At 48.1% G+C, this 56900-nt stretch carries 60 protein-coding genes and 1 pseudogene (1 of these 61 cut by a window edge); 30 read left to right on the top strand and 31 right to left on the bottom strand.

All coding sequences use genetic code 11. The annotated features are described in order from the left end of the window. Positions 1-401 precede the first annotated feature (401 nt). From NLZ44_RS14680 to NLZ44_RS14665, 4 genes are all read left to right on the top strand, one after another. Positions 402-680, top strand: coding sequence for a hypothetical protein (locus NLZ44_RS14680; protein ID WP_493750258.1), 279 nt, complete (start codon positions 402-404; stop codon positions 678-680). 602 nt (positions 681-1282) lie between these two features. After that, positions 1283-1456 carry a hypothetical protein gene (locus NLZ44_RS14675; RefSeq protein ID WP_493750257.1) on the top strand — a complete coding sequence of 58 codons (174 nt, stop codon included), beginning with the start codon at positions 1283-1285 and terminating at the stop codon, positions 1454-1456. Positions 1457-1568: 112 nt separating this feature from the next. Beyond that, positions 1569-1961: an RNA polymerase sigma factor gene (locus NLZ44_RS14670; RefSeq protein ID WP_493750256.1), complete on the top strand. Its 393-nt coding sequence runs from the start codon at positions 1569-1571 to the stop codon at positions 1959-1961. A 36-nt stretch (positions 1962-1997) separates the two neighbouring features. After that, positions 1998-2240 (top strand): hypothetical protein, encoded by a 243-nt coding sequence (locus NLZ44_RS14665; RefSeq protein ID WP_493750255.1) that lies wholly within the window; start codon positions 1998-2000, stop codon positions 2238-2240. Between the two features lie 458 nt (positions 2241-2698). Here NLZ44_RS14665 and NLZ44_RS14660 read toward each other — a convergent pair whose 3' ends face one another. After that, positions 2699-2830, bottom strand: a complete 132-nt coding sequence (locus NLZ44_RS14660) for a hypothetical protein (RefSeq protein WP_493750254.1) — start codon at positions 2828-2830, stop codon at positions 2699-2701. A 58-nt stretch (positions 2831-2888) separates the two neighbouring features. Between NLZ44_RS14660 and NLZ44_RS14655 the strand changes: the two genes are divergently transcribed. From NLZ44_RS14655 to NLZ44_RS14640, 4 genes are all read left to right on the top strand, one after another. After that, on the top strand, positions 2889-3293 hold the full coding sequence (locus NLZ44_RS14655; RefSeq protein ID WP_493750253.1) for a hypothetical protein: 405 nt from the start codon (positions 2889-2891) through the stop codon (positions 3291-3293). Positions 3294-3425: 132 nt separating this feature from the next. Next, the gene (locus tag NLZ44_RS14650) at positions 3426-5453 is read left to right on the top strand and encodes a TIGR03032 family protein (RefSeq protein WP_493750252.1); all 2028 of its coding nucleotides are present in this window, start codon (positions 3426-3428) and stop codon (positions 5451-5453) included. 257 nt (positions 5454-5710) lie between these two features. Then, positions 5711-7753: an FG-GAP-like repeat-containing protein gene (locus NLZ44_RS14645; RefSeq protein WP_493750251.1), complete on the top strand. Its 2043-nt coding sequence runs from the start codon at positions 5711-5713 to the stop codon at positions 7751-7753. Between the two features lie 304 nt (positions 7754-8057). After that, positions 8058-10190: a hypothetical protein gene (locus tag NLZ44_RS14640; protein WP_493750250.1), complete on the top strand. Its 2133-nt coding sequence runs from the start codon at positions 8058-8060 to the stop codon at positions 10188-10190. Positions 10191-10217: 27 nt separating this feature from the next. Here NLZ44_RS14640 and NLZ44_RS14635 read toward each other — a convergent pair whose 3' ends face one another. The 4 genes from NLZ44_RS14635 to sufB form a co-directional block, all read right to left on the bottom strand. After that, entirely contained in the window at positions 10218-11477 is a 1260-nt protein-coding gene (locus NLZ44_RS14635; RefSeq protein ID WP_493750249.1) for a SufS family cysteine desulfurase, read from the bottom strand. A 140-nt stretch (positions 11478-11617) separates the two neighbouring features. Next, a complete protein-coding gene (sufD, locus tag NLZ44_RS14630) occupies positions 11618-12994 on the bottom strand; it encodes a Fe-S cluster assembly protein SufD (RefSeq protein WP_493750248.1) in 1377 nt (458 codons plus the stop codon). A gap of 3 nt (positions 12995-12997) precedes the next feature. After that, positions 12998-13780 (bottom strand): Fe-S cluster assembly ATPase SufC, encoded by a 783-nt coding sequence (sufC, locus tag NLZ44_RS14625; protein WP_008049453.1) that lies wholly within the window; start codon positions 13778-13780, stop codon positions 12998-13000. A gap of 100 nt (positions 13781-13880) precedes the next feature. Next, entirely contained in the window at positions 13881-15317 is a 1437-nt protein-coding gene (gene sufB / locus NLZ44_RS14620) for a Fe-S cluster assembly protein SufB (RefSeq protein WP_493750247.1), read from the bottom strand. 198 nt (positions 15318-15515) lie between these two features. On the opposite strand from sufB, the gene sufR reads away from it, so the two are divergent. Then, positions 15516-16175, top strand: coding sequence for an iron-sulfur cluster biosynthesis transcriptional regulator SufR (gene sufR / locus NLZ44_RS14615; protein ID WP_493750246.1), 660 nt, complete (start codon positions 15516-15518; stop codon positions 16173-16175). A 45-nt stretch (positions 16176-16220) separates the two neighbouring features. Further along, entirely contained in the window at positions 16221-16607 is a 387-nt protein-coding gene (locus tag NLZ44_RS14610; RefSeq protein ID WP_493750245.1) for an NDH complex assembly factor CRR9, read from the top strand. A 20-nt stretch (positions 16608-16627) separates the two neighbouring features. Here the strand turns inward: NLZ44_RS14610 and ruvB are convergent, their stop codons facing one another. Continuing rightward, positions 16628-17737 carry a Holliday junction branch migration DNA helicase RuvB gene (gene ruvB / locus NLZ44_RS14605; protein ID WP_493750244.1) on the bottom strand — a complete coding sequence of 370 codons (1110 nt, stop codon included), beginning with the start codon at positions 17735-17737 and terminating at the stop codon, positions 16628-16630. A gap of 39 nt (positions 17738-17776) precedes the next feature. Between ruvB and NLZ44_RS14600 the strand changes: the two genes are divergently transcribed. Both NLZ44_RS14600 and NLZ44_RS14595 read left to right on the top strand, forming a co-directional pair. After that, a complete protein-coding gene (locus tag NLZ44_RS14600) occupies positions 17777-18310 on the top strand; it encodes a sll1618 family protein (protein ID WP_493750243.1) in 534 nt (177 codons plus the stop codon). A 36-nt stretch (positions 18311-18346) separates the two neighbouring features. Further along, entirely contained in the window at positions 18347-18688 is a 342-nt protein-coding gene (locus tag NLZ44_RS14595) for a hypothetical protein (RefSeq protein WP_493750242.1), read from the top strand. Positions 18689-18861: 173 nt separating this feature from the next. On the opposite strand, the gene NLZ44_RS14590 is transcribed toward NLZ44_RS14595, so the two are convergent. The 3 genes from NLZ44_RS14590 to NLZ44_RS14580 all read right to left on the bottom strand — a co-directional run bounded on the left by NLZ44_RS14590 (position 18862) and on the right by NLZ44_RS14580 (position 20895). Then, entirely contained in the window at positions 18862-19866 is a 1005-nt protein-coding gene (locus NLZ44_RS14590) for an ROK family protein (RefSeq protein WP_493750241.1), read from the bottom strand. Continuing rightward, the gene (locus NLZ44_RS14585) at positions 19863-20468 is read right to left on the bottom strand and encodes a hypothetical protein (RefSeq protein WP_493750240.1); all 606 of its coding nucleotides are present in this window, start codon (positions 20466-20468) and stop codon (positions 19863-19865) included. The genes NLZ44_RS14590 and NLZ44_RS14585 overlap by 4 nt, the downstream gene beginning before the upstream one ends. Before the next feature lie 151 nt (positions 20469-20619). After that, entirely contained in the window at positions 20620-20895 is a 276-nt protein-coding gene (locus tag NLZ44_RS14580) for a hypothetical protein (protein ID WP_493750239.1), read from the bottom strand. 188 nt (positions 20896-21083) lie between these two features. Here NLZ44_RS14580 and NLZ44_RS14575 point away from each other — a divergent pair, with 188 nt between their 5' ends. The 3 genes from NLZ44_RS14575 to NLZ44_RS14565 all read left to right on the top strand — a co-directional run bounded on the left by NLZ44_RS14575 (position 21084) and on the right by NLZ44_RS14565 (position 21952). Beyond that, on the top strand, positions 21084-21263 hold the full coding sequence (locus NLZ44_RS14575; RefSeq protein ID WP_493750238.1) for a hypothetical protein: 180 nt from the start codon (positions 21084-21086) through the stop codon (positions 21261-21263). Positions 21264-21285: 22 nt separating this feature from the next. Beyond that, positions 21286-21489, top strand: coding sequence for a hypothetical protein (locus tag NLZ44_RS14570; RefSeq protein ID WP_493750237.1), 204 nt, complete (start codon positions 21286-21288; stop codon positions 21487-21489). 190 nt (positions 21490-21679) lie between these two features. Then, entirely contained in the window at positions 21680-21952 is a 273-nt protein-coding gene (locus NLZ44_RS14565) for a hypothetical protein (protein ID WP_493750236.1), read from the top strand. Here NLZ44_RS14565 and NLZ44_RS14560 read toward each other — a convergent pair. From NLZ44_RS14560 to NLZ44_RS14545, 4 genes are all read right to left on the bottom strand, one after another. After that, positions 21900-22163: a type II toxin-antitoxin system RelE family toxin gene (locus NLZ44_RS14560; RefSeq protein WP_493750235.1), complete on the bottom strand. Its 264-nt coding sequence runs from the start codon at positions 22161-22163 to the stop codon at positions 21900-21902. The genes NLZ44_RS14565 and NLZ44_RS14560 overlap by 53 nt on opposite strands. After that, the gene (locus tag NLZ44_RS14555) at positions 22160-22390 is read right to left on the bottom strand and encodes a hypothetical protein (protein ID WP_493750234.1); all 231 of its coding nucleotides are present in this window, start codon (positions 22388-22390) and stop codon (positions 22160-22162) included. Before NLZ44_RS14555 ends, NLZ44_RS14560 begins: the two co-directional genes overlap by 4 nt. 99 nt (positions 22391-22489) lie before the next feature. After that, the gene (locus NLZ44_RS14550) at positions 22490-23839 is read right to left on the bottom strand and encodes a hypothetical protein (protein ID WP_493750233.1); all 1350 of its coding nucleotides are present in this window, start codon (positions 23837-23839) and stop codon (positions 22490-22492) included. Further along, a complete protein-coding gene (locus NLZ44_RS14545) occupies positions 23820-28328 on the bottom strand; it encodes a CHAT domain-containing protein (protein ID WP_493750232.1) in 4509 nt (1502 codons plus the stop codon). Before NLZ44_RS14545 ends, NLZ44_RS14550 begins: the two co-directional genes overlap by 20 nt. A 183-nt stretch (positions 28329-28511) precedes the next feature. Between NLZ44_RS14545 and NLZ44_RS14540 the strand changes: the two genes are divergently transcribed. Continuing rightward, a complete protein-coding gene (locus tag NLZ44_RS14540; protein WP_006620668.1) occupies positions 28512-28613 on the top strand; it encodes a hypothetical protein in 102 nt (33 codons plus the stop codon). Between the two features lie 73 nt (positions 28614-28686). On the opposite strand, the gene NLZ44_RS14535 is transcribed toward NLZ44_RS14540, so the two are convergent. Then, complete coding sequence (locus NLZ44_RS14535) at positions 28687-29781, bottom strand: hypothetical protein (protein ID WP_493750231.1); 1095 nt, start codon at positions 29779-29781, stop codon at positions 28687-28689. Between the two features lie 97 nt (positions 29782-29878). Here NLZ44_RS14535 and NLZ44_RS14530 point away from each other — a divergent pair, with 97 nt between their 5' ends. Then, positions 29879-30148, top strand: a complete 270-nt coding sequence (locus NLZ44_RS14530) for a hypothetical protein (protein ID WP_369299436.1) — start codon at positions 29879-29881, stop codon at positions 30146-30148. Next, entirely contained in the window at positions 30141-30404 is a 264-nt protein-coding gene (locus NLZ44_RS14525; RefSeq protein WP_111894117.1) for a type II toxin-antitoxin system RelE family toxin, read from the top strand. The genes NLZ44_RS14530 and NLZ44_RS14525 overlap by 8 nt, the downstream gene beginning before the upstream one ends. 458 nt (positions 30405-30862) lie before the next feature. Here NLZ44_RS14525 and NLZ44_RS14520 read toward each other — a convergent pair whose 3' ends face one another. From NLZ44_RS14520 to NLZ44_RS14505, 4 genes are all read right to left on the bottom strand, one after another. Beyond that, the gene (locus NLZ44_RS14520; RefSeq protein WP_111894119.1) at positions 30863-31249 is read right to left on the bottom strand and encodes a type II toxin-antitoxin system VapC family toxin; all 387 of its coding nucleotides are present in this window, start codon (positions 31247-31249) and stop codon (positions 30863-30865) included. Then, complete coding sequence (locus NLZ44_RS14515; protein ID WP_111894121.1) at positions 31246-31458, bottom strand: hypothetical protein; 213 nt, start codon at positions 31456-31458, stop codon at positions 31246-31248. The genes NLZ44_RS14520 and NLZ44_RS14515 overlap by 4 nt, the downstream gene beginning before the upstream one ends. Positions 31459-31498: 40 nt before the next feature. Continuing rightward, complete coding sequence (locus tag NLZ44_RS14510) at positions 31499-31669, bottom strand: hypothetical protein (RefSeq protein WP_493750230.1); 171 nt, start codon at positions 31667-31669, stop codon at positions 31499-31501. Between the two features lie 213 nt (positions 31670-31882). Beyond that, positions 31883-32107: a hypothetical protein gene (locus NLZ44_RS14505; protein ID WP_108614985.1), complete on the bottom strand. Its 225-nt coding sequence runs from the start codon at positions 32105-32107 to the stop codon at positions 31883-31885. Between the two features lie 126 nt (positions 32108-32233). Here NLZ44_RS14505 and NLZ44_RS14500 point away from each other — a divergent pair, with 126 nt between their 5' ends. After that, positions 32234-32407 carry a hypothetical protein gene (locus NLZ44_RS14500; RefSeq protein ID WP_493750229.1) on the top strand — a complete coding sequence of 58 codons (174 nt, stop codon included), beginning with the start codon at positions 32234-32236 and terminating at the stop codon, positions 32405-32407. Between the two features lie 380 nt (positions 32408-32787). Then, a complete protein-coding gene (locus tag NLZ44_RS14495; protein ID WP_493750228.1) occupies positions 32788-34098 on the top strand; it encodes a homoserine dehydrogenase in 1311 nt (436 codons plus the stop codon). 25 nt (positions 34099-34123) lie between these two features. Here NLZ44_RS14495 and NLZ44_RS14490 read toward each other — a convergent pair whose 3' ends face one another. The 4 genes from NLZ44_RS14490 to NLZ44_RS14475 form a co-directional block, all read right to left on the bottom strand. After that, a complete protein-coding gene (locus tag NLZ44_RS14490; RefSeq protein WP_493750227.1) occupies positions 34124-35866 on the bottom strand; it encodes a trypsin-like peptidase domain-containing protein in 1743 nt (580 codons plus the stop codon). Between the two features lie 61 nt (positions 35867-35927). Beyond that, a complete protein-coding gene (locus NLZ44_RS14485; protein ID WP_493750226.1) occupies positions 35928-36239 on the bottom strand; it encodes a DUF3181 family protein in 312 nt (103 codons plus the stop codon). A gap of 177 nt (positions 36240-36416) precedes the next feature. Beyond that, entirely contained in the window at positions 36417-36671 is a 255-nt protein-coding gene (locus NLZ44_RS14480; RefSeq protein ID WP_493753002.1) for a 2TM domain-containing protein, read from the bottom strand. Positions 36672-36833: 162 nt separating this feature from the next. Beyond that, positions 36834-37712: a YihY/virulence factor BrkB family protein gene (locus tag NLZ44_RS14475; RefSeq protein WP_493750225.1), complete on the bottom strand. Its 879-nt coding sequence runs from the start codon at positions 37710-37712 to the stop codon at positions 36834-36836. A 98-nt stretch (positions 37713-37810) separates the two neighbouring features. Here NLZ44_RS14475 and NLZ44_RS14470 point away from each other — a divergent pair, with 98 nt between their 5' ends. After that, positions 37811-38959, top strand: a complete 1149-nt coding sequence (locus NLZ44_RS14470) for a HetZ-related protein 2 (RefSeq protein WP_006620678.1) — start codon at positions 37811-37813, stop codon at positions 38957-38959. Between the two features lie 2 nt (positions 38960-38961). Here the strand turns inward: NLZ44_RS14470 and NLZ44_RS14465 are convergent, their stop codons facing one another. Next, complete coding sequence (locus tag NLZ44_RS14465; protein WP_493750224.1) at positions 38962-39987, bottom strand: DUF2891 domain-containing protein; 1026 nt, start codon at positions 39985-39987, stop codon at positions 38962-38964. 39 nt (positions 39988-40026) lie between these two features. Beyond that, a complete protein-coding gene (locus NLZ44_RS14460) occupies positions 40027-40620 on the bottom strand; it encodes a T9SS type A sorting domain-containing protein (RefSeq protein WP_493750223.1) in 594 nt (197 codons plus the stop codon). 291 nt (positions 40621-40911) lie between these two features. On the opposite strand from NLZ44_RS14460, the gene NLZ44_RS14455 reads away from it, so the two are divergent. The 3 genes from NLZ44_RS14455 (at position 40912) to NLZ44_RS14445 (ending at position 43769) form a co-directional block, all read left to right on the top strand. Continuing rightward, positions 40912-42009, top strand: a complete 1098-nt coding sequence (locus tag NLZ44_RS14455; protein ID WP_493750222.1) for a metal ABC transporter solute-binding protein, Zn/Mn family — start codon at positions 40912-40914, stop codon at positions 42007-42009. Positions 42010-42105: 96 nt separating this feature from the next. After that, complete coding sequence (locus tag NLZ44_RS14450; RefSeq protein WP_493753001.1) at positions 42106-42879, top strand: metal ABC transporter ATP-binding protein; 774 nt, start codon at positions 42106-42108, stop codon at positions 42877-42879. A 50-nt stretch (positions 42880-42929) separates the two neighbouring features. Beyond that, the gene (locus NLZ44_RS14445; protein WP_111890808.1) at positions 42930-43769 is read left to right on the top strand and encodes a metal ABC transporter permease; all 840 of its coding nucleotides are present in this window, start codon (positions 42930-42932) and stop codon (positions 43767-43769) included. A 29-nt stretch (positions 43770-43798) separates the two neighbouring features. On the opposite strand, the gene NLZ44_RS14440 is transcribed toward NLZ44_RS14445, so the two are convergent. The 4 genes and pseudogenes from NLZ44_RS14440 to NLZ44_RS14425 form a co-directional block, all read right to left on the bottom strand. Beyond that, entirely contained in the window at positions 43799-45223 is a 1425-nt protein-coding gene (locus NLZ44_RS14440) for a dihydrolipoyl dehydrogenase family protein (RefSeq protein ID WP_493750221.1), read from the bottom strand. A gap of 118 nt (positions 45224-45341) precedes the next feature. Beyond that, the gene (locus NLZ44_RS14435; RefSeq protein WP_111890810.1) at positions 45342-45812 is read right to left on the bottom strand and encodes an ABA4-like family protein; all 471 of its coding nucleotides are present in this window, start codon (positions 45810-45812) and stop codon (positions 45342-45344) included. Between the two features lie 102 nt (positions 45813-45914). Then, positions 45915-47207 (bottom strand): precorrin-6y C5,15-methyltransferase (decarboxylating) subunit CbiE, encoded by a 1293-nt coding sequence (gene cbiE / locus NLZ44_RS14430; RefSeq protein ID WP_493750220.1) that lies wholly within the window; start codon positions 47205-47207, stop codon positions 45915-45917. A 203-nt stretch (positions 47208-47410) separates the two neighbouring features. Further along, positions 47411-48194, bottom strand: a pseudogene (locus NLZ44_RS14425) (DUF1868 domain-containing protein). Positions 48195-48228: 34 nt separating this feature from the next. On the opposite strand from NLZ44_RS14425, the gene holA reads away from it, so the two are divergent. The 4 genes from holA (at position 48229) to NLZ44_RS14405 (ending at position 51273) form a co-directional block, all read left to right on the top strand. Continuing rightward, a complete protein-coding gene (gene holA, locus NLZ44_RS14420) occupies positions 48229-49212 on the top strand; it encodes a DNA polymerase III subunit delta (RefSeq protein WP_493750219.1) in 984 nt (327 codons plus the stop codon). Between the two features lie 186 nt (positions 49213-49398). Then, positions 49399-50448: a hypothetical protein gene (locus NLZ44_RS14415; RefSeq protein WP_493750218.1), complete on the top strand. Its 1050-nt coding sequence runs from the start codon at positions 49399-49401 to the stop codon at positions 50446-50448. A gap of 25 nt (positions 50449-50473) precedes the next feature. Beyond that, positions 50474-50971: a J domain-containing protein gene (locus NLZ44_RS14410; protein WP_199456216.1), complete on the top strand. Its 498-nt coding sequence runs from the start codon at positions 50474-50476 to the stop codon at positions 50969-50971. A gap of 29 nt (positions 50972-51000) precedes the next feature. Next, positions 51001-51273, top strand: coding sequence for a DUF3143 domain-containing protein (locus NLZ44_RS14405; RefSeq protein WP_006670136.1), 273 nt, complete (start codon positions 51001-51003; stop codon positions 51271-51273). Position 51274: 1 nt separating this feature from the next. Here the strand turns inward: NLZ44_RS14405 and uppS are convergent, their stop codons facing one another. The 3 genes from uppS to lysA all read right to left on the bottom strand — a co-directional run bounded on the left by uppS (position 51275) and on the right by lysA (position 54508). Continuing rightward, positions 51275-52036 (bottom strand): undecaprenyl pyrophosphate synthase, encoded by a 762-nt coding sequence (gene uppS / locus NLZ44_RS14400; RefSeq protein WP_493750217.1) that lies wholly within the window; start codon positions 52034-52036, stop codon positions 51275-51277. Continuing rightward, positions 52033-52950, bottom strand: a complete 918-nt coding sequence (cdaA, locus tag NLZ44_RS14395; RefSeq protein WP_493750216.1) for a diadenylate cyclase CdaA — start codon at positions 52948-52950, stop codon at positions 52033-52035. The genes uppS and cdaA overlap by 4 nt, the downstream gene beginning before the upstream one ends. Positions 52951-53116: 166 nt before the next feature. Continuing rightward, positions 53117-54508 carry a diaminopimelate decarboxylase gene (lysA, locus tag NLZ44_RS14390; RefSeq protein ID WP_006620696.1) on the bottom strand — a complete coding sequence of 464 codons (1392 nt, stop codon included), beginning with the start codon at positions 54506-54508 and terminating at the stop codon, positions 53117-53119. Between the two features lie 112 nt (positions 54509-54620). Between lysA and rimI the strand changes: the two genes are divergently transcribed. Together rimI and NLZ44_RS14380 are read left to right on the top strand one after the other, a co-directional pair. After that, complete coding sequence (gene rimI, locus NLZ44_RS14385) at positions 54621-55142, top strand: ribosomal protein S18-alanine N-acetyltransferase (protein ID WP_493750215.1); 522 nt, start codon at positions 54621-54623, stop codon at positions 55140-55142. 289 nt (positions 55143-55431) lie between these two features. Continuing rightward, positions 55432-56900, top strand: partial view of an ATP-dependent Clp protease ATP-binding subunit gene (locus NLZ44_RS14380; protein ID WP_493750214.1) — the 5' portion only. 1003 nt of this gene lie beyond the right edge of the window; the window shows 1469 of its 2472 coding nt (coding positions 1-1469); it begins with the start codon at positions 55432-55434; its stop codon lies beyond the right edge, outside the window.

Below are 56900 nucleotides of genomic sequence, written 5' to 3'. Positions count from 1 at the left end.
GGAACCCAACACCCTGTGGGAAACATATACCCGTTGTTGGGTTCCGTTGCACTCCACCCAACCTACCCAGAGCGATCGCACCTACCTGGGGGAATCCCAAATTCACTGTAACACTTGCGCTAATAACCGACTCATAAGTTGCGTCCTAAGCGATCGCTAAAACCCGGTTTCTTTGAATGCCAAAAAAGCGATCGCTCCCCAAGGATGGTCACCATTTGGCCGGGAATTTCCGTATTGTTACGGAGTCAATACCCTCCCAGGGTATTTTGCTGGAATTTTGGCCGGCTAGTAGGTTGGTGTAGGTTGGGTGAAGCATAGCGAAACCCAACACCCCCTGGGTCTGGTGAACCATCGCGAAACCCAACACCCTGTGGGAAACATATACCCGTTGTTGGGTTCCGTTGCACTCCACCCAACCTACCCAGAGCGATCGCACCTACCTGGGAGAATCCCAAATTCACTGTGGGAAACATATACCCGTTGTTGGGTTCCGTTGCACTCCACCCAACCTACCCAGAGCGATCGCACCTACCTGGGGGAATCCCAAATTCACACATCACCCGTGGGTTGGTGTAGGTGTAGGTTGGGTGAAGCATAGCGAAACCCAACACCCCCTGGGTCAACATATACCCCTTTCCCCAGCCAAGAAACCCGGTTTTTCCCAAAAACCGGGTTTCTGAGAACCTCCTTGGGGGAACCCAACACCCTGTGGGAAACATATACCCGCTGTTGGGTTCCGTTGCACTCCACCCAACCTACCCAGAGCTACCCAGAGCGATCGCACCTACCTGGGGGAATCCCAAATTCACTGTAACACTTGCGCTAATAACCGACTCATAAGTTGCGTCCTAAGCGATCGCTAAAACCCGTTTCTTTGAATGCCAAAAAAGCGATCGCTCCCCAAGGATGGTCACCATTTGGCCGGGAATTTCCGTATTGTTACGGAGTCAATACCCTCCCAGGGTATTTTGCTGGAATTTGAAGTAGTAAGTTCAAAAAGTTGCACAAATCGGATATAAATTTTCGGAAGAGTGGGTTATAATAATTCCAGAGCCAGAACAATAAGGGTAGAATTATCGTCCCAGCCAGTTCAAGATATATGCTCTAAGATTGCAATTTTTGCCAATCATTATCATCATTAACCACATTACCAAGTAGTTAATCTGCGGCTAATGTGAGGCGGTGTTCTGTTGGCAAAATATATTCAAGAGGGTGCGGGTTTTGAGCGATCGTGACACATCACGGATTGCGAGAAAAATTACATATATCTAAGGTATATCCAATGATTTATCAACCCTTGAGTTGCCTTTTCCCCATCAGGCAGATGCGATGCACTGAGTGCGATCCTGAGCCTGTAGAAGTCCAAGCAGAAGTGCTTTTGGAACAGATTTTAGAACTGTTGGTGGAAGTGCTTGTAGAAGAACCTGTGGAAGTTATTCCTGAAGTAGATGAGTGAATTCGGCGTAAGCGAACCGAACCCTTATGGCTGATTCATTTATTAATTTAGGAGGTATATATCAGGGTGTATATATGCTTGGTTTCTTTTAGTAAAACCCTCATGAAAAACCGTGAACAACTTTGAAACAAACAATGGTAGTGCTGAAGTACCTGTAGAGTTTTGGCAACAATGGCTAGAGCATAGAGACTATCTCTGGCGTTGTTGTCTGAGAAAAATTGGCAACCCCATTGAGGCTGAAGATGCCCTCAGTGAAGCCCTTTTGAAAGCTCAAAAAGAACTGCTAAAACGCACCAAACCGATTAGGAACTGGAAGCATTGGTTAGCTAGAGTAACCTGGAATCATTGTACAGATATCCTCAGAAGGCGCGATCGCCAACGATTGAAAGTTGAGAATGTCGATCCGATCGCTTTAGCTGATGAATGGGGAAGTCCCGAACCCACGCCGGAACAGATTTGTATGGGCTGGGAACTGGAAGAATTTTTAGATTGCGTCATGGAGTAATTACCGCCGAAACAGCGGAAAACCTTGATTCTCTATGTGAAACAACAGCAATCTTATCCAGAAATCGGCAGCAAACTTCACCTGTCGATGATCAACGTCCGTAAGCGCATTTCCCAAGCCAGGTCGATAGTGTACGATCGCTTGGAAAGCTACGACAGCGACACCTACAGTCTGGCGGGGGAGTTCCGGAAGAGGGTACAACAGAGGAAAACGGAAAGGACGATTGAAAACGACGGGCCAACTGACCCCCCTCCCGACCCAGAAAGCCCAGACAAGTAGGTTGGGTGAAGCATAGGAAACCCAACACCTGTAGGTTGGTGTAGGTTGGGTGAAGCACAGCGAAACCCAACACCCCGTGGGTCCGGTGAAGCATCGCGAAACCCAGCACCCCGTGGGTAAACATATACCCTTTCCCAGGCCAAGAAACCCGGTTTTTCCCAAAAACGGGGTTTCTGAGAACCCCCTTGGGGGAACCCAAAATTCACAGTTCACCCCCCAAAAACGTCTAATAAGTGAACGCCAAAAAACTCTTGTGGAACCAGGGCTTGGCTCGATCGCCTAAATAGCATATCTGGAAAATCGCATCTACCTGGGGGAACCAAAATTCACAGTTCACCCCCCAAAAACGTCTAATAAGTGAACGCCAAAAAACTCTTGTGGAATCAGGGCTTGGCTCGATCGCCTCAATCGCATATCTGGAAAATCGCATCTACCTGGGGGAACCCAAAATTCACAGTTCACCCCCCAAAAACGTCTAATAAGTGAACGCCAAAAAACTCTTGTGGAATCAGGGCTTGGCTCGATCGCCTAAATAGCATATCTGGAAGGCGATCGCATCTACCTGGGGGAACCCAAAATTCACAGTTCACCCCCCAAAAAACGTCTAATAGATAGATCCGAAAAACCTCTTGTGGAGTACAAAAAAATATGATTCGTCGTTTAGTCGCCCTTACCAGTCTCGTCGTCCTGAGCACCTTCGGAATCTCCACCGCCGCCCGGGCTGGCGAGGGGGGCGTAGCCGGTTCCGCCGCCTTCACAGTTGACGGAACCGCCGTCACGGGAGTGGCCGTCTCCGCCGCCGTCGGTAAGGAATTTGCTGCAGCCCACTCTTTTAACTACGACGGCAGCAACGACAATGGTTTGCAGAACTCTGCTTTTGCGATCGGTGCTGCGGGTGTAGTCAGTATAGCTGGTCTTGGCGACCCGGCGGGCTTCACCTTGGATATGTTTGAAGATGGCGATCGCGACACGGCCCAGGCCAACCAATTCACCGCCGGATACACCATTCAAATCGGAACCCAGTCCGGAAACACTTTGGTTGAGGCTCCGTAGAACTGCGGCAGTGGGTTGGCTCGGACTATTTCTAGCCAACCGCTCCATTGGATTGACAAAAAACCGGGTGCAGATGCCATCTCGCCCTCGAAGCTGGAAACAGCGTTGAGCTTCCTTTACTCACTTCCTCCCATGTCAGTTTCTCCCTCCGTCAATATGGTCGGCTCCCCCCATCTGGGGACTTGGTTGCGAGAGCAACAGTTGAGCCTGGGATTTACCACCTATCAAACCAACCGGCTCTTTTTGATGGGCGCGACTCCAGAAGCCCAACTCGCCGTTCACGAACGGCTGTTCGACAAACCGATGGGATTTTATGCCACCGACAGCCAGCTCTATATGAGTACCCGCTATCAAATTTGGCGGTTCGACAATTGTTTGGGTGCCGGAGAAACTTACAAAGGGAGCGATCGCCTTTACGTCCCCAGCATCAGCTACACCACCGGCAACTTAAACGTCCACGATGTCGTAATAGACAATTCACAAAAACTGCTATTTGTCAATACCGACTTCAGTTGTTTGGCAACAGTCCAACCCGGTTGTAGCTTCGTCCCCCTCTGGAAACCGCCCTTTATCAGCAAGCTAGTGGCCGAAGACCGCTGTCACCTGAACGGATTGGCAATGGTGGACGGCCAGCCTACCTATATGACCGCTTGCAGCGCCACCGACGGCGCCGCCGGGTGGCGCAACTGCCGACAGGATGGGGGAATCGTCCTGCACGTTCCCAGCAACGAAATCCTTGCCGCCAACCTGTCCATGCCCCACTCTCCCCGCTGGTATCGGAACAAGCTGTGGCTGCTCAACTCCGGCACCGGAGAACTGGGCTACATCGACGGCGAGAAATTCCAACCCATCATCTTTTGTCCCGGTTTTGTCAGGGGTCTGGCCTTTTGGCACAACTATGCCATCGTCGGACTCTCCAAATTGCGGTCTGCTAACTTCACCGGACTGGCTCTAGAAACCAAGCTGGCTGCCCTGGGCAAAGAACCCCAGTGCGGGTTGATGGTGGTTGACCTCGACAGCGGTCAAATCGCCCACTGGCTGCACGTTGATGGCGCGGTGGAGGAACTGTTCGATATCGTTATTATCCCCGGAACCGGCAATCCCCAGGCTTTGGGCTTCCAGGGAGAAGACATCGAGCGGCTGATTACCTTTCCCGGTTCGGGAGGTATCGTCACCAGCAAGCCCACGGTCGTCCGTCCGGGCATCGGGGAAGCGCCCCCCGTCCCCGGACTGCCAACCCAGGAGCGGTTGCAGTTGGAAACCCAGGCCGCTTCCATTCCCAGCGGGCCGGTCAACTTTCAGCAGGTTTACCACCTCAACCCGGAAAACCTGGCCCCCTACGACGGCATGACCTTTCCCAGCCTCCAGAAACGCTGGCAGAGCAAGCCCAGGCGGGGCGAGTTGGTGGGAGTGTCGGCCTCCGTCGGCGGGGACATGGTGGGTTTGGCCGTGGCGGAGTTGTTGCCCGACTCCGGGGCGGAACTGCTGTCCCTGTTTGTCCTGCCGGCCTGCCGCCGTCGGGGCATTGGCACCCAACTCTTGATTCAGTTGGGCAAGGCCCTCAAACAACAGGACTGCCCCGAAGCGGCGGTGATGTATCGAGTCAGTCCCCTCACCGAGGCGGCTTTGGAGCCGATGCTGTCTAAATTGGGCTGGCAGCCGCCCCGGCAGACTTTTCTGCTCATGCAAACCACCACCGAGCGCATTGCCCGAGCGCCTTGGCTGGGCAAGTATCCCTTGGGGGAAGGGTTCGACCTGTTTCCCTGGGCGGAATTGACCCCGGACGACCACCGGCAGTTGGAGCACCTGGATTTTCCCCCCTCCCTGTCTCCTCTGGGCGACATGAAACGCTTGGAACCCTCGAACAGTCTGGGGTTGCGCCACCGGGGGCAACTGGTGGGGTGGATGGTGACGCATCGGGTGGCGTCCGATACCATCCGCTATTCGAGTCTGTTTGTCGCCGAGAAGTTTCGGGCGCGGGCGCGGGGCATTGCTTTGCTCTCGGCGGCCATTCAACGCCAAATTGCCAGCCCGGTTGCCAAGGGGACTTTTGCCGTGGCTCCCGAAAGCGTGGCGATGTTGCGGTTCGTGCGGCGACATTTGCAGCCCTACCTGACGGGGATGAGCGAGTCGCGGCGGACGACAATTTCGCTGAATTAGAACAGTCTGTAGTGGACCGACACGGCGAAAAATGTGCTTGAGCGTAGTGGACCGACTGAACTGCGGAACCCAACATTAGTCCCCCTGTAGGTTGGGTGAAAAAAAGCGAAACCCAACACCATAGTGGAACCCGGTTTTTTCAAAGGTCAAGAAACCCAATTTTTTGGAAAAACCGGGTTGCTGAGAACCCGCGAACCCCCGCGCAACCCAACACGCAAGCCAAATTACAACCAAACAAAAAAAAAGGAGAAACACCAATGTCAACACCAAACTTTATCGCCCCCCAAATCAACCCCTTCGGCTTGACCACTGTGGAATCTGTCAGCAATCTCACCTTCGCCGATATCGATGACGACGGCGACCTGGATGCTTTTCTGGGAGAAAAATACGGCGATATCTATTACTACGAAAACACCGGTACTGCCAGCAGCCCATCCTTTGCCGCCCCCCAAACCAACCCCTTCGGTCTGACCGATGTGGGGTCTTACACTACCCCCACCTTTGCCGATATCGATGGCGACGGCGACCTGGATGCTTTTGTGGGAGAATACTACGGCAATATCTATTACTACGAAAACACCGGCACTGCCAGCAGCCCATCCTTTGCCGCCCCCCAAACCAACCCCTTCGGCCTGACCGATGTGGGGTCTGACACCACCCCCACCTTTGCCGATATTGATAGCGACGGCGACCTGGATGCATTTGTGGGAGCTAGTGACGGCAACATTTATTATTACGAAAACACCGGCACTGTAGACAGCCCGGCTTTTGCCGCCCCCCAAACCAACCCCTTCGGCCTGACCAATGTGGGGTCTTACAGCAGCCCCACCTTCGCCGATATCGATGGCGACGGCAAGCTAGATGCTGTTGTCGGAGCAGATGACGGCAATACCTATTATTACCAAAACACCGGCACTGCCAGCAGCCCATCCTTTGCCGCCCCCGTTACCAACCCCTTCGGCCTGACCAATGTGGGGACTGGCAGCACCCGCACCTTCGCCGATATCGATGGCGACGGCGACCTGGATGCTTTTGTCGTAAATGGCGATAGCGAGATCTATTATTACGAAAACCGCAACGTCCCCCCCACCGACCTGACCCTCGATGTCAACACCATCGATGAAAATGTGGCCGCAGGTACGGTAGTCGGCACTTTCTCCACCACCGACCCCAACGACGCGGCGGATACCTTCACTTACGAGTTGGTGGCCGGTGCCGGAGATACGGATAACACCGCTTTCAGCATCGATGCAGCCACGGGGGAACTGAGCGTCAACGCTTCCCCCGACTACGAAACCCAGTCTTGGTACAACGTCCGCGTCCGCACCACGGACCCGGGCGGACTCAGCTACGAAGAGGGCTTCATCGTCAACGTCAACGATGTTAACGAGGCCCCCACGGCTGTCACCCTCAGCAACAATACCGTTGACGAGAAGGTAGCCGCCGGCACGACGGTGGGACGGTTGGGCACCACCGACCCCGACGCGGGGGATAGCTTCACTTACAGCTTGGCCGGGGGAACCGACGACGCCAACTTCACCATCGAGGGCGATCGACTCAAAATCAATACTTCCCCCGACCACGACACCCAGGCGACTTACAGCATTAGCGTCCAAACCACCGATTCGGGCGGTTTGAACTCTACCGAAACCCTCACTATCAACGTCAACGACATCGGCCAAACTTTGACGGGTTCGGGAATCCTGCGGGGTGGGGTTGCCGATGACAACCTGACCGGGGGCGCGGGTCGCGATCGCCTCTACGGTTACGGGGGTGACGACATCCTCAACGGCGGGGATGGGGACGACCTCCTCTATGGCGGAAACGGAGACGACGAGTTGAATGGGGGCGCGGGTCGCGATCGGCTTCGCGGCGATGCAGGTAACGACATCCTCAACGGCGGGGATGGGGACGACCTCCTCTATGGCGGTCCTGGAAACGATACCTTGATTGGCGGTCCCGGTCGCGATCGGCTCTACGGGGATGCCGGGAGCGATCTATTTATCCTGCAAGAGGGCATGGGTCCGGATATTGTCTACGACTTTGAAAATGGCGTCGATCAGATCCAAGTCTTGGATGGTACGGGAGCCACCGTGGACTTCGGCGCCCTGACCGTCACCGCCCGCAGCAGCTCGACTTTGATTGAGTACAACGGCGAAACCCTGGCCACTTTGTACCGGGTCGATGCCTCCCTGATTGATGCCGGCGATTTTGTCGGAGCAACCGAGTCCATCCCCGAAGCACCCCCCTCCATCGAACCCCCCCCCGATTGGTGGATAAATCCGGAGATGTTCGTTTAACTTCTAAATTTCCCGCCGAAAGGCATCTCATCTCAGTTACTCAGTTTTCCAATTTTCCGGTGCGTCAATTCCCATGATTGGCGCACCGTTTCTGGCGATTGATTGCACCCCATTTTCCCGATATTAAAAATATTTAATTCGTCCGGTAAAAACCGAATAAATAACGAAAAAATACATAAATATTACCCATTTTTTTGGCACCCATTTCCCCGTCTATGCTTGCCGCAATACAACAATGATTGTCCTCCCGAAATCCATCCCCAACTCAACTCGGAAATGTGTCAACACATACAACCGCACGCTTGTGGTTGCCTTAACTGTCCTCAACATGGTTGGCATCTCCCCAGCCCCGGCACAAACTCCGCCTATATCGGCCATACCCGACCCGTCTACTTCCGCCACTGACCTACAACCCTTATCCCCAAATTTGGCATCGGAACCTACCGACCCCAAATTCAACAAAACCCCCAAACCCTCTCCCCAACCGTCAGACCCCCACTATCTCATCCCCCCCCGCGTCGCTCCAGACGACCAAATTAGCACGCTGACGACCTCTTTACTGCTCAACGATATCCCCATCAGCCACCTGACCGAATGGCAGGTGAGCGGCGTGCAAGCCTTCGCTAATACCACAAATAGCGACATCGTTTTGGATGGTACTTTCAAACTTCATAGCGAGGTCATCGAAAGCCTCAGCCGAACTAATATTTACAGGGTAGACCAGCGGGGGAGTTACTTGCAACTGCGGACGGTTCCCCTGGAAAGGCGGGTGAAAACCACCACCACCGAACCCCAAACCATGAACGGTTTGGAAATTCAAATGAGTTTGACGGGGGCTTGTTTTTTCCCCGATGCTCCCAGTGAGGGACAGTGTACTTATATGCCGGGGTTGGTGACGGACCGCAACAGCATCGACCCCGACTTTTTTGTGCCAACCCGGGTTCTGCAAACTTCACAGGTGCGGGATGTCTTGGCACCGGAAACGTTAGCTTTTATACAGCTTACCGGTTTTCAAGGGGGAAGCGCCAGCCAAGCGATTGGGCTAGATTTTTACTTTCCTAATTCTGGCACTTTTCCGGGAAATAGTCAATCCCAAAGAAGCACAATTAAACGCCAAGAAGAAATCGACCTGACCATCGCCGGCACATTTTCCCGCGTGCGACAGGTGGTGAAAGCCAACGATACCGAAGCGGTTTTGGGGCGCACCATTCACGGATTTACCCTATTTTGGGATGATGAAAATCGCTGGCTAAATACGGTTATCCAAGCGGGGGCGCAATTTTTACCAGACCTCATTCCTGACCTGGAAGGGAGCGAAAATCCCCCGAATACCAGAATTAACCGTAACTTATTTTTTGCTGCTAATAATACCCGTTTACCTAGCAGTAGTTTTACGATTTATTCCGCTGGTCTGGGGCGGGCGGAAAGTTTGACTCCCGATATCAGAAGTTTGAGGGAAATTCCTGGGGCGAGTTATCACAGCGTCTGGTTGGGGCTGTCTCCGGTTATCGATCGCAGCTTCGGACGCGATCGCCTTTTTTACCGGGCGACCGGTCCCCAAATTGCTATTAGGGCGGGGGCGGAAGGGGGAGAAGATGTCGATAATCTACAGTTAATGTCTGTGGTCAATCAAGACATCTTTTCCAACGAGAATATACAGAACTTTTACGCCCAAGTTTATCTGAGTTTTTTGCGGCAAGATGTCAACTTGAACCGCCAAAGTGTTTACCTAGAACAACGGCGATATTATCCTCACCTTAGTTTAACCGGAAACTGGACGCGAAGTCAAGACATTTTCCGCTACTATACGGGGGTTATTGCTTCGGAAATGGTGAAACTTTACCTAGGGGCAGACTATACATTTAACACGACGGACGGCTGGAGTTTTCGAGGGGGTGCGATCGGCTATGTCAACCCCGATCGCGACTATTACAGCCAGGTGTTTGGGAATGCTTCCAAAAGGTTTCGCCTGGGGAATAATAGGAATTTAATCCTGTCGAGTTTTTTAAATTATGCGATCGACCGAGAAACCCGCATTGGGGATGTTGTCAGCATTTCTCCCGCCAGCGAATTAGCCTTATCGGGCCGTTTAAACTGGGGTATTTTGTCCCTCGGCGTGACCAACTATTTCGGGGATATCCTCCCCAATTCCTACGACGATCGCCTACTGATAGAATTCGCAGTCCGCCCAGTTAATAACGTCACCTTATCAGGTTATATCGCACCCATCGATAAAACCTCCAGCCGGTCGGTTTACGGTAGCACCATAAGTTGGAGACTGAAAAATCAGCCCAACAGTCCCACCCTATCAGCATCGTGGCAACATCAAGAGTATGATTATGGTAACGATGCCTTTGGGAATCGTATGTTGGTGACAGACAACATTTTTACCATCATTTTCCGGGTAGGAAATCCCCCCAATCCCTTCCCGCGTTAAAACCCAGATAAACCGGGTTTCTGGACTTTAAGACATCTGCTTAAAAAAAGCGATCGCCTCTTTCAACGCCACCACAAAGGCATCAATATCCTCATGGGTATTGTAAAAATAACAACTCGCCCGCGCCGTAGAATTAACCTTTAGATACTTATGTAAAGGTTGGGTGCAGTGGTGTCCTGAACGCACCGCCACCCCCGAATCATTCAACAGCATTGATAAGTCATTAGGGTGAATTTCTCCCGCTGAAAATGATGCTAATGCCGCCCGTCCTTTACCCTCAGCCGTTGGGGGGGGTCCATAAACAGTAATTTCGGGAACATCACTTAATTTCTTGAATAAATAAGCCGTTAATTCCTGTTCGTAGGCGTGGATTTTATCCAAGCCAATCTTCATTAAATAATCCAGGGCTGCACCTAAAGCGATCGCCTCTCCAATCGCCGGAGTTCCCGCCTCAAACTTATGGGGTAATTCCCCACAGGTAAAACCCTCTAACGACACCTCCCCAATCATCTCGCCACCCCCCAAAAATGGCGACATCGACTCCAGTATTTCCCGCTTACCATACAGAAAACCAATCCCCGTCGGACCACACATTTTATGACCCGAACCCACTAACCAATCACAATCAATTTCCTTGACATTTATCGGTAAATGTGGTAAACTTTGGCAGGCATCAATCAACACCTTTGCCCCACATTGATGGGCAATTTCCGTAATTTCCTTCACCGGATTAATGCAACCCAAAACATTAGACATTTGCAGGACAGCCACCAACTTAGCCTGAGGGGAAATGAGGGTTTTAAACTCCTCAAAATCAAACTCCTGGTTAGCCGTTAATCCCACATACTTAATCACCGCCCCAGTTTTCTTAGCCAGCATTTGCCAAGGGACTAAGTTACTGTGATGTTCCATTACCGACAAAATAATCTCATCCCCAGCCCGTAGATTTTCCCACCCCCAAGAATAGGCAACCAAATTCACAGCTTCGCTGGCGTTACGAGTATAAATAATCTCCTGGTAGGAATCAGCATTAATAAACTCAACCACCTTTTGGCGGGCTTTTTCATATTCATCAGTCGCCTTAGCGCTAAGGGTATGAATACCCCGATGAACATTAGAATTATATGTTTGATAATAGTTTTGGATAGCATCTAAAACCACCTGGGGTTTTTGAGAAGTAGCCGCATTATCCAAATAAACCAGAGGATGTCCGTTCACCTCCTGATGTAGAATGGGGAAATCTCCCCGCACCTTTTCTCCTAGTGTTTTCTCTTTAATAAGTGTCATTTTGTCTAATCCCTAAATCTAGCAATTTGCAACCAGTAACCATTAAAGCATCTCTGGTAACTCCCCCATCATCAAGATAGCAGAGGTGAGGGGAGATAGTTGATTAGTCATCAAAAATTAATCCCCCCCCTTAACCCCCTTTACATTTCCCCTTCGTCAGTGCGACAAGCCACACAGCGAGCTAAAATTTGCTTGAGAGAAACCAAAGGCAATTTCTCTAAAATTTCCGCCGCAAAAGCATCAATTAACAGGTTACGGCTGGTTTTTTCATCCAGTCCCCGACTCCGCAGATAGAAAATCTCATCCGCTTCTAATTGGCTAACAGTTGCGCCGTGGGCACATTTGACATTATCAGCCACAATTTCTAATTGAGGTTTGGTATTAACCCGCCCTTTAGCCGATAACAACAGATTACGATTCAGTTGAGTCGCATCAGTCATTTGTGCCGCTTGGGGAACCACAATCCGACCATTAAATATAGCATGAGCGCGGTCATCCACAATAGCTTTATGTAATTGATTGATGACACCATGGGGATGGTTCAAAAATACCGCGCTATGGGTATCAGCGACCTGTTGACCGTTGACCAGAGTTAAACCATTAAGCTGAGTTTCGGTTCCCGCAGCCGTTTGGTGAATATCGAAGTTATGGCGAGACAATTTCGCCCCCAAACTAATCGCGTTACCAGTATAACGGCTATCGCGCCCTTGGGAAACTACAGTGCGACCAATATGGAAAGATGAAGCCAATTCTCGTTGAAGGCGAGTATGTTGTAATTCGGCATTGTCACCAACCCATAACTCTGTCACTGTGTTAGTGAAATAAGGAGTTTTTTGGGTGCGGTCTGAACAACCCAAAATATTCGCGGTGGCGTAGTGTTCAATTACTGTGGCTTTGCTTCCGGGTTCAGCGACAATTAAAGTCCGAGGTTGACTGGTTACAGGTTGGCTGCTACTGAGGGAAATAAATAGCAGATGAATGGGCGTATCAATGACTTGATTTTGGTGAACCCAGACCACCGCAGCATCAGCCAAAGAGGAAGTATTGAGGGCGGTAAAAACTTCCTGGCTGTCGGGTTGTTGAGTTAGGTAGTTCCCCAACTTATCGGATAATGGTTTATCGAGTTGTCCTAAATTTCCGACAAATACTCCATCAGGAAGATTATCTAAACAGGACAGTTGGGGGGAGTAAAAACCATTCACAAAAACCAACCTAGTCCCTTTAACTTCCGGTAAGATTAAAGGTGAAATCTCGTCTCGGGAAAGTTCTACCGCTGTGGCTGGTTGAAAAGGCAATTCCAACAAAGCGGAAAGGTCGGTAAATCGCCAATCTTCATGGCGACGGGTAGGAATAGCTAATTCCTTAACCCAACTGGCGGCATTATCACGAATATTTTGTAACTGTTCGGCAATGTTTCTTTCCAAAGGGAAACTCACCGGAACTGGAAGAGAACCCGTTACCCGATTAAGTAACTGATTCAAATAGGAAAGTTCTGGTTTTTCTTGAATCTGAATCATTAACTACACCCCCACTGTGGCTGCTTCAATTATATCATCATAGCCCTGTTTTTCCAACTCTAGCGCCAATTCCTTAGCACCAGTTTTAATAATTCTGCCATCAGCCATGACATGAACATAATCAGGGACAATGTAATCCAATAACCGCTGATAGTGAGTAATCACCAGCATGGCATTTTCAGCATTAGCCAATTGATTCACACCATTAGCGACAATTTTCAGCGCATCAATATCCAAGCCGGAATCAGTTTCGTCCAAAATGGCTAATTTCGGTTCTAATAAAGCCATCTGCAAGATTTCATTACGCTTCTTTTCACCCCCAGAAAAGCCTTGATTAACGCTACGTTCCAGAAACTCTGAACGCATTTTCACCACCTCTAATTTTTCGTGGATTAAATCCTCAAAATCAAACACATCTAACTCATCTAAGCCCCGATGTTTCCGTTGGGAATTGTAAGCCACCCGCAGGAAATCCAGATTACTAACCCCAGGGATTTCGATGGGATATTGGAAAGCCAAAAATATACCGATTAAGGCGCGTTCATCAGCTTCTAATTCCAGGAGATTTTGTCCTAAAAATGTGACTTCGCCCCCGGTCACTTCATAAGCAGGATGTCCGGCTAAGATTTTAGAAAAGGTACTTTTTCCCGACCCATTCTGACCCATGATGGCGTGAATTTCCCCGGCTTTAATTTCCAGGTTTAAGCCTTTTAAAATAGAATTACCATCAACGGTAGCGGTTAAATTTTTAACGGACAAAATCACGGGACTGTTTTCTTGAATCATTCTCAACCTCTAAATGTGCGTGATTGGTGTTAGTGATTAACTGACCTAATTAGGGGGTTTTCAACAGGAAACCCCACCATCTCCAAGGGAAATAGATAGTTTAACCGACAGCGCCTTCTAGTTTCAGACTCAGCAGTTTATCGGCTTCGGCTGCAAACTCCATGGGTAATTTATTAAACACATCTTTACAGAAGCCGCTGATAATCATAGACACAGCATCTTCCTCCGAAATTCCCCGTTGAGTAAAGTAAAACAATTGGTCTTCCCCAATTTTAGAAGTCGAGGCTTCATGTTCTACCTTGGCGGTACTATTTTCGACTTGAATATAAGGGAAAGTATTAGCCTGTCCACAGTCGCCAATTAACATAGAGTCGCACTGGGAATAATTCCGCGCCCCCACAGCTTTCGGACCCATTTTCACCAAGCCACGATAGCTATTCGCAGACCGACCCGCCGAAATACCTTTAGAAATAATAGTGCTGCGGGTATTTTGGCCAATATGAACCATTTTGGTTCCGGTATCAGCCTGTTGACAGTTATTGGTGAGGGCGACGGAGTAAAATTCTCCGACGGAATTATCACCGACCAACACACAACTAGGATATTTCCAAGTAATGGCTGACCCGGTTTCTACCTGAGTCCAGGAAATCTTAGAATTTACGCCTTTACAGAGTCCCCGCTTGGTGACAAAGTTATAAATTCCGCCTTTCCCGTTTTCGTCCCCAGCAAACCAATTTTGCACGGTAGAATATTCGATGGTGGCATTATCCAAAGCGACCAATTCGACTACAGCGGCGTGTAATTGGTTGGTATCGAACATGGGGGCGGTACAGCCTTCTAAATAGGTGACAGAACTGCCAGATTCTGCTACAATTAAGGTGCGCTCGAACTGCCCAGATTCACCGTTATTAATGCGGAAATAAGTAGACAGATCCATGGGACATTTAACCCCTTTAGGAATGTACACGAAGGAACCATCACTAAACACGGCTGAGTTGAGGGCGGCGAAGTAGTTATCACCGACGGGAACTACACTGCCCAAATATTTCTCAATCAGCTCTGGGTGGCTTTCTACGGCTTCGGAAATCGAGCAGAAAATTACCCCTTCTTCGGCGAGTTTTTCTTTAAAAGTGGTGGCAATGGACACACTATCAAAGACGGCATCCACTGCTACATTAGCCAGCCGTTTCTGTTCGGATAGGGGAATCCCTAATTTCTCAAAGGTTTCTATTAGGGTCGGGTCTACTTCTTCTAAACTGCCTTTTTTCTTCTCAACTTTGGGGGCGGAATAGTAGATAATATTTTGATAGTCAATGGGGGGATAGTGAACATGGGGCCAGGTGGGTTCAGCCATTTTCTGCCACTGCTGATAAGCCCGGAGACGGAAATTTAACATAAATTCCGGCTCATTTTTTTTCGCTGATATCAGCCGCACCACATCTTCACTCAACCCCTTGGGGATGGTGTCGGACTCAATATCAGTAACAAAGCCGTATTTATAGGGCTGGTTAACTAGGGTTTTGACTGAAGCACTCATATATCTTGTGTTCTCTTGTGTTGGTTTGATTTACGGTCTGGTGTCCTGGTCAATCACCTGGACAAACTCCCACGGGATGGCAGATCCCAAGTCCCACTTCCGGGGACTTAAACAACCTATTTGTTATTTAAGTCTATTTTAGGTTACATTAGCAACAACTGTATTGTCAAAGCCAAAATTTTTTGAATTTTTGTGAACATGATGACCACGACCCAACAGCATTCGACTAAGCAGGACATCCTCCAATATCTTCTGAAACGTCATCAGGCTACGGCTCAGGAACTCGCGGAGGCTCTCGATATCAGTCCCCAAGCCACCCGTCGGCATCTCAAGGATCTCCAGGGGTCGGGGTTGATCAATTATGAGTCTGTACAGATAGGGATGGGACGGCCCCAACATATCTATCGACTGACGAGTCAGGGACGCGATCGCTTTCCGAATAGTTATGATCAATTTGCAATTTCTTTCCTGGATACTTTGGCTGAAACCGTGGGACCCGAACAGGTTAGCCAGATTTTACACAAACAGTGGCAAAGAAAAGCCATGGAGTATCGCCAACGGGTGGGGACTGGTCCAGTAGGCGATCGCGTAGCTAAATTGGCGGAAATTCGCCAAGGGGAAGGTTATATGGCTGAGTGGTATGCCGTAGAGACTCAAGAGGAAGTCGCCACGGGTGAGCAACGCTATATTTTAACAGAACATAACTGCGCGATTTCTAGCGTGGCTGAGTCTTTTCCGAGTGTCTGCGGCCATGAGTTAGAGATGTTTGCGGCTGTACTATATGATTGTACCGTAGAACGGACTCATTGGCTAGTTAATGGTGAGCATCGTTGCGGTTATCTGATTATTAGTCATTAACTGGGGACCTCCCCAATCTTGTGGAAATAGTGTAATTATCTAATTATGATGCAGACAGATAGAGAATTTTTAACGCCAGAAGAAGCGGTTAAGGTAGATGCAGCTTTGTTGTCATCTAAGGAGAAGTTTGCCACCCGTCTGGCTATTTATGCGCTGCGCTGTTTACGGGAAATTTCCCAGCAACAAGAATGTGCGATCGCCTCAGTAACTCCAGACCAAATTACCCAGTGGATTGAGCAGGATACCCGCCTCCATGATAAACTAGAAATAGATAGCAGTTTTACCAGCTTTTTTAGTCGGCTGGTTATGTCCTCAATGAAACCACTCGATCGCATTTCGCAGGAGTTGCAAATACCGATGGCTAACTTAACAGTTGATCAGGTGGTTGCGGGGTTCGAGAAGGAGAGTCAGGTTAAGCGAGAGCAACGGTAATATAAAGGCTTTGGGGTTATTTAACTAAATAAAGAAAGCTGTTTTTCTGGGGGTTCATAACCCAAATGTTTCCAAGCATTAGGTGTGGCAATTCTACCGCGATGGGTTCGCTGTAAAAAGCCAATTTGCATAAGATAGGGTTCCTGGACTTCCTCCAAGGTTTGGGCATCTTCGCCGCTGGCTGCTGCTAGGGTTTCCAAGCCGACGGGTCCCCCATTGAAATTTTCGATAATGATGCGGAGTAAATGCTGATCCGTCCAATCCAAACCGAGGGGATCTACATTAAATAATTCTAAGGCGATCGCGGCAATTTCTCCGGTAATATCCCCGGATGCTTTGACTTCCAAATAATCCCGTACCCGTCTTAATAAACGATTAGCAATTCGGGGAGTTCCTCGGGAACGTCGGGCAATTTCTAAGGCACCTTCGGGAGTAATGGGAGTTTGTAAGAGTTTAGCGGTACGGTTGACAATTTGGGCGAGTTCATCAACTTCATAAAAACGCAAACGTTGAATTAACCCAAAGCGATCGCGCAGGGGAGAAGTCAAAGCACCGATTCTGGTAGTTGCGCCGACAATAGTAAACTTATTTAAGGGAATGCTGCGCGTCCTAGCACTACGTCCCTGACCAATAGTGATATCTAAACGAGAGTCTTCCATAGCGGGATAAAGGATTTCTTCCGCCATTTTAGAGAGGCGGTGAATCTCATCAATAAACAAAATCTCTCCGGGTTTTTGATTAACCAAAAGTCCGGCAATATCCCTAGGTTTTTCCAAGGAAGGCGCAGTGGTAATTTGGCATTTGACGCCCATTTCTGTTGCCAAAATTAGCGCCATGGTAGTTTTACCGAGTCCGGGAGGTCCATAAAGTAACAAATGGTCGAGGGGTTCCCGGCGAGACTTAGCAGCGGCGATCGCAATTTCCAATACCTGTTTGAGATCCCGTTGACCAATATAGTCGGCTAGTCGTTGGGGTCTAATTTTTTCTTCGGGTTTGGGATGTTTTTTTTCCTCAGAGGTGGGTGATGGTATCAATAGAGACTCGTCCTCTGGTGGCTTCACCTGATAGGTAGATGAAGGTTCACGGGCTGGCTGATGTGGGCGGGAATTGTGAGAAGATATAATTGCCATAGTTATGCAATACCCCAAAACATTTCAATTAGTTCGATCATGATCTATTCTGTCTCAATCCCGGAAAATATTACCTTTGAAGATGCGATCGCCATTACCCAATCTCTGATTGATCAATCCCAAGCGGGAAGTATCTCGGACTCAGACTTGGCGGCGGCTATATCCAAACTGGTTCATTCGGAAAATGGGGCGAGGGGATTTTTTGTGACCTACCTCACGGATACTCGCCCTATTCCTGAACAAATGACACCAGAGACCCAAAAAGCCTTAGAATCTTCTCCTGAGATAGTCTCGGAGTTATTGGTGAAAAATTTGGCGATGTCCGCCGCCATGGTAGTCTATCATCATCGCCACCAAAATGAGGATATGGCTGCCAGTTCGGACTTAGTGCGATCGCGCTGTATTGAGTTAATTCAAGGCCTCAATTTACCACCAGTCAAATCTTTACTACAGCAGCTTCTGGAAACTTCCCAAAGGGGAGAGGGACCCTATCAAGACTTTTTGGAGAGATGGGGATATGATACCCAACAACGAGAAGCGATCGCCACTTCTGTACATTTAGCGATCGCATAATTTGTAGGTTGGGTGAAATGCAATGGAACCCAAGATTTGACCGAATTTGTTGGGTGTCGCTCCGCTTTACCCAACCTACGAACCCAGAGCGATCGCATAATTTGTGGGTGGGGTGAAATCACTGAATTTGTTGGGTGTCGCTTCGCTTTACCCAACCTACGAACCCAGAGCGATCGCATAATTTGTGGGTGGGGTGAAATCACTGAATTTGTTGGGTGTCGCTTCGCTTTACCCAACCTACGAACCCAGAGCGATCGCATAATTTGTGGGTGGGGTGAAATCACGACTAGAAACCCGGTTTCTTCACCCCCCCAATACCTGAATTTGTTGGGTGTCGCTTCCCTTTACCCAACCTACGAACCCAGAGCGATCGCATAATTTGTGGGTGGGGTGAAATCACTGAATTTGTTGGGTGTCGCTTCGCTTTACCCAACCTACGAACCCAGAGCGATCGCATAATTTGTGGGTGGGGTGAAATCACGACTAGAAACCCGGTTTCTTCACCCCCCCCAATACCTGAATTTGTTGGGTGTCGCTTCGCTTTACCCAACCTACGAGTTCGCGGTTACACTCGCATATTGAGCCGCACCGTAAGCAGCACTGTCTAGGAGCGTATCAATAGACCATTCCACCCTTGTCTGGGTGAGATGGGGGAAACTATGGTCAATTCCCTGACGAACCCAGGCGATCGCATCTTGTTTGAATCGTTGATATGCTCCATCCGATGCCGTTTTTTCCTTTTCTTGCGCTCCCCCAGAAATCACAATCAGGTCACAGCCTATCGTATTGACCACATTACGAGCCGCTATACCCAGGCTGGTAAAATACTCTTGCCAAATAACCACAACATCCGACAGAGGCTCATCCATTTGACCCAAGCGACGCAGGTTTTTCGCCACCTCCATGGGATCTCCTTGTAACGCTTCCGGTACATTCCCCTTAGCCTGTCGGTGTTTAACCATATTTCTCAGACCCAATAAAGACGCTCTCGTTTCTGCACATCCCCTCGCACCACATCCGCACAGGTCCGCATTTTCCGAGCTATCAATACAAATATGACCGAATTCTGCCGAAACTGCGGGAGCCGACCAGATTTTCCCGTTGATAATCAAAGCGCCGCCTAATCCCGTTCCCGTAATAAACTGAGCCATGCAGGAAGAGGCCTGATTTTGAGCCTCGCGGATCCTGTATTCCCGGTAAGCGCCCGCGTCTCCATCATTGAGGAGGAAGGCGGGTAACTGGAGAGCCCCGGAGAGTTTTTGGGCAATATTCACCCCTTGCCAAGAGGGATCAATATTGGTAGGATAAACACACATCCCCGAAGCATCAATGGGAGCCGGACAACAAGCACCGATAGCTTTTAAATCCTTGAATTGTAGCTCATTGGCTTGGAGTAGCTCACGGGTGGCGGTTTGAATCACATTTACGGTAGCGTCGGGACCCTCAGAGGCGCTGCTGGGACGATCTAACCTTTCTCCGATGACCCCTTTTTCTGGATCAAATAATCCCAGTTTGACGGTACTAGCACCAATGTCAATCCCCAAGTAAATGCTCATAATTCTTTCCTAACATCCAACTCCTTCGGATTATAAACTTTGTGGGTTGGCTGGTGCTTCCCTTTACCCAACCTACGACTTGACCCCCCCAATACCTGAATTTGTTGGGTGTCGCTTGGCTTTACCCAACCTACGACCTTGACAAACGGGGAGCGATCGCCTAATTTGTAGGTTGGGTGAAATGCAATGGAACCCAACATTTGACCTGAATTTGTTGGGTGTCGCTTCGCTTTACCCAACCTACGACTAGAAACCCGGTTTCTTTGAGAAAGCGGGTTTCTTGACCCCCCCAATACCTGAATTTGTTGGGTGTCGCTTGGCTTTACCCAACCTACGACCTTGAGAAACGGGGAGCGATCGCCTAATTTGTAGGTTGGGTGAAATGCAATGGAACCCAACATTTGACCTGAATTTGTTGGGTGTCGCTTCGCTTTACCCAACCTACGACTAGAAACCCGGTTTCTTTGAGAAAGCGGGTTTCTTGACCCCCCCAATACCTGAATTTGTTGGGTGTCGCTTGGCTTTACCCAACCTACGACCTTGAGAAACGGGGAGCGATCGCCTAATTTGTAGGTTGGGTGAAATGCAATGGAACCCAACATTTGACCTGAATTTGTTGGGTGTCGCTTCGCTTTACCCAACCTACGAACCGAGAGCGATCGCCTAATTTGTAGGTTGGGTGAAATGCAATGGAACCCAACATTTGACCTGAATTTGTTGGGTGTCGCTTCGCTTTACCCAACCTACGAACTGTTAATACATTTGAAATGGAGAGAGGGATGAAAAGCCTAATTTGTAGGTTGGGTGAAATGCAATGGAACCCAACATTTGACCTGAATTTGTTGGGTGTCGCTTGGCTTTACCAAACCTACGACTAGAAACCCGGTTTCTTTGAGAAACCGGGTTTCTTGACCCCCCCAATACCTGAATTTGTTGGGTGTCGCTTGGCTTTACCCAACCTACGACCTTGAGAAACGGGGAGCGATCGCCTAATTTGTAGGTTGGACCGAATGAAATGTAACCCAACATTTTAGCCGGATTTGTTGGGTGTCGCTTCGCTTTACCCAACCTACGACTAGAAACCCGGTTTCTTTGAGAAAGCGGGTTTCTTGACCTCCCCCAATACCTGAATTTGTTGGGTGTCGCTTGGCTTTACCCAACCTACGACCTTGAGAAACGGGGAGCGATCGCCTAATTTGTAGGTTGGGTGAAATGCAATGGAACCCAACATTTTACCTGAATTTGTTGGGTGTCGCTTCGCTTTACCCAACCTACGAACCGAGAGCGATCGCCTAATTTGTAGGTTGGGTGAAATGCAATGGAACCCAACATTTGACCTGAATTTGTTGGGTGTCGCTTCGCTTTACCCAACCTACGAACCGAGAGCGATCGCCTAATTTGTAGGTTGGGTGAAATGCAATGGAACCCAACATTTTACCTGAATTTGTTGGGTGTCGCTTCGCTTTACCCAACCTACGAACTGTTAATACATTTGAAATGGAGAGAGGGATGAAAAGCCTAATTTGTAGGTTGGGTGAAATGCAATGGAACCCAACATTTGACCTGAATTTGTTGGGTGTCGCTTCGCTTTACCCAACCTACGAACCGAGAGCGATCGCCTAATTTGTAGGTTGGGTGAAATGCAATGGAACCCAACATTTGACCTGAATTTGTTGGGTGTCGCTTGGCTTTACCAAACCTACGACTAGAAACCCGGTTTCTCAAAGAAACCGGGTTTCTTTACCCCCCCAGGGAGAAACCGACCTTGAGAAACGGGGAGCGATCGCCTAATTTGTAGGTTGGGTGAAATGCAATGGAACCCAACATTTTACCTGAATTTGTTGGGTGTCGCTTGGCTTTACCCAACCTACGACTAGAAACCCGGTTTCTCAAAGAAACCGGGTTTCTTGACCCCCCCCAATACCTGAATTTGTTGGGTGTCGCTTGGCTTTACCCAACCTACGACCTTGAGAAACGGGGAGCGATCGCTCATCGTTTATCCTCCAGAAACCGAGTTTCCGATTGTAGACATCTTAGCCAAAGAAACGCTCATAATCATCATGGCTACCAATCCAAAACCAAGTGATGGTATCTGCGTCTTTAAAGCCTAAAGCGCGATATCCTCGCGTAAGGCGGACTGACCAAATATCCTCTTGACTGTTAATACATTTGAAATGGAGAGAGGGATGAAAAGGATTTTCAGCCCAGAGTTTATAGGCTTTGCGGGCTTGTTGTCGCACCTCTTCTCCCAGTTTCCGATATTCAGCCCAAAAGGAGGGTAACACCTCAGACTTCATAACTGATTGTAATCCATTGTAGTCGCTTGTCCGGCGGCGCGTTGTTGTTTGGCTTGACGTGCGGCAGCGACTAAGGCGGATTGAGTCCGATTAAAAGCCTTATCCCACCGTTGTTCATCTTGTAAATCGGCGATATATTCCCGTAAATGTTCAATCACTTGGATTTGAACCGTATCGGGTAAGGATTCAACTAGGTTCACTAAGTCTTGAATAGCTGGGGATGACATTTATAAAACTCCTGAGTTAATTGTTAAAACTTTCCATAAAAACCCTCAAGATTGCCCCTCTTTTTTGCCCATTTTCGGAGCGCGGGTTACAAACCCCGTTCACTTATCCTTTAGTCGTCCCTTTTTAATCCATCTCTCTGCCACCCACCACGCACCCCATGAACAAAATATGCTCCCCAACAATGCTATAATAAACGGATGCGGCCAAAGCCAAAAGCGATCGCGACTAGGCAACCGCCAAGGTTGGGTGATTAACCCCGAAGTTGAAGCGACGATCGCACCCGCCGCAATTCCCACACCCACGGCTTGGATATGGTCTTGTAAGTCCTGGTTAGCGTCTTGTTGTTGTTTGTAGTAGGCTGCTTCCGCTTGTTGACGTTGGCGATCGCTTTTCGCTTGTTCCAGTTCAGTCGTCGCGCGAATGCTGTTAATCAAATCGCTAAATAGCACTTGACCGGGTTCGAGATAGTCGATATAGGTTTTGATTTGCTGGAGACGCAGGGGAGCCTTTGTTGTGGCAAAATCTGACCAGTAGGAAAGGCGATCGTCTGATTTTTCAGCCAGGATATGGGACAGAGAACTCTGGAAGTTTTGCAAATTCACCTCAGTTGTGGTATAATGTGCTTTGAGGTCGCGCAATTTACAGTTATAGTCCAGTAGCTTTTGGGGAATGCTTTGTAACAGTGCATCCAGCCTTTCTAGGCGTTCCTCCGGTGTCTCCAACCGGAAAACCTGGTTAAACTCCTTTACCTTGCCTTCCAGCTCACTGTAGAGGTGTCTAGCGCCTTGATAACCATCTTTCGCCAGTCCCGCCACCACCACAATTTTCTGATAATTCCAGAATAAATTCCGCAGATTACGGTAATTATCTTGGGCGCGTTTTAAGTCTACCGCACCCGGTTTAGCCAGGGAAATTAAAATCGTCACCGACTCAGCCGCGAAGATAAACAACGGGCAATTAAACAGCCTATCTTCCGTCATATATTCAGCCTGTGGACACAAGTTTTTTGCCCACTCTTTGGCGCTGCTCAATTCCAGTTGATTTAAATCCTCACTTTCACCACTCAACCATAGCACCTTGCCCAGATTTGCCCTCACATCGATTAACGCTTGGGGTTGAAATATCGCCACCTTTTCTGGGGAAAAATCAGCCTTTTCATCCGCGAAATACAGGGTTAAATCCGCAGAATAGGTATCGTTCATTTTAAAGGTGCTGAGGTTTCCCCCTAGGGAGATATCCGCGATTTTAATCCCTGCAAAATCGATGTTATGTTCTGGGTTTGCGTCCGTCGGTTCCGTGAACTTTTTGAGTTCCGGAAAGTCGAGTTTTGCCGCAAATTCTCGCAAATCATTCCACAAAAAACCCGCATCTGGGCTGTGGGTATCCGGTGCATCATCTAAGGATTGACACAGGTGGAAAGCAAAGAGACTAAGACTGAGGTTTTTCACGGTTTGGGTCTGGAGAAGGTTCGGAATTGCCTAGGTTAGTGGGGTTTTTAACCGCTTGTTCAATTTTGTCAGCTAAAGAGTTATCCTTTCCAGTGGGTTTAGTTTTAAAAACGCCCTTTTCACCACTGAGGCTTAAACTGCGTTTACGGGGGGCGAGTTTAGCGGTGTATTGTTCGTATAAGTCCTGACGCTGTTGCAGCCACCCTTCAATAGCGGCGGCATTTTTTTCCTCATCATCACCCAGTTGCTGCCGTAATTCCAGTAAACTTTCCCCGTGTTTAGCAATCCAATTATCGGGATTTTCTTCCAGGAGGGCGGTAAAAACGGCGATTTTTTTGGCATCACTAGCCATAGCTTGTTCTCCTTCTCCAACGATACAAAATGCAGCCCAGTGGTAGGGGGATTGATAGGGGCGATGATTGACCCCCTCCTCTTGATTTTCCCCCATCTGTGCAAAAATGAGTTGTAAGATTTTGCGCCACTCGTCAGAAAATAGGGGGCATTCTTGCCGCCATTGTTCAAAGCCGCTGACGGTGGTTTCTCGCAGCCACTTTTGAGCCTTTTGCAGGGATTGGGCGAGTTGACCCGGTTGTTGTTGCAGCAATTCGTAGGTTCTAATCAGCAGCAGGGCGGTAGAAACCTGATTGACCGACCAGAGGCTAACCAAAACGCTAGGGCTACCCGCCAGGATAAAGCCACTGGAGAGGCTGATATATTCGTCGGTTCGGTCAAGGGCGACCTGTCCGGTTTCGCAGGCGGAGAGGGTGACCAGGCTGCAATTGCTCAGGTTCAGGTTGGCGATGATGTTTTCTAACGTGAGAATTCCATCCGCCAGGAGTAAGCCGGAGTCGAGGGGGGAGTTACGGTTAAAGGCAGCGTGACAGGAGAAGTACAGGTGATGGGTTTGGCGGAGGAGTTCCTGGCGTTGTTGGTCCAGGAGTTTGGCGGTAGTGGCTTCTTCTGTCTCCAGGATGTCCGGGTTGGGGAAGAGGGTGCCGATGGTTTCGACTTCTACATCAGCCCAACCCAGGTCTTCGGTGGGGTTTTGGATAGCAAAGAGGCGCTTAAAGTTAAAGCGGGGGCGGTTTTGGGCTTGTTGCAGCAGTTGGCAGTTGGGGGCATAGGTGACACCTTTGGGGAAGAGGTCTTGGAGGAATTTGCCCTCACTGCCCTCACCCCCAGCCCCTCTCCCAACTTGGTAGAGGGGAGAAGAGGGGAAATTAGCACCCTTCTCCCCATCTAGGAGAAGAGGGTTGGGGAATGAGGGAAGATGAACGGGTAAGGCATGGAGGGGGAACAGGTGCAGGAAGCGGTGGGGGATAAGGATTAGTTTTTGGCAGTTGGGGAAGTTTTGTCGCAGGTTTTGCAGGATTTCATCCAGATGCAGGATTTTGGCGAGTTCTTCCAGACGTTCCGCTAGGGGATTTTGCCAGATATCTTCAGCTTCTTTGAGCAGACGTTCTGCTTGTTGCCGTTCGGCTTCTGTTCGGGCTGCTTTTAAGGCTTCTATCGCTTTTTGTAGGGGTTCTTTTGCCTGATAGTAAGCCGTTAAATAGGTTCTTTGCCAGTCGATGAGTTTATCTAGGTCTTCTTCGGAAGATGTCCAGAGGTTGAGACTTTGGGCGGTGAGGGTGAAGGTGAGGAATTTTTTACCCGGCAAAATGTACCATTCCAAAATCGCGGTGTCCTCATCCAGTAACTCTTGCATCGCCTGAAAAGGCAGGGGTTTGTAGGGTTCGAGTTGCTGCTTTTGTTGCCGCAGTTGGTTGAGGTGGGTCGTGTCCGGGTTTTCCTCCTCTTGCAGGCGGCGTTCTTCTTGGTAAATGGCGATTTTGAGGGATTGCAACTGTTGGCGGATGTTTTCGGGAATCACGCCCCCCGGATAAGCGTCACGGGTGGCGATGAGTTCTACCAAGTTCCGGGCTTTACTGCGGTCTACATATTCAATGGCATCCTGGTATCGGCCCAATTCTAGGCAGACTTCCACCATGCCGCGATAAACTTTATTCCATTCTTCATTAAAGTTGCGTTTATAGCCCTCACTATCGGCTTTAATTTCACCGCGCAGATATTCCACCTGGTCTAGGGCTTCCTGGAAACTACGGTAGGCATTTTCTAGGGCTTGTTGTGTCTGGGTGGGATTGTTCCCAGCGAGGCGAGATTGAGTTTGGTAGGCAAAACCAAAGTTATTCAAAGTTCCTGCTAAGTCGCGGGCTAACCCCAACCGGCGCATAATCCCGGCGGCTTCATCGTAGGCAGTCATTGCCCTTTCCAGATTGGCGGTGGGGTCGATGCCCATCTCGGCTTGGGTGCGGCGGGCAGCTCCGAGGTTATTCAGGGTAGAGGAGAGGTCTTTGTCTAACCCCAACCGGCGCATAATCCCTGCCGCTTCATCGTAGGCAGTCATTGCCCTTTCCAGATTGGCGGTGGGGTCGATGCCCATCTCGGCTTGGGTGCTGCGGGCAGCTCCGAGGTTAGTCAGGGTTTGGGAGAGGTCTTTGTCTAACCCCAACCGGCGCCGAATCCCGGCGGCTTCCTCGTAGGCAGTCATTGCCCTTTCCAGATTCGCCGTGGGGTCGAGGCCCATCCCCGCTTGGGTGTAGCGGGCATTTCCGAGGTTAGTCAGGGTTTGGGAGAGGTCTTTGTCTAACCCCAACCGGCGCCGAATCCCTGCCGCTTCATCGTAGGCAGTCATTGCCCTTTCCAGATTCGCCGTGGGGTCGAGGCCCATCCCCGCTTGGGTGTAGCGGGCATTTCCGAGGTTATTCAGGGTTCCGGAGAGGTCTTTGTCTAACCCCAACCGGCGCCGAATCCCGGCGGCTTCCTCGTAGGCAGTCATTGCCCTTTCCAGATTCGCCGTGGGGTCGAGGCCCATCCCCGCTTGGGTGTAGCGGGCATTTCCGAGGTTATTCAGGGTTCCGGAGAGGTCTTTGTCTAACCCCAACCGGCGCCGAATCCCGGCGGCTTCCTCGTAGGCAGTCATTGCCCTTTCCAGATTGGCGGTGGGGTCGATGCCCATGTCCGCTTGGGTGCTGCGGGCAACTCCGAGGTTATTCAGGGTATCGGAGAGGTCTTTGTCTAACCCCAACCGGCGCCGAATCCCTGCCGCTTCATCGTAGGCAGTCATTGCCCTTTCCAGATTGGCGGTGGGGTCGATGCCCATCTCGGCTTGGGTGAGGCGGGCAGAACCGAGGTTAGTCAGGGTTTGGGAGAGGTCTTTGTCTAACCCCAACCGGCGCCGAATCCCGGCGGCTTCATCGTAGGCAGTCATTGCCCTTTCCAGATTGGCGGTGGGGTCGATGCCCATCTCCGCTTGGGTGCTGCGGGCATTCCCTAGGTTATTCAGGGTAGAGGAGAGGTCTTTGTCTAACCCCAACCGGCGCCGAATCCCGGCGGCTTCATCGTAGGCAGTCATTGCCCTTTCCAGATTGGCGGTGGGGTCGATGCCCATCTCGGCTTGGGTGCTGCGGGCATTCCCTAGGTTAGTCAGGGTTTGGGAGAGGTCTTTGTCTAACCCCAACCGGCGCATAATCCCGGCGGCTTCATCGTAGGCAGTCATTGCCCTTTCCAGATTGGCGGTGGGGTCGATGCCCATCTCGGCTTGGGTGCGGCGGGCAATTCCGAGGTTAGTCAGGGTTTGGGAGAGGTCTTTGTCTAACCCCAACCGGCGCATAATCCCGGCGGCTTCATCGTAGGCAGTCATTGCCCTTTCCAGATTGGCGGTGGGGTCGATGCCCATCTCGGCTTGGGTGCGGCGGGCAATTCCGAGGTTAGTCAGGGTTTGGGAGAGGTCTTTGTCTAACCCCAACCGGCGCATAATCCCGGCGGCTTCATCGTAGGCAGTAATTGCCCTTTCCAGATTCGCCGTGGGGTCGAGGCCCATCCCCGCTTGGGTGTAGCGGGCATTTCCGAGGTTAGTCAGGGTTCCCGCCCGTCCTTCGGGGGTATAGACTCCCAGTTCCAGCACCACCCCATAGCCCCGGATAGCAATTTCTAACGCTTCTGCATATCTGCCATAGGGGAATTGTCGAATACTGGTACAGGTATCTTCGACTAAGCCTGCTACCCCTTCGGCTTGGCCAGGATTCTCAGCCAGAAGTCCCGGCATTGACTGGGCAATCGTATCCCCCAAGGCGGGAACAATCAACCCCATATTTTGCCGCATCACCTGATGTACTGCTGTTGTGCTGCCCTGCATTTGTGCTTGCAGCAGTTGCACCCAAAATTGTAGTAACGCCGCTTGCTGATTTCCACCAGTCCCCCGCTGCGCCAAAAACGCCCCCACCTGTTGCGCCAAATCTCGCAGAAACCCCGCCTGGTTGTCTTGTCCCCCTTGCTGCAACTGTGCCGCCACCAACTCACACACCTGCACAAACCCCTCATCCACCAACTCCAGATGACCGTTGATAATATCATTTTCCTCCCCACTGGGACAGGTGAGGAGTTCTTGAATTAGGGAGAGATAGGCTTGCACTCGTTGTTCATCCATAGCGGCGCACCGGGAGAAGTCACCCCCATTTTACCCCCTGACCAACCCTGAGACACCCGGTTGATTTCTTAAATCTTTGTGAAGGAATCGCTATCCTGCCAGAAACTGGGTTTTTTTTGCCCCGACCTGCTGCTATTTTAGGGATTTTACCTGCACAATTGGGCTACATTTCGGTTAAAATAGATGGCATCCCACCCATGGAATTACCCCCTGATGGCACTGACCGGAATCACCCCAGAGGGAAGGGCAACTATTCCCCCAGAAATTATGGAATGGCTGCCATGAAAACCAGGCGAACCAATTCATCTCGCCATGTCCCCAGATGGCAACGTCGATTTAGAACCCGCCCCAAAAGCGGCTAAAATTGATGTCGGAACCGGCTCGGGCTGCCTCTCTTACCCAGACAGAAAACCGGTTTATTTAGCATCAATGAAAGAAGCGATCGCTCAAGGTGCGATCGCCTAATTTGTATACCCGGATTTGTTGGGTGTCGCTTCGCTTTACCCAACCTACGACTACGACTAGGTTTCTTTACCCCCCTAGGGAGAAACCGACCTTGACAAACGGGGAGCGATCGCCTAATTTGTATACCCGGATTTGTTGGGTGTCGCTTCGCTTTACCCAACCTACGACTACGACTAGGTTTCTTTACCCCCCTAGGGAGAAACCGAACTTGACAAACGGGGAGCGATCGCCTAATTTGTATACCCGGATTTGTTGGGTGTCGCTTCGCTTTACCCAACCTACGACTACGACTAGGTTTCTTTACCCCCCTAGGGAGAAACCGAACTTGAGAAACGGGGAGCGATCGCCTAATTTGTATACCCGGATTTGTTGGGTGTCGCTTCGCTTTACCCAACCTACGACTACGACTAGGTTTCTTTACCCCCCTAGGGAGAAACCGAACTTGACAAACGGGGAGCGATCGCCTAATTTGTATACCCGGATTTGTTGGGTGTCGCTTCGCTTTACCCAACCTACGACTACGACTAGGTTTCTTTACCCCCCTAGGGAGAAACCGAACTTGACAAACGGGGAGCGATCGCCTAATTTGTATACCCGGATTTGTGGGGTGTCGCTTCTCTTTACCCAACCTACGACTAGGTTTCTTTACCCCCCCAGGGAGAAACCGACCTTGACAAACGGGGAGCGATCGCCTAATTTGTATACCCGGATTTGTTGGGTGTCGCTTCGCTTTACCCAACCTACGACTAGGTTTCTTTACCCCCCTAGGGAGAAACCGAACTTGACAAACGGGGAGCGATCGCCTAATTTGTATACCCGGATTTGTTGGGTGTCGCTTCGCTTTACCCAACCTACGACTAGGTTTCTTTACCCCCCTAGGGAGAAACCGACCTTGACAAACGGGGAGCGATCGCCTAATTTGTATACCCGGATTTGTTGGGTGTCGCTTCGCTTTACCCAACCTACGACTAGAAACCCGGTTTCTCAAAGAAACCGGGTTTCTTTACCCCCCAATATTCCCCTGTATTGAGTTATCCTAAAATAGAGACTGAACCTTAAAAAGCCAGAAGTCGGCAATGGGTACTATGGATAATTCCCCAATCCAGGATACAGAATCAGCGGAGCCAATGTCTGTAACGGATTTACAGAGTCAACTTAATGATTTACTCAAGCAACTGTCCCCGGAGCGCTTACGGGTGCTGACTGATTTTGCGGCTTATTTGGCTAATGCTGAAAGCGAGAGTGCAACCCAAGAACTCTTAGAAATTCCTGGATTGCTAAAGCGAGTTAAGCAAAATCAAGCAACCCCTAAGAACCAGTACAAGGATTGGAGAAACCTTCGTTCTGATGTATGAAGTTCTGCTCCATCCTGATGCCCAAAAAGTTTACATTAATGCCGACAAAGCATTAGCCAAGAAAATTTCCCGCTGTTTACAACAGCTAGAGCAAACTCCTCGATCGCACCCGAATATCAAAGCTCTGAAAGGAGACTATGCAGGCTATTACCGCTATCGTATAGGTGACTACAGGGTCATCTATACGATAGATGATAAATTAGTCCAAGTGTTTGTCATCGCGATCGCCCATCGCAGTCAAGCCTATGATCCGTGAGGATGAGTTGATCGGCTGTAGAAACGCGGACTCAGGAGTTGGAATGTCGTTCCGAACATTAAGTCTATCCCCTGGCGCGAAAATGCGATCGCGAAAGGCATCAAACGCCTCTAAAATCCCCTCGGATTTCGCTTTTGTGGGTTGGGTGAAATGCAATGTAACCCAACATCTTACCTGAATTTGTTGGGTGTCGCTTCGCTTTACCCAACCTACGACCTTGAGAAATGGGGAGCGATCGCCTAATTTGTATACCCGAATTTGTTGGGTGTCGCTTCGCTTTACCCAACCTACGACTAGAAACCCGGTTTCTCAAAGAAACCGGGTTTCTTTACCCCCCTAGGGAGAAACCGAACTTGAGAAACGGGGAGCGATCGCCTAATTTGTATACCCGGATTTGTTGGGTGTCGCTTCGCTTTACCCAACCTACGACTAGAAACTACGACTCAGAAAGCCGATTATCACCAAATAACCTCTAAATAACTCCATTCCTGAATCTTCTCATCTTTGGAAATCAAAGCAGCCTGATTGACCAGACAGCTTGCCACAATCAGGCGATCCGCCGGATCACCGTGAAAACCTCCCGGTAATCGAGTCGCCAACACAGCAATTTTCGGTGTCAGCGGTAAAAGAGTAACCTTCCGGCGTTGTAGTGCTAACTCAATCCAAACTTCCACATCGACGGATAGCCCTAGCCTACCTTTGGCAACGAGCATCCCCACTTCCCAGCAACTAATCGCACAAACCCCAATCTGCTCGGCTCCCTGAATGACATCTTGGGCATGGGGAGCAAGTTTGTCAGATTCATTGACCCACCATAGCCAAGCATGGGTATCAAGAATAATCATTGATCGCTCTCCCACCCCTGCTCAATCGGCGCAATCAAATCATCCTCAAAAATAATACTCCCTTTCAGTGGATTCTCTTCAATCGCTGACTCTGTGCCTTCCTCAGTCTCTAGCACAATGACACGGATTATTTTTCCTTCCCATTGGGAGGGGTATTGAGACGGAATGTTAATGATGCCATTGTGAAGAATCGTTTTGAATTCCAGCATTATGCCAACCAAAGTAACGATTGAACACCCCTATTTTACCTCATCCCAGAGACTCAGAGGGTTGATTGATTAAATCTTTGTGAAGCAATAGAGATGCTGCCAGAAACCGGGTTTTTTGGGCCCCAACTCCTGACAACTCCAACTCAGAAACCGGATTTCTCCCTCTTCCCCTCGTTTTCATCCTCAACCCCCGCAGAACCTTTCTCAGCATAATTTGTGGGTTGGGTGAAATTCAATGTAACCCAACATTTGACCGGATTTGTTGGGTGTCGCTTCGCTTTACCCAACCTACGACTAGAAACCGGGTTTCTCAAAGAAACCGGGTTTCTTTACCCCCCCAGGGAGAAACCGAACTTGAGAAATGGGGAGCGATCGCCTAATTTGTATACCCGGATTTGTTGGGTGTCGCTTCGCTTTACCCAACCTACGATTCATCTGCTTCTCTGCGGGTGCGTGAAACCCAATCTTGAGCATCTTCTCCCATCATTGGATAAGGAGCCATCCCTTTTAAATCAGCCCATCGAGGCTTTGCTGTGACGACCTCCTCGGACTTTTTAAGCCCCTGTGCAATCTGCCTAATCAACTCTAACCGCTCTTCCGGGCTTAGTTGATCGACTTGCTGCAATAGTTGTTGTAGTAAAGGACTCATAAACCCAACCCCCGCCAATTTTCCTGCATCGCTGGCTCTAGTCTACCACTTTCGACTCCTCACTCCTTAGCTATAAGTTGGTTGGACCGAATGCAATGTAACCCAACATTTGACTGAATTTGTTGGGTGTCGCTTCGCTTTACCCAACCTACGACCTTGAGAAACGGGGAGCGATCGCCTAATTTGTATACCCGGATTTGTTGGGTGTCGCTTCGCTTTACCCAACCTACGACTAGAAACCGGGTTTCTTTACCCCCCCAGGGAGAAACCGACCTTGAGAAATGGGGAGCGATCGCCTAATTTGTATACCCGGATTTGTTGGGTGTCGCTTCGCTTTACCCAACCTACGACTAGAAACCCGGTTTCTTTACCCCCCACAATACCTGAATTTGTTGGGTGTCGCTTCGCTTTACCCAACCTACGACTAGGTTTCTTGACCCCCCCAGGCAGAAACTGGGTTTCTTTACCCCCAGGTATTTCCCATTAGGTAGCCAATATGTGAAAGGTTGTTGATGTGGATTATTATAGTTTAAAATGGTGGCGATCGCCCTCGCCATTTCGGACTGCGGCGTAGCCGGCGCGTGGCTTTGGGACTCCCATCTAAAGAACCCGGCGGAAAGGCTCCGGTGTTATTTTGTGTCAAAATGGTTGATAGAAGTGTTGATGGATAGGTTGAAATCGTGGCTTTCAAAATTGGTTTATTGGGATTGGGAACCGTTGGTCAGGGAACTGCTGCAATTTTATTAGATCGTGAGGGTCGCCATCCCCTGCTCAAAGAAATCGAACTGGTGAGGGTAGGGGTGCGATCGCTTTCCAAGTCCCGGACGATCGCATTACCAGAAAACCTATTAACCACAGATTTAGAAGCGATCGTCACCAATCCAGACATAGATATTGTGGTAGAGTTGATTGGGGGACTAGAACCAGCGCGATCGCTAATCCTCAAGGCGATCGACCATGGGAAACATATTGTCACCGCCAATAAAGCAGTAATTTCCCGTTATGGGGCGGAAATCTTCTCAGCCGCCACGGAAAAAGGCGTTTATGTTCTCCTAGAAGCGGCTGTAGGTGGGGGGATACCAGTTATTCAACCCATGAAGAAATGCCTGGGGGCTAACCGGATTGATACGGTCATGGGTATTGTTAACGGTACAACTAACTATATCCTAACTCGGATGCAGGCAGAGGCGGCGAACTTTGAGGAAGTTCTGCAACAGGCGCAAGAATTGGGTTATGCGGAAGCAGACCCCACCGCTGATGTGGATGGTTTGGATGCAGCAGATAAAATCGCGATTTTGGCATCCCTAGCTTTTGGGGGAAGGATTAAACTTGAGCAAGTCTATTGTGAGGGAATTCGGGGAATTAGTGCCACGGATATTGACTATGCCGATCGCCTAGGTTTTACCATTAAACTATTAGCGATCGCCTCCCGTAGCCTTGAATCTGAGACCGATAATATATCCGTGCGGGTGCATCCTACCCTAGTGCCGAAACTCCACCCCCTAGCCAGTATTAACGGCGTTAATAATGCCATTTTCATCGAAGGGGAACCTATCGGACAAGTGATGTTTTTCGGTCCGGGAGCGGGAGCGGGACCTACCGCCAGCGCCGTAGTTTCGGACATTCTCAATATTGCCGGAATTATCACCACCACTAACACCCCCCATGGTGTAGCCAAGTCCGCCCATCCCCTGATGACTTGTACCCACCAGCATTACTGTGAACTCGCCCCCATGGAAGAATTAATCACCCGATTCTACGCCCGATTTATTACCCGCGACCTACCAGGAGTGATTGGAAAATTGGGAACCTGTTTTGGCAACCATGAAGTCAGCATAGAATCAATTGTGCAAATTGACACCCACGGGAAACAAGCTGAGATTGTGGTGGTAACCCATGATGTGCGAGAGGGGAATTTCCGTGCCGCCCTAGAGGAGTTAAAACAAATGGATATAGTCGATCGCTTTCCTAGTTTGTTGAGGGTTTTATAACAACAAGTCCCCCCAAGGTGGGGGATTAGGGACGCTTCCAGACTTTCACTTCTCCATCCCAGTCCCCACTGAGAATCATGGTTTGATCAGAGCTTATAGCAATAGCGGTCACATAACCGGTATGACCTCCTAGGTTGGCTTCTATGGTGCCGCTGGTGAGATTCCAGACTTTCACGGTTTTATCCCAACTCCCACTGACCAGAGTTTGGTTATTAGAAGCGATCGCCACTGACCAAACCCCGTCTCTATGTCCGCTGAGACGGCGGATCGGTTGTCCGTTGTCTAGTTTCCAGATGGTAATAGTCCCATCAGCACTACCAGAGGCGAGGATTTCTCCATTGGGACTGATCGCTAAAGATAAAACTGAGAGTTCGTGACCTTCTAGGGTCCGCTTTAGCGCTCCTGTTTCTAAGTTCCACAGCCGGATAGTACGATCGCGGCTACCTGTGGCTAAGGTTTTACCATCGGGACTAATGGCGATCGCTCCCACCAGTTGGGAATGTCCCTCTAGGGTCTGTTGTAGGGAACCAGTTGGCAGATCCCATAATTTAACGCTACCGTCCCAGCTTCCACTGGCTAGGGTTTTGCCGTCGGAACTAATGGCGATCGCTAATATGGCGCTATTATGTCCGGTTATGGTTTGTACAGGAGAAAAGCTACCTGTTTGTAAACCCGCCGCCAGATCCCAAATTCTAATTATCCCATCTTCTCCGGCGGTGATTAGTTGCTGACCATTAGGAGTGACTAACACCCTGGTAGCTTCCCTATTATGGGCGGAAAAGGACTGTCTTAATCCCCCCGTGGCTAAATTCCAGATGTCAACTGTGCCATTGCTATTGCCGCTAATTCCTAGGGAGTCTGTAGTGGCGATCGCCATTATTTGTCCTGATGTTTGTTTAAACCGGGATGCTATGGCAAATCCTCCCTCAGCGGCTCCTGGCGCGCCATTCGCACCCCCTGTAACCGGCAAATTGGGGGGACTCACTACTGTGGGTATATCCTCTCTAGCGACCGGCTGAGGCGGTGTGGGGATAGATGGCAATGTTGCTGTTTTCCGCCACTGCCAAAATCGATTAATTTCAATAGCTGCGGCTGCAATGGTATCCGGGTTTAGCCCAAATTGAACAATACCATTAATGCCAATCAGATTACCGCGAGAGTCTAAAACCGGACCGCCACTCATACCACTGCGGACTAGATTGGTATATACTAGGCTGTAACCCTGTTGGCGATTTTGGCGGTGGGTAACTTGTCCTTGGCTACTGAAAAAAAGCCTTTGTCCTAAACTACTACCGGATCTCGGCCATCCTGCTACATGGACGGTATCTCCTACATTGACGCTATCAGGGTTCGCCATGGTTGCTATCTGATAGCGTTGGGAACTACTGAAGGGGGCGATCGCTAAGTCTAGTCCGGGTATCCGTTGAATTAGGCTATAGTAGACTGAGTGGCGACGACCGTCTGCGGTGATGATTTCATAGTCCCCAATTTGGTTGACTACGTGCCAGTTAGTCAGCACATAGTAGGTGTGATCCTGTTTTTCGACAATCACCCCAGAACCACCTTTCGGACCCTCAATGCGGACGGTGATTTCGGCGGCGATCGCATTAACTTCTGTGGCTGTTAGTTCATCAGTATTAGCACTAATTAGGGTAATTCCCTCTGTGGCGATCGCTACCCCTAACCAGGGAACAACTACCCCTAGAATACCTAAACTTGAGGCAGTCAGACCAATTAATAATAATTGCCAATTTCTAGTCTTAGTCATCTGACAAACCTATATATAGCAGACCAGGCGCGTCCGACCAACTGACGCACCTAGTCGCAATTTACATATCTTTTTTGAACTCTTCCAACACCTTCATTAAATCGGTAATTACCTGGCTGGGAATTAGATCCGCTAGGGAAAGGGTTGTTTTACCACCCCCCAACTTCACGGGGGTATCTTTCAGAATGTTAATGACTATTTCTTCGTCTAAGTCGGCGGCATCTTCTAATATGGGATAGAGTTTTTCCGCAACCGAGGTGTGTAAATTGGCATCACCCAGGTATAAATTCCATTTGGTAATATCCATATAAACGTTTTCGCCAATTTCGGCGGCGAGTTTTTCGATCGCTTGGGTATTGCCAGAATTAGACATTTAGAAAACTCCGGTGATTTGCAAAAAAAGCTGATTTGCTTAGGTGTTGGGTTTCACCCAACCTACTCTGTTGGGTTTCACCCAACCTACTCCCAACCTACTCCTGTTGGGTTTCACCCAACCTACTCCCTCTGTTGGGTTTCACCCAACCTACAATTAATTATTAATTATTAATTGTTAATTGTTAATGCGGGCGGAAGTATAGTCGGCAATGGCAAAAATATAGACCATGTGCGCTAATAATATTAATGCCCAAATGCCTGTTACCCAAACCGCCCAAGACCATGAGGCTTGGGATAGGTTGTTAAAAAACCACAGTCCTGAGTTGCAGGCGGCGAAAATAGCTACATGGACGGCGAAATTCATGCGATCGTCTAAACGACGGTAGTCGGGATCTTGGCGATCGGGTTCACGGGGCCAACGGGGAGGCATGGAGTTTACATCCTTAGCATTTGCATTTACCCATTGTAGAGGAAAATGGCTGTTTTGACATTTAATCATGGTACGCTCCCCCCCTCTGACTCTGGGAGAATGCTGGGGAGAGGGGAAAACGCGGTTTTGTGGTTTTCGGGGACTGCTAGGGACAGTAATTTGTTAATGATAACGGCTAACGGCTTTAGAACTAGGGCGAATTTGGGAACCATATCGCCTTGACCATATTTTAGTGAGTTCTGCCCCTAATAGAAAGATTTGACAGGAATAGAAGATCCACAGCAGAAGGACGACGAAGGAACTGGCGGCACCGTAAGCGGAAGCAATAGTAGCGCGTCCTAAATAGAAACTAATCAAGGTGCGACCGATAATAAATAAAATAGCGGTAATACCTGAACCAACGGCTACGTCTGACCAGGCAATTTTTACATCTGGTAAAATCCGATAAATTTGACCAAATAACATGGTAATTAAAATAAAAGAAACGCCGTTATCCATGAGCGATCGCAAGAATCTGGGGATTGATATAACCTCATCTAACCAATCACTCATACCCGCCAAAAATGAGCTAATCCCCAGGGAAATTAGCAGCAATAACCCGACAATTAAAACCATGACAATCGCTAGAATTCGGCTGCGGATAAATTCCCATATTCCTTGCCCAGGTCTAACTTCAACGTGCCAAATTATATTGAGGGATTCTTTTAATTGAGCAAATATTGTGGTAGCCGCAAATAGGAGAGTCACTACACCAATGATGGTGGTGATTATGCTAGAACTAGGCTGAAATTGAGATTGGATAGCATTAGCAATAACTGAGGCTCCTTGTTCACCCATCAAAGTTTCTAGTTGGTCAATAACTTCTTTTTGGGCTACGGCTTCCCCGACAATTAAACCAGCTACAGCAATGACAATCATTAACAAAGGTGCCAGGGAAAATACCATATAATAGGCTAAGGCGGCGGCGAGAATGGGAACTTTGTCTTTTTGCCATTCGGCGATGGTTTCTTTGAACAGACTTTTTGCAGTAGCTAGATTCACGGCTAATATCCTATTAGATGAATAAACACAAACTAGAATCTGATGGTATTAATTATCTGTCAATGGTAGCATAGGTATTTGGTTGGCTTTGGTGAAAGTTGTTGAGATACTGTCAAACTTTGGAAAAGCATTGGCTTTCCCGCTTACAGAATGATTATCCTCAAGCTAGTCCTGATACTTGGTCTAGTGTCGTGGTTTGGCTGTTGGGAGAAAATCCCGATCGCTGGGATAGTTTAGAACCCGATCGCCGTCCTGCCTTGGAAGCTGGGTTAAATTTTCGTTATCGGATTCTGAAAGAACGTTATTGGGGGGTTTCCTCAGATCAAGCCTATCGGAATTTGATGCAACGTTTGGGGGGTTTGGTGATCCTGCGTCAGAAAATTCAAACTTGGGTCGCTACCAGTCGCGATCGCCAACGTCAGGTGGTGGATGTCCTACAAGAGATCATCCAAAATATGTTGGATCGCGATCGCTATCTTAAACAGCAAATTCAGTGGATCGCTGAATGTACAGACGATCCGCGACTGCGTAATAGTTTGTTATTGACCACAGTTGAGGAATATTGTCTGCGTCCCATTCGCAATCAACCCCTACTGGTTTATCGGTTTGTTAACTATCTTTATCGGTCTCACCGGGGGGGACTGACTCAGGTTCCGACAGGAGAGTGGGTTAAACAAGTCTCTGAGGAAATTGTGTTGGGAGATCACGATGAACCGATCAGCCTATTGGATGATTCGGCGATCGCTCAATATCAGGAGTCTCAGTATTTGGAGGAACAAAAAGCCCAGCGGGTATTCATCCAAAAAGAGTTTCAAACCTATCTCCGGGAAAATGTCGATCCGATCGCCGCTCAATGGCTAGAATTATACCTGCGGGGCTACACTCAAGAGGCGATCGCCGAAAAGTTGCAGCTACCCATCAAACAGGTATATCGAATGCGGGAAAAGGTCGGTTATCATGCGATCCGCAACTTTGCTGTCAAAATCGCCCCAGAATTGGTTATGGACTGGCTGGGAATTTCCCTGGCTAACCATCGCCTCGGTCTGACTCCCTCTCAGTGGGAAAAGTTTTATCAGGATTTGACCCCTACTCAACGTCGGCTTATTGATCTCCTCAAAGCTAATAATTCTATTGATGCGATCGCCAAAACCCTCAAAACCAAAGTTTCCCGGATATACAGTGAATGGTCAAAAATTTACCTCGCCGCCCAGGTTATTCGCAATAGCGACAACCCCCCCACAGCCTAAATTTATCTTAACCCCCTTTGGGTTAATAAATAAACCGCAAAACTCCCCAACCAATGACTTCCGGCGTAATCACACAGAGAAACCGGTTTTAACCCTACTCGACGATGTACCGCCGCCACGGCTTGTAAACTGTTAATGCGTCGATCATCGGGGGGAAGTCCCGCGATAATTCCCTCTAACATCCAAGCGCGACTTAGGTTGAGACCATCAAAATGGGATTGTTGATAGTCGGTGGGGTTGCTGGGAATTACTGGAGATAACCAGTCTATTTCCGGGGTTTCTGGGATGTTTGGGAGAAATTCCCCCAGCCAATTGGCGAAGTTTTCAGCATCTAAAAAACGCCTCATTAAATCGGCTTCCGCTAGGGTCGGAGACAGGAAATCACAGCCGAGAGGTTCAATGTGTAAGGGATAGTTGCGATCGCCATGATAAAACATCTTAGCTCGTTCTTTCAGTAAACCAGCCAGATCCTGATTATCGGTAGTTTTAGACCAATCCCAAATTAAACCCATAGCAAAGGCGGTTTGAATATGGGTCCCACTGCGGTTAGGAAAGGCTAAATCTAACAGCCATTGTCGCAGGTTATTAACTGCTACTTCTTCTAAGGGTTGCAGTATTTCCCCCCACTGTTTTCCCTGGCTATCATTCCATCCTCGCAATTCGGCGGTTAATTGTAATAACCACGCCAAACCATAGGGACACTCAAACTCTGGTCTATCTTTCAGATAGTCCGCTTCTTGAGCGATCGCTTTTGGGGTCAAGTTGTCGCTGACTTTTTCCCTGGCTTCTTCGCTAAATTCCACTCCCGGAAAACAACGCATCACCCGCACCAACAGCCAATGATTATGAACTGCAGAATGCCAGTCCAAACAACCATAAAAGGCTGGGTTGAGTTGACGATGAGGAACTAAATCCGTTTCCTCTGATAAACCATAGAAATGCACATGGGGATATTCCCTATTTATACACCCTAAAGCACATCTCACAAAAGGAGCGATCGCTGTGGGATTAACCTGGTCAGTTTTCACGAATCTTTATCAAGTCTTAGCAGTGAACATTCCGGGGATTTAACCAGTCGGTATATATTCCCGACACTTGATAGGTAAATTGGGATGACCTCTGGCTAAGGCGAATAAGCGATCGCTCCTAAATATACATCTTCTAAAATTCCCCAAGTTGGTCATATTTTGGGCATTGAATAACTGCCAAATTCTCCCTTTTATCCTCATCCCTAAACTCGCCAAAATAGCCGTTTTGGGGGATTGGCGACTTGGTTTTAGCGGTCTATCGCCGGGTCGCCGCCTTGAAGGGTTAATAATAATTGTTTCCGTCGCTGCCAGGTCGCGTTCCTGTTGTAGAGTTAATTGATAGGTAGTATTTCCATCGGCTGCCGCTATTTCTAGCACATAAACACCAGCCGGTAAATTAAAGGCGATCGCCGACCCTTCATTAGGCTGCACCAATTGGCGACTTACCAGGCGACCCCTAGCCGTTTTTAGTCGCAATTCCACCCCAGCACTAAAGCCCTCCACAGAACAATTTAACCGTCCCTTCACCGGATGATTAAAGGTATAGATGTCTATGGCATCTTTCCCCATAAACCCCACATAAACGGCATGATCAGCTAAATTTCCCAGTGCAAAAGTGATGGCAGCAGCCATAATTATAGCCCCAAGTTTTCGGTTAAACTTCTTATGGCATTATACCACAGTTTACACATTATATAGCATTCCACACCAAATTAATTATTTCTGTTGATCTACCGCAGCTTAATCGTCCCCCAGACCCCAGCCTGAGATTTTTAATCATTTTTCAAGTCTTGTCGCCGTCACTTGGTGCTAAAATTGTCTACAATGATAATCATTCTCACCCAGGGCAGCCAACTCACCCATATCAGAAGCGATTATTCCCGTGGAGTGAAAAGCATGATCACCAGTTAGCAGGAGGTTTTGATGATTTCCAGATCTCGATTATTCGGACGTTTAACAGTATTGGTGGCTTCAACAGTCGCCCTAGGTTTAGGAGGTTGTGGTCCGACAGATACCACTGGCGAGACAGAAACACCAGAGACTCAAGCTACAACTGTAGCCACAGAAGCACAGTTGCGGGTGGTGACCACATTCATACCCATGACACAGTTTACCAGGGCTGTGGTAGGCGATCGCGCCACAGTAGTGCAACTAATGCCGACCAATGTGGGACCCCATGATTTTCAGGCTAGACCAGGAGATATACAGGCGATCGTCAACGCTGATGTCTTGGTGAAAAACGGCTTGGAAATGGAGTCTTTCCTAGATAGTTTGATTGAGAATGCCCGCAATGATAACCTAGTAATTATTGACTCTAGTCAAGGCATCCCTACCCTTGCTAATGAAGATCATGATCACGGTCACGGACATGATCACGGTCACGGACATGATCACGGTCACGGACATGATCATCACCATCATGGAGAATTTAACCCCCATATTTGGCTAGATCCTAAACGCGCAATTCAGCAAGTCGAAAATATTCGAGATGGGTTAATAGCCGCTGACCCAGAAGGGGCAGAAAAATACACAGCTAATGCAGGCGCATTTATCGAAAAACTGCAAGAACTTGATGCTGAGATTGCCCAAAAACTAGCACCTTTTTCCGGACAAAGTTTTGTAGTCTTCCATGATTTTGCCCCCTACTTTGCCGAAAGGTACAACCTCAGATCTGAATCTTTTGTGGGTATCCCCGAACAAAATCCATCCCCCCAAGATGTGCAAAGAGTTATGAATACAGTTTCCGAATCTGGACTCAAAACTATTCTCACGGAACCCCAAGCAGATCAGGATATGTTTTCTACGATCGCCCAAGATATGGGAATTGGTGTCGGCGTGTTTAACCCTATGGGAACCGGAAACCAAGAATCCCTTGAGCCTGAATATTACCTGCGTGTAATGCGGGAAAATGTTCAAAATTTATTAGAGGCTTTTGGCGGCGGACAAACACAGTCATGGCTACCTTTATCAACCCCTAAATCTGTGGCGGTTATCCCTCAACCTGTCGGCTTACGCTTCTAGGTTAAACCCTCCGAGATTGCCGGGATATTTACCCCGGCAATTCATCCTTAAATTGTGCCAACTTAAAGGAGATTAACATTGAAAAATCCCGTGTTAATGGTAGATAGACTAACTGTTTATCATGATACCTATTTGGCTGTTGATCAGGTTTCTTTTAGCTTAGAAGAAGGAACCAATATGGCAATTATTGGACCTAATGGGGCTGGTAAAAGTACATTAATTCAATCTATTTTAGGTATTTTCCCCCGCCAAAATGGTGATGTATTTATCCTAGGACAGCCTTTGAGTCGCTCAGGATCTTTGCCTAATTATGTCCGCCAGGAAATTGCCTATTTACCTCAAAATTTTATGTTCGATCGCCGCCTTCCTATTACCGTTCAGGAATTAGTCGGTTTGGGATGGGATAAATTAGGTTTACAACTGCCTTGGGTGGGTTCCAGAAGCCGTTATCAGGCTATTAGACAAGCCTTAATTAAGGTGGATGCTTGGAACCTACGCCATCACTTGATTGGTGGTCTTTCCGGTGGTGAAATGAAGCGAGTTTTATTAGCTTATTGTGTGGTGCGTCCCCGCCGCTTATTGATACTTGATGAGGCTTTGGCTGGTTTAGATGTTCAGGGAGAGTGGGATTTTTATCAATTATTATATCAACTCAAAAAAGAAGAAGGTTGGGCAATTTTGCAGATTTCCCACGACCTAGATCAGGTGAAAAAACACTGCGATCGCGTACTGTGTTTAAATCGCATTGTCTTGTCAGAAGGAACCCCGGAAACTATCCTTTCTCCCGAAAATATATCGATCGCTTATGGTTCTCAATTACGATTAATCCATACCAATAATCATCATATAAACAATCAAATCACGGGTTAATTATTGCCCGTTAACATGGAAATCTGATCCAATTATCAGGAGATTAACCCTTGAATATTAACGCCGAATTAATGCGAATGATTGAACTTTTTCAACTGCCTTTTATGCAGCGAGCCCTCATGGGTGGCATTCTCACTGGGTTGATGGGGGGAATGTTAGGCAGTTTCACTATTTTAAGACAGCTTTCTTTTTTTAGTGATGCCCTCGGACATTCGGCATTATTAGGCATTAGTATTAGCCTGTTATTAAGGCTTGATCCGTCTTGGGTGATTTTACCTTTTGCCGTATTGTTTGCCCTCGGTGTTACCTATTTTATGGAACGTACCCAACTCTGGACTGATGCTTTATTAAATATAATTTACTCTTCATCTCTGGCTATTGGTATTATTATCCTGAGTTTTAGAGACGATTACCGAGGGGGAATTAATAATATTTTATTTGGCGATATTTTGGGGATTCGCGAATCGGATTTAATCTTGTCTGGTTTGTTACTATTAATCTGCATTGCGTTTATTACCCTCACTTTGCGATCGCAGATGTTACTAACCTTAAATGAACCTTTAGCCATTGCGCGCGGCGTGGCTATTACACCCCATCGCACTGTCTTTATAGTCTTATTATCCCTACTGGTGGGAATATCCATAAAGGCGATCGGTGTATTGCTAATTAGTGCTTTTGTGGTAATTCCCGCCTGTGCGGCTAGGTTACTAACCCGCAATTTTATCAGTTACATTATCGTATCATCGGCTTTAGGTGGATTTAGTGCGGTTTTAGGTATGATATTATCAGCCTTATTAAATTTGCCCTCCGGTCCCAGTATTGTCACCATGCAGTTAGCCATTTTTCTGCTGGCTATTCTCATTCCCAATCTGAAACTGTTAGTATCCTAATATCTGCCAGAAATCCCAGAGAATGTCTGTTAATGTAGCGATCGCCGCCAGTTAAAAAACCTGTTTAATAAACTTTGCTGCCATTTACTTTCAGCAAATTTCCGCTTTTTCAACAATAAAGCAGCCTTGCTATTTACCTCCGAAAGAGTCGGGTAAACGTGAATACCTGTTAACGCCGAAACCTTCAAATTATTAGCCATTGCCAAAACTACCTCATGGATTAATTCCCCCGCCACTGGTCCGACAAGATGAGCCCCAAGAATCTCCCCATTTCCGCGCACAATAATTTTCCCAAAACCCGCCGTTTCTCCCTCAGCTTGGGCGCGATCTACATCAGAAAACTGTTGTTTAAGAATATAAACATCATCCCCATAAGCAGCCTTCGCCTGTGCTTCTGTCAACCCCACCCGCGCCAATTCTGGGTCAGTAAATGTCGCCCAAGGAATTACCCGATAATTTACCTTACTTACTGGGAAAAATAGGGCATTAGTCAACACCACAACCGCTTCATAACCCGCCACATGGGTAAACTGATAACCCCCAATTACATCCCCACAGGCATAAATTCGGGAATTGGTAGTTTGTAGCTTTTCATTGACCTTAATTCCCCCAGGTTCTACGGCTACTCCCGCCGCCTCTAAATTGAGGGATTCCACATTAGGCGATCGCCCTGAAGCCACCAAAATTTCATCAACAATAACCGTATGATTCCCCGCTTTAATCAGTTTTTTACCCTGTGCAATTTCCACAGTTTCCGCCCGTGATTTCGGCAAAATGCGGATTCCTTCCGCCTGAAATTGCTGTTCAACTACCCTAGCCGCTTCCGGTTCTTCTTTCGGTAAAATATGATCGCGACTGGAAATAATTGTCACCTCCGAACCCAACCGAGAAAAAGCCTGTCCTAACTCACAACCAATAGGACCCGCCCCAATGATAGCCAGAGATTTCGGGCATGTTTCCAAGGAAAATACCTGTTCATTAGTGAGAAAACCAGCCTCTGTTAAACCTGGTATATTGGGAATAGCCGCACGGGAACCGGTAGCAATAACAAACGCCCTAGCTGTTAATTTTTTCCCATTGACTGCAAAAGTTTTGGCATCAATAAATTGACCATCCCCAAAAATTACCTCAACCCCTAATCCTTGAAAACGTTGTGGGGAGTCATGGGGTTCTATATTTTTAATTACTTGTTGAACATGAGCGATCGCTTCCGCAAAATTAATGGTTGGCGAGGTTGTATGTATGCCAAATTTAGCGGCATTTTTGACTTGATAAGCCCGGCGAGAAGCATGAATCAAAGACTTGCTAGGAACACAACCAAACCAGAGACAATCACCCCCTAAGCGATCGCGTTCCACTAGGGCGACCTTAGCCTTTAATTGTGCGGCAGCACTAGCCACAACCAAACCCCCGGAACCCCCACCAATGACGATAATATCATAATCCACAGCCATAATTTTTCCCCTAATTAAATTACATCAATTTGCTACCTCCAGAATATGATAAACTCATTAATCTGAAGGTAGCCTGAAACTTAACTGAGTAATAACTGAAAATTACCCCAACTTCTGATTAACTCACAGATGGATCGGTGGTAGTTTCTGACCCGCCACCCGCGAAAAATTGGCGAGTTACAGCAGCAGTAATAATGTGGGAAAGTAAACCCATTGGACCCGCAAATAAACATAAAATCAGAGAATGAATTGTCCAAACTCCGGTTTTTTGTCCTTCCCAATATATCCAACGTCCCACAAACAGATCTAAGATTAAAAAGTGAACCCACCCGGCGGCTGCGATCGTTTCATCTCCGAAAAACTTAGCGATATCTGCTAATTTGGGGTTGGATAAAGCCGCCGCACTTTCGGGGTTTATGCTACCCGCAAACAGATACATATATGTTAACGCCAACAGGATAAAGGGAATATATGATTCCATCACTTTTCTGGTAACTCCCCAATTGGGAACAAACACCATTAGACCCCAAAAAGGCAGTACAAATATGTTGGCGACATTAAAAATTTGGTCAACTGGTAAATTTAACATGGCTGACTTGTGAACAGTATTAATTAACTATAACAAATTTTGGGCAGTTTGTTAATCATGGGGCTAAACTTCGATGATTTGTCTAAGCTGAATTGGTCGAGTTTAACTAAATAAGCTGTGATTATAAATGGTTAAAATGGTCACAGGATTTACAGAAACAAATCTGGTTAAACTCCCCAGAGAAAATGAACGGGAAAGCTGTACTTGTAACAGATGATAATTCCAGTGTTTTTCCCTGGTAATTTTGTCTTTAACCCACTGTAATGCTAAATTGATATGTTCTAAAGTTCTCAAAACTACTACTATCCTACCTCCCGGAGAAAGTCGAATGCTACAGATTCCTAAAATTTCCGGTAAATTGTTGTCGGGAATGCCCATAAAAATGCGATCGGGCGTTCTCAAATGATGTAATATAGCGGGAAATTCCCCATTAATTGATATCACATTGTTTATCTGAAATCTGCGGCAATTCTGTTCAATTAAACAGGTTCCCGATGCCGTTTTTTCGATGGCGTAAATGGTGGACTGGGGAAATAATCTCGCTATTTCTACTGAGAGACAACCCGGACTGGCTTGCATATCCCAAACTACTTGATTTGGCTGTAACCCTAGTTCCCCTAATGCTAAGATACGCAGTTCCCGTGGCGTGATTAATTCGGTTTCATGGCTATTACCAAAAAATAGGTTATCTGGTATTCCTAAACTGGGGATATTTGCTAAATCAACTTCATCTATAACCTCTGGTAAATCTTGTAATAATATCACCAGGTTTAAGGGTGAAAAATGATAGTTATTTATCCGGTCGAGAGGGTAGGGTTGTACTCGTTCATTTTCGCCCCCCAAATTTTCGGCAACCCAGAATTGATAAACTTTCGGTAACTCTAGGGATAAGATTAATTGAGCGATCGCTTGAGGGGGATAATCTACACTTGTGAAAATCCCTATCTTTTTAACCCCCTCTTTTAAAGCCTGAGTTAAGCTATCCATTGACCGACTATCAACCCTAATGATTCTCGCATCTTCCCAAGGAATTTGCAGACGGTTAAAAGCTAACTGAATTGGACTAATATGGGGATAAAAAATTAACTGATCTGCTGGAAAGTGAGCGGCTAATAATCCCCCCACATCAAAAAATAACGGATCGCCAGATACTAAAAATATCACCTCCGGGTTAGTCTGATAATTCCTCTCCCAATTGGTTAGCCATTGTTTCAGTTCGGACAGTGTTTCGACCATATCGGTTAACAGCAATTTCGGAATAGTCTCATAGCTGCTTAAATAACCCAAATTTCGAGAGTTACCCACTAACAGATTACCCCGTTGAACTACCCGGCGCACAGAGTCCGAAACTCCCGCCAATCCATCTGAACTAATGCCAATAATATGTATCGTCAATTATCTACTTTATGTAAACTGTAAATATTCAGAATTTATCAATTATCAACTGTTTATCGTCAATAATTAGCCGATTTTCACTGCCTTAAATAATGTGCTGATATTATTGCCGTCAATTATGATGGGATGTTTTCAGTGCGCCAGCAGCAAAATTAACTCTAAATTTAGAGCATCAAAAAACTGCATCTGACGCACCAAATAAATTAAAATACAAACCTCGGCCGAGTGAGGTTCTCGGTGATAAGCCATCATGTCTTCAAACTTCCGAAAATCGGCTTTTTTTATCAATATTTCTTGGGGATTGTCGAGCCATTGATGGTTTAACTCAAAAATTTTTTGACTCAAAGTTTCTCGGTCTAAATCATTAGGGATAGAGCCAAAATATCCCAAAGTAACATGAGCCACCAAGTGATATTGCTGCTCAATTCCCAAAGCCATTAAGCTACGATTCTGATAAATAGACCTTCGGAATTGAATCAACAAATTATAAGCCTCCTCATCCCTAGGAACCAAACAAACAACGATCGCCCTAGTCATCACCATCAAACCCAAAACCTGCCATTGAAAAGGCTTGGAGATTTTCTGAGATTCAAAAATGGTAAAAGATTCGGCGATCGCCTCTTGAACTTTACTTTCAAAATCGGGTATTTGCTGAGAAGCATCTCGATATAAATCATCCCAAATCAAATCAGCCAAAGTAAAATGGAGGCTATCTGGGGGAATCTTCACAAAAAAATCAGGGTCTAAAATTCGTGCCAGTTGCTGTTGACAATCGGTCAAATTTTGATAAAAATCGGCATTATCAACATCTTCCCCAGCCGGAGGCGTAATCACACTGTAACCAGGAAAAGGAACCGGCTTCCTCTGACCTTGAGCATCAAGGGTAAATTTAGGGGATTCCTGGATATGTTCCAGTTGTGATAGGTAAGCCGGCCCTAAAGTCATCCTGGCGACCCGATTGACATAGGTTTGATAGTTATCGTCCAAGTCTGTTTTCCTCGTTATTCAAAGACAATTTGTTATGCCAATTTACCTGTACTGGGGGGACGACGACTTCTCCCTGAGCAAAGCAGTGGACACCTTGCGGGAATCTGTCGTTGATCCCAATTGGTCTAGTTTCAATTTTGACAAAATTCTGCCCGATACACCAGATTCAGTCATTTCTGGACTAAATCAAGCTATGACTCCACCATTCGGGTTGGGACATCGTTTAGTATGGCTAGTTAACACACCCCTGACTCAGCATTGTTCTCCAGAAATTCTACAGGAGTTAGAGCGAACCTTACCGGCTATTCCCGAAACCACCACCCTATTATTTAGCAGTCCCAATAAACCTGATGGCCGCCTCAAATCCACGAAACTCCTACAAAAATATGCCAAAGTTCAGGAATTTTCGGCAATACCCCCCTGGAAAACTGACCAATTGGAACAGCGAGTCCGAGAAGTAGCCCAACAACTGGGGGTTAAACTCAAAGCAGAATCAGTGGCTTTTGTAGCCGAAGCGGTGGGAAATGATACCCGCCAACTTTATGGCGAAATGGAAAAACTTAAACTATATGCTGAGACGACAGACGGTTCCCTAGACATCAAAACTATTACTCCCCTAATTCACAGCAATACCCAGAATAGTCTAAAACTGGCGATCGCCATTAGAGAAGGCAAAACTAGCCAAGCCCTAGGGTTAGTTGCCGATTTAATCGCCCACAACGAACCCGCCCTCAAAATCCTAGCTACCCTAGTAGGACAATTCCGCACCTGGCTATGGGTCAAATTGATGATCGAAACCGGAACCAGAGATGATAAAGAAATCGCCCGCCTCGCGGAAGTGGGGAACCCCAAGCGGATATACTTTCTGAAAAAAGAAGTGCAGCCCCTTTCGTTACAGCAACTTCAACAAACCTTACCCAAACTGCTGGAATTAGAAATTAGCCTTAAACGTGGCGCAGATGAACAGTCAACACTACAAACACAGATCATCGAACTTTGTCGCTTATTTCACCGCTGATGTATGATAGATTATCATTTGAGTGGCACAGTTCGCCGTTTCAGTCTGGGTCTGGTATCTTTACGCCCCTGTAATATCGGGTGTAAGGGCAGCTTAAAAGCCCTGGAGCCTGGCTCCCCCGTTTCTGATCTGTGTCACGTCCGAGGTATCACTGAAAATTCCCCAAGGTTCTCGTGAGGGTTAGCCATGCCAAACCAAAGCCAAGTGGAACTAGCCAAGCAGGGCGATCCCCAGGCGATTGCCAATGTGATTAACAATTCCCTAAAAGCTAAAAACATTAATGCCGATGTCTGTCGGGAAGATAACTCCCTACACATCATGCTGGAAGGGGATGCGGTTCCTAACAATAAACAATCATTGGTGACATTTGTTCGCAATGGGATGACTAAGTTAGATGTCCCCTCTATCTATACTGTGAAAATCTATGGACGACAATTGGGGGATGATCCCGCTTGGGAACAAGAGATCGTTTTGAAGGAGCCACCACCGAAGGCGATCGACCCGGAAGATGATATGATTCCCCCAGATGTGGTTGATATTGAGGACGATTTCAGCGAACAAGATACCCTCCTCGATCAGGATGATCATATTGATGATTATGTTGTCGATGATGATGACATTGACCCCGACTACGATGACCAAGATATTGATGATGATGACCAGGGTGGCTACATTCCAGAAGAAGATGATGATCCTGATGATGATGATGAGGACAAAACCCAAGAAGTACAACCTTCTCAGCCGAAAAGCAATAAAGTCCTGTTACTGATTCCGATCATATTATTGGTGGCGATCGCTGCTTTAGCTGGATTGCATTTTGCTGGTATCTTCCCTCTACCTTTCCTCCCTGGTGGTAGTTCAGAAATCACCACCGAACCCGCCGAGCCCGAACCCGACACCGCCGAGCCCGCCGAACCCACGGACGCAGAAACTCCCCAAACGGCAGAACCCACGGACGCAGAAACTCCCCAAACGGCAGAACCCGCCGCCCCCCCCACGGTCCCGACGGACCCTTGGCGTGACGGCATTAATGCGGCAATGAATGCGGCGACCCTAGCCCAGACCGCCCAATCTCAAGCTGAATGGAATGCGGTAGCCAGTGAGTGGCAAAAAGCCAGTGAACTCATGAGCCAGGTTCCACAGGACAGCGAAAACTATCAGGCTGCTCAAGAGAGGGTTGGTCAGTATGCCAATAATCAGCGTATAGCGGAACAACGTGCGACCACTGCGCCCTAGGGAAGATATGATATGAGGTATAGCCGTGACTAATAAACAAGCCAGATCACAGAGATATCATCGCAGCCGCCCCAAACCATGGCCGGGCAGTATCAAACCCACCTATTATACGCTGTTGGGCTTGCATCCCTCGGCATCGTCCATGGAAATTCGGCGGGCTTACCGAGAGCTGAGTAAACGTTATCATCCAGATACAACAGATTTATCAGAAGATTGTGCTAAGGCTAAATTCCAAGAGTTGAATGAGGCGTATAGCATTCTGAGTAATCCCGATCGCCGTCAAATCTATGATCAAACTATTAGTACAACCCGGGTGATCACTCCCCCCACTGAGATTAATTATCGGCACCATTCGAGACCATCAAAATCGAGGCATTCCAGCGCGACGGAAGCGATCGCCGCCGAAAATCGGCCTTTATCTCCCGGAGAACTATTTGCTCTGTTAATGATGGCAGTCAGTTTGATAAGCTGTTTAGGATTAGCAATAGCGATCGCCATGTTTCGTTCAGATATAACCCTTTAAGCGAGAAAAATTTTCAACAGCAATCAATTATGACCTTACCCAGTCCCAATACCCCCCTATATAATCATCCCCTACCAGAAATCGAAGACTGGTTACGTTCCCTTGGTGGGGAACAGGACTCCCAGGAACTCCATTCTTGGCAAGTAGAAAAGCCCACCTGGAAAGCCGAGCTATGGTTAGATATTGACCAAATAACAGTCCGTTACATTGGCGCAGGTACAGACGGCCAAGACATTCAACGGTCTTTTAAATACTCCCTGAGTCGTCAAGATATCGAACAAGCGGTTTTTTCCGGTCCCTAACTTATTCACGAGTACCCACCTTACCAAATCGACGCTCTCGCTGCTGATAAGAACACAGGGCCAGGTGAAACTCATGGCTGTTAAAATCCGGCCAGAGAGTTTCAGTCACATAAATCTCAGCATAAGCGATTTGCCACAGCAAAAAATTACTAATCCGTAATTCCCCACTGGTACGAATCAATAAATCCGGGTCAGAAGTTCCGGCTGTATACAAATACTTTTCAAATAAAGCCCCATCAATGGCTTCCGGTTCGAGAGTACCCTGTTTAACCTGATTGGCGATCGCCTGACAAGCCCTAACAATCTCCTCCCGTCCCCCGTAATTAGTAGCCACAGTAAACAAAATCCCCTCATTATTGCGGGTAGTCTCCATTGACTTCTCAATGCACTCTCTCAGAGAACCAGGAAGCCCCTGTAAATTCCCCGCAAACCTAATCCTAACCTCCTCCTCCATCATCTCCTCAAGTTCCCGCATGAGAACCCGCTCAAACAAAGCCATCAAAAAATCTACTTCTTCTAGGGGTCGCCCCCAATTTTCCGTGGAAAAGGCATAAACCGTTAAAGCATTAATTCCCCAATCCCGACAGTAACGGAGTAAATTCTTGAGAGCATCAATCCCTCGCCGATGTCCCATAGTGCGTGGTAGTCCCCGACGTTTCGCCCAGCGACCATTACCATCCATGATCACCGCGACATGGTTTGGGAGGCGATTTCGGTCAAGGTCAGCAGGTAACTCATGTATAACCCTTGGCTTTCGACTCATTTTTTCTCCCGAGAAGCTGACGAACGAAAACGGAACACCCGGGAAATGAATGACAACCTCTTTAGTCCTATCCGCCGTTTAAGGGTATCTATGGAAATAGGAGGCTTAGTTCTATCATCCCCCGCCACAAAAGACCGAGCTTCTAATAACTCCTTGAGTTTACTACTGGTTAGGGGTCGATTCAGTACACCTTTATCAGCCAGAGAAATTGACCCGGTTTCTTCAGAAACCACAATACATACACACTTAGCAACCTTTTCTGTAATGCCCATAGCTGCTCGATGGCGGGTTCCCAACTGTCGCGAGGCTATCCTTTCAGACAGGGGCAAAATCACCCCGGCAGCAGCCACCCTAGAGGCTCTAATCAGCACCGCACTATCATGGAGTAGAGTTTTAGGCTGAAAAATCGTCTGTAGCAGTTCCCTGGAAACTTCGGCATTTAAACGCACACCCGGAACGGAAAAATCACGCTCATCAATGGGACTGCCTATTTCAATTATAATCAAAGCCCCAGTACGGTTTTGAGAAAGTTCTTTGACCGCCTCGACAATTTGATCAATGACTCCATCGGGTTCAGGGATACCTTTTCGGCTGGCAGCAAACAGTTGCAGCACCTCCCCTCGCCCTAATTTTTCCAGAAATTGTCTAAACTCTGACTGCAAAATCACAGCCATAGCCACTGCGGAACCAGTTACCAAACTATTTAGGGCAATATAAAGCAGTCTCAGATTAGCCCAATTACTGATCGCCGTTGCCAGCATTAACACAATGAAACCTCGAACCATCCACAAGGTTCGACGCTCTCCAATAATCACAAGGACGATATAGGCGACGGCAAAAACCAGTCCAATATCGATGCTGTTAACCAACCAGGACTCAAGCCAGGCAGGGTCTTGACTTTGACCCGAACTCATTGAACGCGATATGAGGTTAAAACTATTGACATCTTCCGGAACTCCCAACTTATCGATAATGAATTAATTATCTATATTGCTGGGGACTCGATTCCTCATCCTTAAATGGGGAGAGGCATGATGCGGGGCGATGTCTAACCCCGCGTTAGTTACTTAAATTAAGGCATCAAGGGCGATCGCCAAGCCTTTCGGGTAAACGATCCTGACGAATCAGATCCGAATAGGTCTCCCGTTGAATAATTATCGAACTTAGGGAATCATTCACCAGAACCGCGGCCGGACGAGGCAGACGATTATAGTTAGAAGCCATACTATAATTGTAGGCTCCTGTTGCCATTACCACCAAGATATCACCAGTTTGACAATCTCCGGGGAGATGGGCTTGTTGAATGAGGATGTCCCCAGATTCACAATGTTTGCCAGCTACTGTTATGGTTTCGGTTAATGGTGCGGACATCCGATTAGCAATTACCACTCTATACACAGATTGATAAGTAATCGGACGGGGATTATCTGACATTCCCCCATCAACGGCTATATAAGTCCGCAGATCTGGAATCTCTTTGCGAGAACCAATCGTGTAAGCAGTGATCGCAGCCGGACCAATAATCGATCGCCCTGGTTCACACAACAGCTTAGGTAAAGGGATTTGGCGCTGTTCACAGGCGGCGACGACCGATGAGGCGATCGCACTTACCCAACTTTCAATACTGGGGGGGTCATCATCTTCTGTATACCGAATCCCTAGACCTCCCCCCACATTAACTTCGGTAATATTTAAACCATACTGACTGCCTTTAGTGACCGCATCCATTAGCACCCCAGCTAAGTCTTGATGGGGTTGCAGTTCAAAAATCTGAGAGCCAATATGAGCGTGAATTCCCTCGCAGCATAGAGATGGGTTACTGCTGACAAATTTAAACACCTCATCGAGTTGATTAGGATCAAATCCGAATTTACTATCAAGATGTCCGGTGCGAATATACTCATGGGTGTGACACTCGATTCCTGGGGTAAATCTGATCATCACCCGCACGGGGGATTGTACAGACATTTCATCTGCCAATTCCACCAGGTTGGTCAGGTCTAGCCAGTTGTCAGCCACTACAGTACAGCCAGTGCTAATGGCTAACTCCAGTTCCGATCGCGATTTATTATTACCATGTAGGTAAATCTTATCGGGACTCACCCCCGCCGTTTTCGCGGTGTATAGTTCCCCACCAGAAACCACATCAGTTCCCAAACCTTCCGAGGCAACTATTGCACAAATCGCTAAACAATTCCATGCCTTAGAAGCATAGAGAATCAGCGATTCTCCCGGATAGTATTTCGCCCAAGCCTCCCGGTATTGACGGCAAGCAGTACGCAGGGTCACTTCATCTAATATATATAGAGGGGAACCAAACTGACTGACCATTTCCGCGACATCACAACCCCCAATTTCTAGGTGGTCTTGGTGGTTGACCTTAGCGGTGAGGGGTAACAGTTGTTGGTTAGGCGATCGCTCGGTTGTGCTTTCTTCCGAGTTGAGTAGGTACTGAAGTCCTGAATTTTCCACAGTTTTAGTATCAATAGTTAGTTTTTTTATCGGCGCGTGTATCTGCGATCGTACCAAATTTCTGTCACCATGGTTAATCTTAATCTATCTATTAGCTTTCAGCCCAGCCTCTGTGACCATCCTACAACTACAACTTCTCACCCCCGACTTATTACCCGCAGTAGTAGAACTCGATCGCCTTTGCTTAGGTGGACTATGGAATGAATCGGGATATCAACGGGAATTAGATAGCCCCAATAGCGATCTGGTCATCTGGACACACCCAACCCAGGGACAACCCTTATCAGGTTTACAGCCAATTTCCGTACAAGTCGCCCAAACGCCACCCCTACCAGTCATAGGCATCGGTTGTCTCTGGGCTATTGTAGACGAAGCCCATATCACTTTACTAGCCATTCATCCCGATTATCGCGGCTTAGGTCTAGGGGCCGATTTACTGCGGGCTTTACTGCAACTCGCCCAACAGCGAGGATTATCCCACGCTACCCTAGAAGTTAAGCCTTCCAATCATATCGCCCTATCTCTATATCAAAAATTCGGCTTCCAAATTGCCGGAAGGCGCAAAAAATACTATGCCGACACCGGAGAAGATGCCCTAATACTTTGGCTTTCTGGTCTGCCAAGTCTTATTTGAGATTGTGCTAAAATCCGGGTCAGAGACAGACAACCACGATACAGAATCACTGATTCCATTTCGGGTACTTTGTCCCTATTCGGCAGATCCCGTAGTCATTGGGGGTTGCTCAATGGCCAAAGACGAGCCGATCGCCAACCTAAATACCTCATCCCGTAGATACAATTAAAAATGAGTCAATCCCATAAGTAAAACTTGTTGAGCAACTTTCGGCATAGTTTTACCCGATCATTGAAAATATCACGCTAAAATTAGCATACGAGCCAGCAGCAGGTGATAAAAATTAGCCATGTTTGAACGCTTCACAGAAAAAGCCATTAAGGTGATCATGTTAGCCCAGGAGGAAGCACGCCGCCTGGGACATAACTTCGTAGGAACAGAACAGATCCTCCTGGGTCTGATTGGCGAAGGGACTGGCGTAGCAGCCAAAGTCCTGAAATCGATGGGGGTCAACCTCAAAGATGCTCGGATCGAGGTCGAAAAAATCATCGGCCGTGGCTCCGGGTTTGTAGCCGTTGAAATTCCGTTCACTCCGCGCGCCAAGAGGGTTTTAGAACTTTCCTTGGAAGAGGCTCGTCAACTCGGGCATAATTATATCGGCACAGAACATTTGCTTCTGGGTCTGATCCGAGAAGGAGAAGGAGTAGCCGCTCGCGTCCTGGAAAATTTGGGCGTTGACCTGTCGAAGGTTCGCACCCAGGTAATTAGGATGTTGGGTGAAACGGCGGAAGTCACCGCCGGGGGAAGTAGCGGTCGCACTAAGACCCCAACCCTCGATGAGTTTGGCTCTAATTTGACCCAAATGGCCGCTGAGGGCAAACTTGACCCGGTAGTGGGACGACAAAAGGAAATTGAGCGGGTGATCCAGATTTTGGGTCGGCGTACCAAAAATAATCCGGTCCTAATTGGAGAACCGGGTGTCGGTAAAACAGCGATCGCCGAAGGTCTCGCCCAGCGCATTGCTCAAAATGATATTCCCGACATTCTGGAAGATAAACGAGTTGTTACCCTCGATATCGGTCTATTGGTGGCGGGTACTAAGTATCGGGGTGAGTTTGAGGAACGACTCAAAAAGATTATGGATGAAATCCGCTCTTGCGGTAATGTCATCCTGGTAATTGATGAGGTTCACACCCTCATTGGTGCAGGTGCTGCGGAAGGAGCTATCGATGCGGCTAATATCCTCAAGCCAGCTTTGGCGCGGGGTGAGTTGCAGTGTATCGGTGCTACTACCCTCGATGAGTACCGCAAGCATATTGAACGGGATGCGGCCCTAGAACGTCGGTTCCAACCCGTGATGGTCGGTGAGCCTTCGGTACCGGAAACCATTGAGATTCTCTATGGACTGCGGGAACGCTATGAGCAGCACCACAAACTTAAAATTATCGATGAGGCTCTCGAAGCAGCAGCGAAATTGTCCGATCGCTATATTAGCGATCGCTATCTCCCCGATAAGGCGATCGATTTGATTGATGAAGCCGGATCGCGGGTGCGCCTGATTAACTCCCAACTTCCCCCAGCCGCTAAGGAACTCGACAAGGAATTGCGACAAGTCCTCAAGGAAAAAGACGACGCGGTGCGCTCCCAAGACTTTGACCGAGCCGGAGAATTGCGCGATCGCGAAATGGAAATTAAATCCCAAATTCGGGCGATCGCTCAAAACAAAAAATCCGAAACTCGCACCGACGACGATGATTCCCCCATGGTAACAGAAGAGGATATCGCCCAAATCGTGGCCAGTTGGACCGGGATTCCCGT

It is taken from the genome of Arthrospira sp. PCC 9901 (assembly GCF_059013425.1).
This window is presented reverse-complemented; position numbering and strand designations above follow the sequence as displayed.

Bases quoted from the DNA above. Each gene is read 5' to 3' on its own strand.
- NLZ44_RS14490 (WP_493750227.1), bottom strand. From the start codon at position 35,866: ATGACTAAGACTAGAAATTGGCAATTATTATTAATTGGTCTGACTGCC.
- sufR (WP_493750246.1), top strand. From the start codon at position 15,516: ATGATGACCACGACCCAACAGCATTCGACTAAGCAGGACATCCTCCAA.
- NLZ44_RS14435 (WP_111890810.1), bottom strand. From the start codon at position 45,812: ATGTTAAATTTACCAGTTGACCAAATTTTTAATGTCGCCAACATATTT.
- uppS (WP_493750217.1), bottom strand. From the start codon at position 52,036: ATGAGTCGAAAGCCAAGGGTTATACATGAGTTACCTGCTGACCTTGAC.
- NLZ44_RS14675 (WP_493750257.1), top strand. From the start codon at position 1,283: ATGATTTATCAACCCTTGAGTTGCCTTTTCCCCATCAGGCAGATGCGA.
- NLZ44_RS14460 (WP_493750223.1), bottom strand. From the start codon at position 40,620: ATGGCTGCTGCCATCACTTTTGCACTGGGAAATTTAGCTGATCATGCC.
- NLZ44_RS14560 (WP_493750235.1), bottom strand. From the start codon at position 22,163: ATGAAGTCTGAGGTGTTACCCTCCTTTTGGGCTGAATATCGGAAACTG.
- NLZ44_RS14575 (WP_493750238.1), top strand. From the start codon at position 21,084: ATGGAACCCAACATTTTACCTGAATTTGTTGGGTGTCGCTTCGCTTTA.
- NLZ44_RS14520 (WP_111894119.1), bottom strand. From the start codon at position 31,249: ATGATTATTCTTGATACCCATGCTTGGCTATGGTGGGTCAATGAATCT.
- NLZ44_RS14540 (WP_006620668.1), top strand. From the start codon at position 28,512: ATGGCATCCCACCCATGGAATTACCCCCTGATGGCACTGACCGGAATC.
- NLZ44_RS14570 (WP_493750237.1), top strand. From the start codon at position 21,286: ATGGAACCCAACATTTTACCTGAATTTGTTGGGTGTCGCTTCGCTTTA.
- NLZ44_RS14585 (WP_493750240.1), bottom strand. From the start codon at position 20,468: ATGTTGGGTTCCATTGCATTTCACCCAACCTACAAATTAGGCGATCGC.
- NLZ44_RS14600 (WP_493750243.1), top strand. From the start codon at position 17,777: ATGATCTATTCTGTCTCAATCCCGGAAAATATTACCTTTGAAGATGCG.
- NLZ44_RS14530 (WP_369299436.1), top strand. From the start codon at position 29,879: ATGGATAATTCCCCAATCCAGGATACAGAATCAGCGGAGCCAATGTCT.
- NLZ44_RS14505 (WP_108614985.1), bottom strand. From the start codon at position 32,107: ATGAGTCCTTTACTACAACAACTATTGCAGCAAGTCGATCAACTAAGC.
- NLZ44_RS14635 (WP_493750249.1), bottom strand. From the start codon at position 11,477: ATGACACTTATTAAAGAGAAAACACTAGGAGAAAAGGTGCGGGGAGAT.
- sufD (WP_493750248.1), bottom strand. From the start codon at position 12,994: ATGATTCAGATTCAAGAAAAACCAGAACTTTCCTATTTGAATCAGTTA.
- sufB (WP_493750247.1), bottom strand. From the start codon at position 15,317: ATGAGTGCTTCAGTCAAAACCCTAGTTAACCAGCCCTATAAATACGGC.
- NLZ44_RS14480 (WP_493753002.1), bottom strand. From the start codon at position 36,671: ATGCCTCCCCGTTGGCCCCGTGAACCCGATCGCCAAGATCCCGACTAC.
- NLZ44_RS14650 (WP_493750252.1), top strand. From the start codon at position 3,426: ATGTCAGTTTCTCCCTCCGTCAATATGGTCGGCTCCCCCCATCTGGGG.
- holA (WP_493750219.1), top strand. From the start codon at position 48,229: ATGCCAATTTACCTGTACTGGGGGGACGACGACTTCTCCCTGAGCAAA.
- NLZ44_RS14510 (WP_493750230.1), bottom strand. From the start codon at position 31,669: ATGCTGAGAAAGGTTCTGCGGGGGTTGAGGATGAAAACGAGGGGAAGA.
- NLZ44_RS14440 (WP_493750221.1), bottom strand. From the start codon at position 45,223: ATGGCTGTGGATTATGATATTATCGTCATTGGTGGGGGTTCCGGGGGT.
- NLZ44_RS14405 (WP_006670136.1), top strand. From the start codon at position 51,001: ATGACCTTACCCAGTCCCAATACCCCCCTATATAATCATCCCCTACCA.
- NLZ44_RS14525 (WP_111894117.1), top strand. From the start codon at position 30,141: ATGTATGAAGTTCTGCTCCATCCTGATGCCCAAAAAGTTTACATTAAT.
- NLZ44_RS14565 (WP_493750236.1), top strand. From the start codon at position 21,680: ATGGAACCCAACATTTTACCTGAATTTGTTGGGTGTCGCTTGGCTTTA.
- NLZ44_RS14555 (WP_493750234.1), bottom strand. From the start codon at position 22,390: ATGTCATCCCCAGCTATTCAAGACTTAGTGAACCTAGTTGAATCCTTA.
- cdaA (WP_493750216.1), bottom strand. From the start codon at position 52,950: ATGAGTTCGGGTCAAAGTCAAGACCCTGCCTGGCTTGAGTCCTGGTTG.
- NLZ44_RS14610 (WP_493750245.1), top strand. From the start codon at position 16,221: ATGATGCAGACAGATAGAGAATTTTTAACGCCAGAAGAAGCGGTTAAG.
- ruvB (WP_493750244.1), bottom strand. From the start codon at position 17,737: ATGGCAATTATATCTTCTCACAATTCCCGCCCACATCAGCCAGCCCGT.
- NLZ44_RS14485 (WP_493750226.1), bottom strand. From the start codon at position 36,239: ATGTCTAATTCTGGCAATACCCAAGCGATCGAAAAACTCGCCGCCGAA.
- NLZ44_RS14455 (WP_493750222.1), top strand. From the start codon at position 40,912: ATGATTTCCAGATCTCGATTATTCGGACGTTTAACAGTATTGGTGGCT.
- NLZ44_RS14515 (WP_111894121.1), bottom strand. From the start codon at position 31,458: ATGCTGGAATTCAAAACGATTCTTCACAATGGCATCATTAACATTCCG.
- NLZ44_RS14545 (WP_493750232.1), bottom strand. From the start codon at position 28,328: ATGGATGAACAACGAGTGCAAGCCTATCTCTCCCTAATTCAAGAACTC.
- NLZ44_RS14450 (WP_493753001.1), top strand. From the start codon at position 42,106: ATGGTAGATAGACTAACTGTTTATCATGATACCTATTTGGCTGTTGAT.
- NLZ44_RS14580 (WP_493750239.1), bottom strand. From the start codon at position 20,895: ATGTTGGGTTACATTTCATTCGGTCCAACCTACAAATTAGGCGATCGC.
- NLZ44_RS14645 (WP_493750251.1), top strand. From the start codon at position 5,711: ATGTCAACACCAAACTTTATCGCCCCCCAAATCAACCCCTTCGGCTTG.
- NLZ44_RS14655 (WP_493750253.1), top strand. From the start codon at position 2,889: ATGATTCGTCGTTTAGTCGCCCTTACCAGTCTCGTCGTCCTGAGCACC.
- sufC (WP_008049453.1), bottom strand. From the start codon at position 13,780: ATGATTCAAGAAAACAGTCCCGTGATTTTGTCCGTTAAAAATTTAACC.
- NLZ44_RS14415 (WP_493750218.1), top strand. From the start codon at position 49,399: ATGCCAAACCAAAGCCAAGTGGAACTAGCCAAGCAGGGCGATCCCCAG.
- NLZ44_RS14590 (WP_493750241.1), bottom strand. From the start codon at position 19,866: ATGAGCATTTACTTGGGGATTGACATTGGTGCTAGTACCGTCAAACTG.